Source organism: Pseudobutyrivibrio sp. (assembly GCF_017471675.1).
Taxonomy (GTDB): Bacteria; Bacillota; Clostridia; order Lachnospirales; family Lachnospiraceae; genus Pseudobutyrivibrio.
In genome coordinates this window covers 57,672-115,342 of record NZ_JAFUSK010000068.1, presented here as the reverse complement: position 1 = coordinate 115,342, position 57,671 = coordinate 57,672, and the positions used below count along the sequence as shown (strand labels likewise).

The following is a 57,671-nucleotide window of genomic DNA, read 5'->3' as shown; positions in this document are numbered from 1 at the left end:
ATTCTATTGGGCGACCACCATATTCTCTAAAGCTATGGTTAATCTGTTTTACCACGCTACCTTCAAAATCAAACTTAAGCCCTTTCTCATGGGCCTTCTCAATAGATTTATGAACAAGGGCATCGTATGTCTGTAGGCGGCTATGTTCTGGGATTGGACCACCTGCATCTAGATAAAGGCTCTCCTCATCCCAAATCAAAAAGCTGAGCGAAAGCACCTCATCATTCTCTGAAAGAGCTGCAAACACTTCACCAGCGCCATGAGAATATGCTGCATCATACACTCTATGCCATTGTTCTCTTGTGAAAGGAACAGGCAATCCCTGTCTTGCAAAAATCTTTTCATGCTCTGTATAGAATGTATCTGCATCTATTGTTCCAAAATGATGGACGTTCTTTTCGCCCTTTCTAATCATGTTTTTATATTTACTGCTGATTCCAGCATCTACACGTTCCATGTCTGATGTGTTCTCGATAACATAAGTGTATCTTGGAATGACATTATAAAAATGCCAGAAGAATGGAAGGAAGTTAGAATATTTATACTGGAACTGCTGCTCGTATAAATCCAGCCCCAAAGACTCGATGAACTCAATTGCAGCATCACATATCTCTTCTTCATAGCTTGCACGCTTGGCAAGAGACTGTGGATCCTTTGGATAACTAACAATAAGACCATTAGTCTGAGTAAGAGGTGGTTTTGTAATACGTCTAATTCCATTTTTTTCTTCAAGATAATATGGCATGGCAGCCCAAACTCTACCGCCCTTTTCATATATCCATACATCCCAGTTCTCTGGACCTACAATGGCATCCAGCCACCAAGGCTTAGAATATATACACACATAATTATCTTCGCAAAATTTATCAAATAGTTCTTTGTTTGTCATATCATTCCTCTAGGTATAAATTCTTCTTGCAATAGTTTCATAATCAAACTGAAGCTTTGCAAATGCAAACGATTTTGCTTTTGTCTGCTCTAACACAAGTGGATTGTCAAGAATTCTCTTAAACACCGCTTCCATATCTTCCTCTGTCTCTACAAAGAAATAGTTTTCTCCATTGCAATCAGAATATGTTTCATCCTTATATGTTTCATGTGGGTATGTCATGTTAGCACATCCACAGCACATAGCTGTTTCAAATGTAGAAGACTGTCCCCCTGGCTGACAATACAAATCAACACCAGCAAGGAACTGCTCAATCTCCTTATTAACCTTCCACCCCATAAAATGAATGCGGCTATCTGCATCAATAAGAGGACGTATAGTAGATTCCATATCATCTGGTATTGAGCCAAACACGAACAGAGCCATGCGTGGATCCTGTACCTTTGAAAATGCTCTAAGTAGCTCTGCTGTGCGCTTACCAGCAGAAAGCTTTCCAGAGTGAGCCATGATTATGGCATCCTGTGGAAGGGCATATCTGTTGATGATATCCTGTCTGGCTTCAGTCTGTTGCTCAGGTGTGTATATTATACCCCCGATTGCCATGAATTCCATCATGCTATCAGGAATTGCATAAATATCCTTGAGCCAATCTCGCATCTGCACACCTAAGTAAAGAATCTTGTCTACCTCTGGCAATGCCTTGTGAACAAAATATCCATGTATCGTTTTATAAAAAATCTTACTAGCAAAAGTCATTGCAGAATTAGTGTAATCCTCATGGCTATCCATATAAAAATGACACTCTGTGTGCTTCTTGCAATATTCTGCCACATCCATCATCTCATAGCCACACACTCCATGGTATAGAATTGTATCAGGCTGTATTTCATTAAGATATTTTTTCAGCTTACGGCATTTTTGAATCTTTTCTGTCCATAAATCGCTATGAAAAACTCTATCATATTTGAGTCGAATTAGACGGGCGCCATTATCCATGACACGGTCTTCTTCTGGTCCCTCTACAAGTTTGCTTCCCTCATAATGATATACATCTGTAATAATTGTCACATCATGACCATCTGCTCTATTCATCGCAATAAGCATATTCTCCTGATAAAGCATTCCCTCAGTAAAATGGGATGGCAATCCTATGTGTAGTATTTTCATACTTAACTCCTTGAATTATAAATATCTAAATAGCTTTTATACATTACGCTATTATCATAATGCTCCACAGCAAACTTACGAATCTCTTTGCTTGTAAGCCCTTTATCCAACTGAATATCTATTGCAGCTTTTAGTGTTTCAAGTACATATGCATCGTTTGACACAAATGTGCCATAAGGCTGTGGTGCAGTTTCTTTTGTACCACATTCATCAAGTCCAACTACAGGGGTACCGCAACACAATGCTTCCACACAGGTGGTAGGGAAATTTTCTGCCTTGCTGCAAATAATAAATACATTTGCCTCGGAGTACCACTTAGCAAGTTCGTCCTGATTTTTAGTTCTGCTGATTAGCTGAACATTTTTTTCTATTCTTTTGGTTTCATCTGCACCTACTAGGACAAACTGTGTATCTGGCATTGTCTTAGCCAAATCTAAAACCATCTGTCCTCCTTTTCTAACATCCATGATGTTAGGGGCAACAGCAAGAACTAATCTGTCATCTTCGCCTATACCAAATGCCCTGCGTAAATCCGCATCCTTTGGCCTAGGATAAAAGATTCCAGATGTATCTATTCCATTATTGATAACGCATATACGATAATGACCTAAATAGGTTTCTTTTGTTTTATCCGCCAACCATTTAGATGGTGTGACGATTGATTTTATATTAAGCCCTGCCATAGCTGCCTTTTTGTCAGAAAGCATCTGGGCAGTTTTATCTATTCCAAATGAACTTACATATTCACGCAGATATGGGCAGTTGCCACATCCTGTTTTGTAACCCTGGCATTCATATGCAAATCCACATTTTCCTGTGTACATGTATTCGCAGTGAAAAGTCCACACTATCGGAATCTGCTTTTGTCTAAGATAGTCTAGCAATTCCAAATGATTTACAAAATATGCATGTAATTCATGTATATGTATAAGGTCAGGCTTAAATTCTTCTATATACTGAATCAAACGCTTGGTAGATTTTGGAGAATAATAGCCATTCTTTCCAGTAATTCTAGTAAGCAATGCATGCTTTTTTGTTTCTGAATCTATGCCAAATTTGTAAATACCTTGCTCGTCTATAACATCTCCACGGCCGTAAGCAATTCTGGCTTCATGCCCATCAGCGTTAAGCCTATTATACAAATCATATACTATCTTGCCTGTGGAGCTGTATTTACAATTAACATCTATAAGTAATATTTTCATTCTGTGTATATTCCCGCCTCTGTAAGCTCCTGCTCTGTTGGAGCTGTAATCAGCACTGCCTTTAATCTGCCATAGTACACAAACATACTGCCGCCTGCTGCTGCATGGGCATGTCCATTGACAAGTGCATCCTTAAGGTCCGATATAGAACCTGCACCACCGCAAGCTGTGACAGGGATATCTACCGCATTAACGACCTGATTTATAAGGTCTGTATCATAACCTGTCATCATTCCATCTCTGTCGATACTGTTAAGGAAAATTTCACCAACACCAAGCTCTGCAGCGTGTTTGGCCAGCTCTACAGGTGTCATATCTATAACTTTTGTACCATCGCAGATGACACATTTGTATTGACCTTTTACAAGCTTTGCATCAATAGATGCCACAACAGACTGTGAACCTGCAAGTGCTACTGCATCCCTAACAAGATGTTCATCCTCTACAAGACTGGTGTTAAGTACAACCTTCTCATAGCCTATGGCAAGAAGCTTTCGAACCTGCTCAAGAGTCTTGATACCGCCGCCATATGAAAGTGGCATAAATGCTTCAGATGCCATATCTGTAAGCAGCTCAAAATCTGGCTCGATTCCCTTTTTGCTGGCAGATATATCTAATACAGCCATTTCATCAATACCCTTACGATTGAAAATCTTAAGAGCGTTGACTGGGTCTCCTAGATATGTTGGCTTTTTAAAATTAATTGTTTTTATTAAATCTCTGTCATCAATAAGAAGAACAGGGATAATTCTTGGTCTATTAAACATAGCTACCTCTTAGCATTTTTTGCAGAAATTTTCGAATAGTCTCATTCCAAAATCATGACTCTTTTCTGGATGGAACTGCACACCGTAAACATTACCCTTATTAACAGCGCATGCAAATTCATAACCATAATCACAGGTCATCATTACATCCTCTGAATTGTTACAAACAGCATGATATGTATGAACGAAGTAATATCTTTGACGTCCTTCAATTCCATCTATTAGTGGAACATCCTTTTTGAACTCTACAATATCCCATCCCATGTGTGGCACTTTAAGATTCATTTCTGCAGGAATATCAAATCTCTTACAGCTGAAATCTATAAGCCCAAGTCCTGGAAGTTCACCTTCCTCTGATGCATTTCCTAGAAGCTGCATGCCAAGGCAGATTCCAAGGATTGGCTTACCAGCATTAGCCTGTTCCTTAATGACATCCACAACGCCTGATTCGTTAAGTTTGCTCATGCCTGCATCGAATGCACCTACACCGGGCAGGATGATTCTATCTGCTGCTTTGATTTTTTCTGGGTCTGCAGTGATTACGCTCTTTTCGCCAATAACTTTAAGCATGTTGGCGATTGAACCTAAGTTACCTAGACCATAATTTATAATTGCTACCATAGTCTCTCTCAATCCTACGCCTGTTACGCTAACAAGCATAAATATTTCTTTCGTCGACTAGAATGTCTCCTTCAGAAACATTTATGCTTGTTAGCTACAGGCTTACTTTGTCTAATTACAGGGCCTGTTATGTTACAAGCTAACTTTTACCTTAAAATCGCATGTTACGTTTTTCAATGCCTAGCATCTGGCTTATTTTGACGCCTAGACGGATCATCCACATGGAGTTTTTGTAGTCCTCTGGAGTGTGGGCTGGAGAGTTGATGATTTCATCAAATTCCTCTGTGGTTACACCAAGCTTCTTAGCGATATACTCCTTATCCTGCTCCATCTGGTCTGTATCGTATGGATTAGTCTTAAGCTTTTCTAAAGCTTCTTCTCTAGTCATAGTACCTGCAAGGATTTGAGTAGAGAATACATTCTTTCTAGTATCAAATCCAAACTTGTATGGAAGATAATAGCCCTCGAAGAATCTGGTAAATACGTTCTCGTAATGTTTGTTTTCGTATTTAGTCCAGCCGTACTTTTCATGTAAGAACTCTTCAGCTTTGGCCTTATCATATACTACATAATCCAAAGGATAGAAACGCTTCATTCCATAAACATATTTGTACAGTAATCTATACTTAAGGATTCCACATGTAGGGTATGTCTTCATAGGACGCTTGCCAAATTTCTTATGAATGTCCTTGTACATTCTCAGGTCGTTCATATATATCCATTCTACAGGTGGTCGTACAAATTCTGTACTGTTGTTGGAACCTGTAAGAACCCACTTAATCTTATGCTTTACAGCATAATTGTAAAGAGATGCGAAAATAGCATGATCCTGTGGAGCATCACAGCTACTGATTCCTGATTTAAACATAGATAATTGGAAGTCGCTCATCTCCTTCCAATTAATAACATCAGTATACATATCAAGGTCCATGCCCTTGACAATCTTTTCTATATTTTCAACTGCAACATTAAGATTCCAGCCTGTATCTACTACGTAGATAAGTGGACGAAGATGCATGATTTCCTTTGCTATGTAGGCAAGATAAGAGCTATCTGCTCCGCCTGACATACCAAGGATACAATCATAATCCTTGCCCTCGCCATCCTTGCGGATTTGGGCAGCTATACGTTCTAGCTCTTCACGATTTTCCTTTGTTGGATCCCAGTATGGTTTAATATTTTTTTCGAAATTGCGGCAGTGGTCGCAGACACCTTGTTCGTCGAATTCAATCATAGAATCTGTGGTGTCCATGACGCATTGGGTGCAACGCTTATATTCTCTTGTTATTTTTGGTGTGTATATTGGCATGTTAACCCTCATCCGCCCCTGCGGGGCACCTTCCCCCAGAGGGGGAAGGCTTTTATTTGTTTTGATTTAATGTTTCTAAGATTTCGTCGGCGGTTACTACTTTGTCGAATCCTTCGGTGCTTTCCTTCTTGAACACAATTCTGATAGTCATCAGGATGAGCTTAATGTCAAGTAGAAAGCTATAGTTTTCAATGTACATAAGATCAAGCTTGATCTTATCATATGCTGATGTATTGTATTTTCAGTATATCTGAGCATAACCTGTAAGACCGCCCTTTACATTGCTACGGAATTAAAACTAATGAATGGCTTCTGTGTATTTCTGAACATGTTCAATACGCTCGGGACGTGGACCAACGATGGACATATCTCCCTTAATAATATTGAACAGCTGTGGAAGCTCATCCACACGGGTGGCTCTGATTACATGACCAACCTTTGTGATTCTGTCATCATCATCTGTGGCTGGACGCTGCTCCGCATCCTCAACCATACTTCTGAATTTGAGAATATCAAATACTTTGCCATCTCTAGTAACTCTGGCTTGCTTGTAAAATACAGGGCCATGATCCTCAAGCTTGATTGCAATTGCAATAATAAGCATAAGTGGCGAAAGAACAACTGACGCTATAGAGCAAAGAACTACATCGAAGAATCTCTTGATACTTCTCTGTTCTGGTGTAAGACCTGTAGTGTTAATCATAACAAGTGGCGTATCAAATTGATGAATACCCTCGCCGCCCGCAATAATAACATCGGAAATCTTTGGTGTAATATATGTTTCAATTTCGTGCATGTAGCAGTATTTTAACAAATCGTTACGCTGCTCGGCACTAACATCGGAAATAACTATTCCATCATAATCAGCAAGCATCTCAATAATAGAATCCATTCCTTCATCAATGCTCACAATACGTCTGATATTATAACTGTCTGAACGTGTGTCCATTTTAAGCTTCAAGCTTACTGATTCCTTATTGCCGTATACCATCAATAGCTTACTTGCCTTGGAATGACTTTGGTAAATTGCAAAGAAAATATATACACTAATTCCTGAGATTACAAAATCTCCTAACGTCAACCTAAGCATCGGTGCTACAGGAATCATTACATTTGCCATAAGGCAAAGTTGAAAATATGTTACCGCATTTACAATAAATATTGCTATCCATTGAGAAAACAGTACATCTGCAATCTTTAGAATTCCGTACTTGAATCCTTCACATAGATGTATGATAACAAGCATCAGTACAAAATAAATTCCCATCAGTACGTATTTTCCACGACCTAAAAATGGGTAAAAATATTCACTGTCGAAAATCTGGTATTTCCACACAAGATAATATGCAATTGCCATGATAGCAAGCTCGATTGCGCTTTCTATCTTTCTAACTGTGTTTTTATTTTTCACGCGATTATCTCCAATACTTTGTTTGCAATATAATCCATATCATTAATGTCATATATCTGTGTCACTGGAAGTGGCACTAAAAACCTTGATAACTTCTTTTCGAAATCGTTAGTGTCAGGTGATTCTACAATCCATCTCCACCAACGAGGTACAAATATGTTGTTTTCAACTAATGTCTCCCTGACCCCTTCCTTTTCAACTAAAAGAGGGTAAACCATAGGCGCACCATTTTCTATACTAATATTTAGCCTATTATAAGCTTCTAGTTTACTGTGTAATCTTTCGAAATTTGATAATCTCTGTTTTTCAACAGATTCAGTATTAACAGCTGACATAAGTGCATTTGTAAGAGGTGACATGTAAGCCATGCCCTCTTCATTAATATGCTCTTCATTGTCCTTGGACATGGCATAAGCTGCATTAGGTCCAGCCTCAATAGCCTTAAGTAAAAATGTGGCATTATCTGCACTGCTTCCCTGTGGTATGTTAAGTCTCTTTAATGAATCACTTACCAGATATGCACCATCAGGAACGCCGAAAAACTTACGGCAGCTGTATGCACTGTAAGTTCCACGCATAGGTTTGGTGTAAAATCCTTGCGTATTATCAAATAAAACATGTGAATGCTCTGCAATGATATCCATTTGCATCACATGAGTCATTATTCCAAAGTAATTCGTATATACGAATAAAGCCTTATCGTTGAACCCTTCCTTTGGAGTAACCGGCATAAAGCTTTCGTCGATGTTGTAATAAAGTGGTGTTACCCCTACTTCCTTCAAACCAGCCTCAACTGTTTTGCAAGTATAATAAGGTATATAACAGTGAGTAAAGCCGCCTTCTAAACAGGCATAGGCGATGGCGTTGCGTCCAGAATTAAGAGCAACGCTATCAAAGCCTTTGAATAAATCAATGTTTAGTTTGTTAAGTTCTAGTGGGAGGCATCCCCCGTATTCTTTTTCCATTATTTATCGAATCGTCCAACAAAATCCCTAGTGCTGCATTCTTTCATTGGAAGGTCTACTGGCTCACCAGTTGCAGCTGATTTATAAATTGCAAGAACCATTTCAAGTGCGCGGCGGCCTGCCTCGCCATTTACGTATGGCTCTCTGTCGTTTTCAATTGCATCGATAACATCCCTGTAAAGCTTTGTGTGACCAAAGCCATATACATTAGGAGGAAGTTCTGAGCATTCCTTCTTAACCTCTTCTGGCTCATCGATATAATCTGAGAAGTTCCACTCCTCAAGAAGGTTAACTGCATCGCCACCGGCTTTTACAGTTCCCTTGTCACCAAATATGTAAAGTGTTTCCTCAAGATTCTTAGGGAACACATCTGTTGTTCCTTCAATGATACCATAGCTACCATTAGCAAACTGCACCAAAGCGATACCTAAATCCTCAGCCTGAATGTATGGATGCTTTAATCTATCAGTCATACCAATAACACGAACAACATCGTCACCCATCATCCAACGAAGCAAATCGATATCGTGGATACACTGATTCATAAGTGCACCACCATCCTGCTCCCATGTACCTCTCCAGCTGGCTCTATCATAATATTCATGATCCCTAGCCCAACGAATATGAGCTGTACCATAAAGAAGCTTTCCGAATCTTCCCTTCTCTAAAGCTTCACGAATCATCTGGATAGATTTATTAAATCTGTTCTGATGACATGCGCATACCTTAACGCCCTTGCGATGTCCAGCTTCAATAATCTTGTCTGCATCCTCAAGTGAAAGAGCGATTGGCTTTTCGATGATTACATTACAGCCTGCCTCGATACAATCAAGAGCGATAGCTGCGTGCTTACCAGATTCTGTAGCGATGGCTACTAATTCTGGCTTCTGCTCTTTTAGCATCTGCTTATAATCTGTATATTGCTTAACATAATTCTCGTCCAAGTCGAATTTTCTTATCTTGTCGAGAGTGTTTTTTAGGTCCAAATCACAAAGTGCAACTAAATCAAGTCCTGTCTTCTGTGATGCTACTACATGGTTTGGAGAAATACGTCCACATCCAATAATTGCATACTTCATCGTTTAATCCTCCTGATTTTTGCCTGCTGTTTTGATTAGAACAAAGGCAATAAAATATACTAAGTATGATGTTATATATTTGTAATACATATCAAGCCCTATATCCATAAAGAATACTGAAACTAAAAGGGATAGAACCAGTATGCATACTTGTCTGTTTTTAGACACAAAGGTCTTGATTAGCAGATAAACTGGGAACCAATAATAAAGTACAAATCCTACAATACCATATGAGAATAAAATCTCCATGAAATTGTTATGTATCTGTAAATGCTTATACATAGTCACACCGTTTTCACGGTATTCTTCTAAATTGGAATATGGCATAGCTTTAAAAGCATAAAAACCATGTCCAAATAGTGGTGCTTCCCAGAAATGTTCCTTAAAAGCTGCTGCAACAGCCATTCTCTGTCCTGTGCTTGTGTGCAAATCAAATTCTGTATCATTTACACCAGTAAATAATTCCACAAATCTACTTCCAACTATTCTGTACAGAAGCGGAACAGTCATAACAAGGATCACGCCAATTACCATGGCGGCCGCCAATATAATAAGATTCCGCTTTAAAATCTGTTTATCCTTAGATGAGCCAACAATCATTATAACAAAAACAAATACAAGTGGAATCATAGATGATTTGGAACCAGATGCAAATATCTGGAAAATTCCAAGCACTACTGCCCACCCAAACTGTTTTAGCTTCTTGTTAGCATATATATTATAAAGAATAGGAACTAGACATACCAATATAATATTGGCTGTATCTACACAAGTACCAGCTGGCGTTGTACCAACACGGGATTCTGAAATTGTTCCATCCACCCATTCAGACCAAACAGGATCAAATAATAAGCTAGTAATAAGTGATGTTACAATCAAAAATGCCCCTGACAGCGATAATATATCCAGCAAATCCTTATGATTATAATACAAAATAACCATAATACATAGTGATGGAACTATAGTAAGTAGTGCGTACTGTCTGCTGTAAAAATCAAGCGGTGTTCCTATGTTGTAATGTCCATAGATGAATACTAACAACGAAAATGCAACAATCCAAAGGGTAGCAAGGTTTAATGTAGATGCTTTTGCAATTGTTTTGTCCTTAAGCATAAGTGCACCAATGAAAAGGATTGCTACGCCTGTAAATGCTACATTTGTAAGCATAAAACCTTTGTTATAAGTAAGCCCCAGGTTACATCTTGCAAAAAATATTGCTGCTATTATTATTGCTGATATTAGCTTTTTATTCTTTGTAATTATTTCCATATCTTTCTCAATTCTTTTGACTAGTTATAGTCCAAACACATTTGGTGCAGATTTATACCAGATGATTCTACTTCCCAACTGCTGCAGATAAGCTGCAAGAGCACCTGCAGTGTAATTAGGGCTGGTCATAATCTTATCAGGTGTATCAAATATAGCAGCCTCTGGTGCCACTGTTTCGTAAAAGCCTGTATCCTCTGGCATACTATTGTTGCCATGGTGACCACACTGAAGAATATCCGATTTAAGCTTGTCACCATAGGTTTTTACCAAATAATCTGCCATATACCTGCTGTGACAGTCACCGCAGATAAGCACACTTCGCATTGGCGTTTCCATTTTAAATACCAGTGAATCATTGTTTGGAATGTCTTCACCGCAATCTATCACCACATCATCATAAGCATTGAAGAATGTGATTGTTAAATCATCAAATGTAAGTACATCATCTCTTGAAACGTAGTTGATGTTATCTGCTTCCTTTGTTATTTCCATAAATGTGTCAAAGGAATCTACATCATCCCATTCCTGGGCTACAGAATAAAACTTATCTGCATCAAGCGGTGTGGTATATACTTCTTTAATATCTATTCCCTGAGGGTCAGCATATATAGCGTTGAATGAATCCACATGGTCCTGATGATAGTGGGTAACTATCCAGGCATCTACTGTACCACCTCTTTTATTGATAGCAGCTCTGACAGTTTGCTCATTAGCTGCATCACCGCCATCGATAACAATAAGTGTACCGTCAGATGTATTTTCCATAGTATAGCACATTCCCTGGTCACCGGATGACATTGGGTATTCAGTAAGGATCCAGGTGGGCTCGAAAGGAATAAGCACCGCATAGTGGGCAGTGCGTCCATACAGCTTAAATCCATAATTTAGATATGTGTTTAACACTCCATCTATGGCTGAGACAACCACATAGCTTACATTATTTTCCTTAGCATAGCTTACCACTTCTGATGGGTCTGGTTTCTCGTTAGTAAGCTCGTAGGCCTCATCAGGAAGTGAGCGGGAATATGGCATGGAAAATCTGCTATCCATCTGCCTTAAGTAAACTGCGATATCCTGAGGTGCCATAATTCTGATAACCTCAGAATCATCCTCTGCAAATAAATCGCAAATCGTTACCACATCCTGCGGCACCTTATTACGATTCTCTGCCTTTGTAAACCAATCCTCAGTGTAAATGCAATTTCCAAGTACTGCAATTAGAGCACATGCACCTATTAAGCCTGCAAGCTTCTTAATACCATTTAGCCTTTTTAAAAGCAGTGTGAACATATATGCAATAACAGCCATCACTGGAATTAAGCTGTAAAACCTGAGGTAGTATTGATCAAAAGTAGTTGGCTCTAAAAATTTCCTACATAAAAATAACGTAAGGGGATTATATATGAAAACTAACACCAATAATGAATACCATAGAAAGGTGTATCGTTTTATTTTTTCTTTCTCTAAAAATAGTATGGCAATCAACGAAATGGTGAACAGAAAGGCGAAGCCTATGCTTCCCCAATACGCCTTTGTCATACTAAAGAAATACTTTAGTGAAACCATTGAAGCCACCATTCATTTCTTTTTCTATTCTTAAAATACTTAAAATCATAACTTTGCATATCCTGCTTTAGCATCCAAATTAGTACATAGAAAATACTTACATATATGGGACCAACTAAACTAGCCAACAAATATTTAACGCCATATACCTTTCTATGATATACACACATCATAGCCCAAATTAACACTGTAAATATTGGCACAAACAGTACCGCTAACGAAGTAAGAGAACTTATCCCCAATGATACTGCAGCAATAGGCAACATATATATAGTTTTTACTTCTTTCTTATATGCCCTAATCAAGTAAAGCATAAAGAAAGGCACCGCAATCACAGAAAGTACCGCTTTTCCTTGCCACAATGCACCAAGCAATCTAAAGGTTGTGGAATAATGTGAATATAACCCAAATATATAGCTTACTGATAACACTATCAAAAATACAAATCTATCTTCTAATTTTTGAAACAAAAAGGTAGCGATATAATAAAAATTAATATAAGCAAGTAACAATAAAAAAACAGGTAGAATTGTATGATAAACAGTTGTTACCTCAAATCCTGTTGTAGATGAAAGCATTGCCACATATGTTCCCCATGATGCAACAGCTCTTTTTTCCTGCACATTAGGAATTGTACCATCGATATAATTAACCCATGATAATGTATCAGACTCTATTGTGTCTTTACTAGTAACAACATAATCATAATCATCATATGACCATTCATTAATCTCATATCCATAAGCCATATATAATTGTAATGCAAGAATTAGCAAAAAAATCATTGCATAGACTACATTAAATCTATTCTCCCGTATTTGTTCCCTAACTCCTGCAACCTTAAATCTCATCTTCATGTAAGTTCTTAAGATTTGCTTTCTATCTAACCATAGCCAAGCTATAAAAAGAACAATCATCACTATGCCATATACTCTGAGCAACATAGTATAAGCTCCATGCAATGGATCATTTAATGTGCACCAGTTTTGTATCCACTCAATCACGGTATACAAAACATAAAAGATTGCCAGATTACCGAAGAAACCTACCAGATAATCGGCAATCCAATTAGTTCTTGCCCTATATGTAATTAGTCTGCCTACAGCTACTGGCACCAATGTAAAGTGCAATAGAAAGGCCAATGCTCTAATTAATATCATTAGTTATTTCCTAATTTCTTTTTCATCATAAATTCTGCTATTTCAAAATCGATTGGATAATCAATGTCAATTGAATCAGCTCTGCTCATAATATAAGCATAAGTGTTATCGCAGTAGTAGGTGCGCTGTTCCTTAAGAAGCTTGTAATCCAAGATATAGATTGCTCCATTTGGGATGTAATATGTAGCGTTAGTCTGACGGTTAGCTACGTTAGAACCCTTGGCGCCAAAGCCGGCATTCTTAATACGTCCCTCTTCATCCATGGTATGATACCATCCCACTGGGCACTCTGCCTCTGTAAATGAAATAAGAGTAGTGGCACCATCCTTTTCAAACTGCTCTATAGCCTCGTTAATATTCTTTTCGTCACGAAGAGGTGCTGTTGGAAGAAGCACCATAAACTTCTCTACAGGCTCGCCTGTTTCATTTGCCACAAATTCTGCTGCATGAAGATACACATCTACAGCAGAGGCTGTATCGCTGGCAAGCTCAGCTGGACGCATAAATGGAACCTCTGCGCCTGCTTCCCTGGCAACACGGGCAATATCTTCGTCATCTGTAGTAACGATTACTCTATCTATTTTGTCTGCTTTAAGGGCAGCCTCAATTGTGTGAGCAATCAGAGGCTTGCCGCAAATTTCTTTTATATTTTTGCCTGGGACTCCTTTGGAGCCGCCCCTAGCTGGTATAAATGCTATCATTTTCCTCTATCCTTTAGTCCGGCTGTTACGATAACAAGCATTATATTTCTCCGCTCATAGATTATTCGCTTGAGAAACATAATAGCTTGTTATCTACAGCCTCATCTGAAAGCTTGTTACACTATCAAGCCTAAGATATTGCCACGCTACGCATAGAAAGCTACGCTTAGGCAACACTTAGAGCTTGATAGCTACAAGCACATTATAAACTATTATGTACTATGAAAGATCGCCCCACTGGAAGATGTCGTCGTACTTAACGTCATGCTTGAGTGTACGACCGAGAACCATTTCGTAGTACTTTGGTGAGATGCCTGTGCCTGGGCGCTTGTAGTCAAGGTCGTCCATTGTAAGTACATGGCCTGCTGGCATGTCGTGCTTAGCAACGATAGAACGCTTGAATTCCTCGCGGCGCTTCTCGTCTTCAACTACTACCTTGCGGTAGCTTCCGAGCATGTTGTAACCGCTTCTTGCAGCATCACAAATAGCCTTAAGCTCAGCTGGATCTGCACTAACTTTGTGATCCCAGCCTTCCATGTTCTTATCCATTGTGAAATGCTTTTCAATAATGCAAGCATTCTTTGCGATACTCATGATTGGTGCAACTGTACCAATTGTGTGATCAGAATATCCAACTGGATAATCGAATACCATGTTATACATATCCATGTTGTTAAGGTTTACGATTTCGTCAGTTGGTGGGTACATAGATACGCAGTGAAGAATTGCGATTTCGTGGCATCCACCTTCCTCAAGAGCCTGGATTGCTGCGCATACATCATCCATACCTGTAAGACCTGTAGAAATAACAACAGGTACTCCCTTGCTACCTACGTGCTTAAGGAATGGGATATTCTCTACGTCAAGTGATGCAATCTTAAGGAATGGAACATGCAGCTCGTCAACAAGCATATCTGCTCCTGCCATTGAAAATGGTGTAGAACAGAAATCGATGTCTAACTCATCACAGTATTTCTTAAGCTCAATATGCTGTTCCTTAGATACAGCATACTTTTCCATAATAGACTTAAGTGTGTAATCTGTACGATTGCGATAGTCATCGCCAAGGAAGTAGTTATCCTCGTACTTCTTCTTAGAGAAAAGATCATCTACTGTCCAAGACTGAAGCTTAACAGCATCTGCACCGCACTCCTTTGCTGTCTTTATAAGTGTTCTAGCTAAATCCATATCACCATTGTGGTTAGCACCAAGCTCCGCAATGACGTATGGTCTCTGATTTCCTGCTACTAAATCGGCATAGTTAAATCTCATAATTAATCCTCCATACTAATATCACTCCACCAGTATCCCTGATGGTTATTTGAAAGCGTAAGTGTCGATTTATCAATCTTACTTAGCTTAGCTGACAATTGTTTGAAATAATCGTAGCGCTTTGCCAGATTATTGTAATGAGTAGTCTTTACATCGTACTCTTTATTTAAATCTCTAGTAGTGCCTGCAGTGTTGTCATCATAAATACGATAGATTGTAGCTGCATTATCTACATAAGCACCTGTACCAATATCCATAATGATTCTGCTAAACAAATACCAGTCAAATACTGCTACTGCACCTTCATTCAGGCTATCTAAGAAGTCAGCGTTTAGACTTGTTAGCCTAATGCCGGTATTTGATAATCCAAGGAAATTAGCTTGCGCTATTGGCTTGATATCTTCTACTGCTTCAGGCAAAGTTTTAAACACATCCTCACCTGTTTCAGTAACGAACTTATTATAAAAGAATACGCAGTCTTTGTCTAATTCAAAAGACTTAATAAAGCTTTCCATTCTTGTAGGCGAAATTGTATCGTCGGCGTCTACAAGGACTAGGCTTTCATAGCCTAGGCGCTTGGCAGTTTTTAGCATTTCGATACGAGTGCCTGCAATGCTAAGCTTTCTTTCACTTAGGTCCTCGATGTGGACATTGATGCCATGAACGGTACTTTGTATTTGCGTTTCTACCTTTTCAAGCTCTTCCTTTGTGTAGTTGTCGTTAATTATCAACAAGTCGAAGTCCTTATCGGATTGGTTATCCACGGATGTTAGTAGGTCCTGTAGATAAGGGTGGGCTTGTTTGTAGATTACTGTGGATAATGCTGTTTTCATTTCATACCCTCATCAGTCACCTTCGGTGACAGCTTCTCCCTACTTATGGAGAAGCCAGAAAAGTGTCCATGTAGTCCATAAGTTTTTTCTTGGAAAAGTGCTCCTGGTTGTAGGCTAGGGCGTTTTCGCCCATTTGAAGGCGGATAGGTGTTGGGAGGTTGCGCATGGCTATGATGTTCATAGCTAAGGCTCTTGCATCTCCTATGTCTGAGCACATTCCACATTTTGCTTCGGCGATTACCCTGGCTGTCTCGCCCTTGGCTGAGGCAATGATTGGCATTGCGCAAGCCATGTAGGATTGCAGCTTAGCAGGAATAGTTTTGGCGAAAAGCTCGTCATCTGCAAATGAGATAAAAGCTGCGTCACCCTTGGCAAGTATTCCTGGAACCTCGGTAGGCTTTACTCTACCTGCAAATTCAAATAAGTCCCACACTCCTGCTGCAGTGATGCTTTCCTTAAAGCTTTCTCTAGCTCTGCCATCACCAACTATGGTAAACCTAATATCCTTTACCCCTTCACTTCTAATGATAGCTGCAGCCTTTGGAAGTATTTCAAGTCCCTGGGCCTGGCCAATATTTCCTGTAAATATTACATTAAAGCCTTTGTGTGCAATCTTTTCCTTTGGCTCGTAGAATTCTTCTGCATACTGTGGCCAAAAGCTTGCCTTATCCTGCTCTTCTTCATCTACGTATTTACGAATTGAATCTACGAAGCTTGGGCTGGTTCCCCATATATGGGTGCAACCCTTATATATCTTTCTCACCATTCGCTCAATTGGCTTTACTAAAAGTGGCGAATGGATGCCTGTTATCATCTCTACATTTTCTGGCCATAGGTCCTGTACATACAAATAGCAAGGTACCTTATGCTTCTTAGCATAAGCAACGCCAACCTTACATTGATTCATTGGCGATGTTTCAAACATGTATACTTCATCAGCCTTGATATGTGTAAACATGTTCCAAAAGAATCCGAAAAATGGGAAGCTAAAGTAATTAAGCACTAATCCAAGCTTTCCATTTCCCCTAGGTATCAGTGGAATTCTATAAACCTCTACACCATTTATTATTTCATGCCTTTTCTTGAAAAGGCCGTAGCCTTCAAATATTTTCCCCTCTGGGTAATTTGGGAGACCTGTCACTACAGTGACCTTGTAGCCTCTTTTTACCCACTCAAATGCCATATCATTTATCCTAAACTGCTCGGGATAAAAATACTGGCATATAATCAATATATGTCTGTCCATTTATTCTCTCAAATCTATCTATATTTTTAAACGCACAAATATCGCCCATTATTTTGGGCGATACTTATTTTAAAATTCAAACGGAGCTGGCATTCCATCTCTTAAGTGGAACAAGAAATGTAACAATCCACACATAGAGAAAATTAGCATAATGTTTTGAATATAAATCAATGCTAATGCCAACTTATTTTCCTTGGCATCCGTTCCAAGTCCTATGCACATACACATGTACACTGGAATCAAATATCTAAATGAAATCTGGATTCTCTGGCTTCCTTCTGCTGGTGTGAATCTAGTCATGCATCCAATGAAAATAGCCACTACACACATCACTAAGCCTAAACCTAGAACCACCATCTGCCATTTTTTGATTCGCTTACCCTTGATGAAAATCAGACCCACGAGTAAACATAGCAACATTACAATAATGCAAACCCATGGCACTTCAGCGTTAAGCTTAATATGACCAAGCTCGCGACCAATAATGTGGTTGATGTTGTACCAAAAATCTACCTTAATTCCTTCCCATGTGAACTTAAGCACCTCTAATTTATGATCAACAAAATATTCCCAACTGAGTGCTTCCCTTGTTGTATCTGTTTCAATTGTATTTCCAGACCATTTCCAGAATACATTTTGCATTATAAAGTAGTAATATTTAGTAACTACTTTCTTTGCTACAACTACAACGCCAAGACCAAGCACACCAAGAATTATATATTCATACCACTTCTTGGAAAGCACCACATCTGTCCACCATTTCTTAAGTGGAATGGCAAAAAACCATACTACAAAAAGAGCATAAACTATCTTGTTAGGAATCAATATAACTACACAGCCTGCCAGAATAATAATATCCCAAGCATGTAGCTTAACATGAGGTTGACTGTAATATAGCACTAATGTAAACAATGCAAGTGAGAACAAAATGCTCATATTATCATATGAATAAGAGCTGCATATATGAAGCACCCCTGGGAACAGTGCAAAAGTAAAGAACTGATGCTTTCCCACCGGAAGAAGCTTAAGTGCTATGTAGCCTGCAATTATAAGTGATAGGGAATTGAAAAATCTTCCCATAAATATTACCCCGGCAAAGCCAAATCCAAGTAATCTTGCCACGGTAATACCAGCACCTGATACCAAATATCTAGATGCCTTTGATGGTGCGATTTTACATTCTATATTTTCCTGCATCTCATCAGCATGCTTTATAAAATTGCCCTGGGCAAGTATTGCATACTGATAAGGGAATGTAACATCCAAATATGGCATCATATAATAATCTTCCGCACGCATGTAGAAGAATGATTCATCCTGAACCCAGCTTCCAAGCTTACTGGTATCCATGCTAAGATTATGATCCTTCATTCCAAGCATGATATTAGAACAATGATAAGCACTGTAATAATGCTGCACCTCGTCAGGTCCCGAAATAGGAGGCATTACAAGCTGCATACAAAATGTCCAGCCGATAGCCAGTATCACAAACAGCCTAGGGTAAGACCAATTCTTATTTAGCACTAGAATCCTTGCAAGATAAACTGTAAGTGCAATCATCACAATAAATATAAGTGCAAAATAAGCATTATATCTTTTGGTAGCTGTTAGATTCATGCAATTAGTAAAGAAAAATACTAAAGCCCCAATGATTCCCACTGCTGCCAGTACAACTGCACCAATCTGTAAGCCCTTCTCTTTATTCATATCTGAAAAATACTGTTTTACTTTTTCCACTATTAATCCTTTCAGGCAAGCCTATCTTCCTGCAAGTCTACGCTCCATCTTGCTTAGCTCGTCCAGCTGTCCCATATCCATCCATGTATTTTCGTTGATTGGATATACGCCAACTTTTTTACCATCGTCCTTAAGTCTATTGATGATATCCGGGAAGCCAATGAACTCCCCGTCCTTGATATAATCAATAACCTCTGGCTCAACTATATAAATGCCAGTGTTTGTAAAGAAGCTAAACTCCGGCTTTTCTTTCATATCTAAGATATTGCCATGCTCACCAAATTCTACCACGCCATAAGCAACCTGGAAGTTTCTAAGAGAGCACACCATAGTAATCAAATTACCCTCTTTTTTATGATGCTCATAAATCTTCGAGTAATCCTCTTCAATTAAGATATCGCAATTAGTAAGGATAAATGTCTCATCAATCTTTCCTCTCAAAAGCGCAAGGCCGCCCCCTGTACCAAGAGGTGTGTCCTCATCTACGAAATCAATACTATAAGGCCTCTCAGCCTCGCCAAAATAAGACTTAATCATATTCTTTTTATGATTAACAATCATTATCATTCTATCGATTCCATAGTCTGCAAAGCTATCCATAATAAGCTCCGCAATAGGCTTCTCCCCCACAGGAATAAGAGGTTTTGGAAGGATTCTTGTATATGGATAAAGACGTGTGCCCTTGCCACCTGCCATCATAACAACAGGGGTACTAAGGGTAGAATGCTTTTTATAATGATTCTCACTCCAGAAGACTGTATCAATTACATGGCCCTCATCATCAACAATAGGAAGACCTTCGATGTTATGACGATAGAGGAAGTTACGAGCATCCTCTTTCTCCTCTTCCTTCAGACTTCTTGGCTTATAATTAGCTATCAACTTAACAGGCTCATTTAAATCTCCACCTGACAAGATATATCTACGAACATCACCCTCTGAAAGAGCTGCAAGCAGCTTATTATTATCGTCCACAATGAACACTGTGCGGCGGCTGCTTGCATCAATTGTACGCATAGCATGTAAAATTGTGTCATCTTCTTTAATGAATACATTTTCCATAAATAATCTACTCCGCAATCTTACATTGCCATATATATAAACACAACTGACACGTTTGCACTCTGCTTTCGCTCGTTGCGTTACGTAAGATGCCACTACGTGCCATCTAAGTAACGACGGCTCAAGAAGGTCAGTCTTAGTTTATATATATGTCAATTCCAGATTGCTCATCTAAATTTTTTACTCCATAAAATTCTACGATAACAATAAAATATTTCTTTCAATCACTAGATGTTCATTCCAGAAATATTTTATTGTTATCTGAATTTTATTCACTGAAATTTTTAATTACATCTATTACACGACGTACGCCGGACTCGTCCAGGTTGGTTGAGCATGGGACGTTGACTACGCGGTGCCAGTACCATGGGGCGCAGGTTAGGTCGTAGGTGCGGGCGCCCTCGTATGGAAGCTGGTCGGAGATAAGACCCCAGATAGGACGAGACTGAATATGCTCTTCCTTAAGGGCTTCGATAAGCTTATCACGGCCAGTTTCATCGTTTTCAAATACAACTGAGTAGAACCAGTAGTTACTGCGGATACCTGGGCGGAAATCCTGCACGTGAAGACCTGGCATCTTATCAATTGCCTCTTTATACAAATGATAATTCTTTGTCTTAACCTTGATGAAATCCTCTAACTGTTCCATCTGAGCAAGGCCCAGTGCAGCCTGAAGATTTGTAAGTCTATAGTTATAGCCGATTTCATCATGGATGAAATTAGCCTGATCTGCCTTTGCCTGAGTAGTCAGATGCTTAGCATGAGCAAGCAGTGCCTCATCGTTAGAGACAATCATACCGCCACCACCTGTGGTGATAATCTTATTTCCATTAAATGAATAGCATCCTATTGTACCGATTGTACCTGCAAACTTACCAGCATACTTTCCTTCAGTATAATAAGTTCCAAGCGCCTCTGTGGCATCCTCAATAACCTTGATATTATACTTTTCAGCGATTGGCATGATGGCTTCCATGTCTGCCATGTTACCAAATACATGCACCACTACCATAGCCTTAATCTGACGACCTGTTTGCTTATCAATTAATCTACCATCTGTGAAATCACACTCTTCTTCACAGAATCTCTTAAGCTTTACAGGATCCATGCAAAGGCTATCATCACAGTCCATGAATACAGGCTCAGCACCTGCGTACTTTGTAGGATTTACTGCTGCAATAAATGTCAGTGTAGGAACGATTACAGCATCACCTGGCTTTACGCCACAAAGCATAAGGCTAATGTGAAGTGCTGATGTACCATTCTGTGTGCTGACAGCAGCTGGAGTATGAACGTACTCTGCCACCTTTTTCTCAAAATCTGACACATAAGGGCCTGCTGTGGATACCCACTCAGTCTCTACTGCATCGGTAACGTACTTCAATTCATTTCCCTTTAAATTAGGAACTGAAAGTGCAATGAATTCATCTGCCATTTTGAAACACCTCTAATCCGCTGCCGCATAAGTCATATACACATACAACGACACGCTCGCGCTCTGCTTTCGCTCGTTGCGTTACATAAGATGCTCCCTTTGGGACCATCTAAGTAACGACGGCTCAAGAAGGTCTTATGTATGTGTATATGCCTTCTGCTACAGCTCATCTAAATTTGTTAATATATTAAATGTTATAAATATCTACCTTGTACTTATCTAAGTTCTCACGGAGGAAGGCGATGGTTTCGGCGAGGCCTTGTTCGAAGGTGTACTGAGGCTTCCAGTCTGTGAGCTGAAGGATTTTTTGGTTAGAGCCAAGGAGACGATTTACCTCAGACTTTTCTGGACGGAGGCGATCTTCGTCGCAGATAATCTTTGCATTTGGATTAATCTGGCGGATAAGCTCTTCGGCAAGCTGTCCGATTGAGATTTCCTTCTGTGTTGCAATATTGATTTCCTGACCGATAGTCTTATCGCTTTCGTACATGGCGATGAAGCCATGGGCTGTATCCTTAACATAGTTGAAATCACGTGTTGGTGTTAATGAACCAAGCTTAATCTCTTCCTTACCTACAAGAAGCTGTGTGATGATTGTAGGAATTACCGCACGAGCTGACTGACGTGGACCAAATGTATTAAATGGACGCACGATTGTAACAGGCAAATCAAATGAGCGATAGAATGACTCTGCCAATCTATCTGCACCAATCTTAGTAGCTGAATATGGTGACTGACCCTGGTAAGGGTGCTTCTCATCGATTGGTACGTACTGAGCTGTACCATAAACCTCTGATGTAGATGTAACAAGTACACGTGTGCCAAGGTCTCTAGCAGCCTGAAGCACGTTAAGTGTTCCCTTGATATTAGTATCTACATAAGCATCTGGGCTATGATAACTAAAGGGGATTGCAATAAGGGCTGCAAGATGGAATACTGCATCTACACCCTTCATAGACTCTCTAACACCGTTAGGGTCGCGGACATCGCCTGCGAATACCTCTACGTGATCCATAATATCCTTTGGAAGAGTGTCGAGCCATCCCCAATTATTGAAGGAATTGTAATATACAAAAGCTCTTACCTCATATCCCTTTTTAACTAATTCTTCAACTAAGTGAGAACCAATAAATCCATCTGAACCTGTAACTAATACTTTACTCATTTGACCTCCTACGGCTTTCCAGAATAATATAAAACTCCAGCAGACACGCTTTCGCTCTGCTCTCACTCGTTGCGTTACATAAGATGCTCCTATCGGACCATCTAAGTAACGACGGTTCGAGAAGGTCTTGCTTGAGTCTTATATTATTCTTCCAATCCTTATATTTCTAAATACTAAAAACAGACTTATATGATACATACCACCTACGATTTCATCTCTACGAAATACGAATACATCGACTCGGCTACGTTTGCGAGGTTTTCGTCGGAAAGACGATCTTCGCTTAGGACGTAGGTGTTACCGAGCCTTGCGTGGCTCATGTAGACTGCCATGTATTGGATAACCTCATCTCTGGTTGGGCGCTTATATTCACTCATCATCTTTTCGTAGTTACCAAATACTTCCTCTAGGTACATAACACCTGGGGCGCCTTTATAAATAATGTCTCCACTCATAAATACCGGATGGCGAAGCATCATGGCTTCCTGACCTGCAGTACCTGTAAGAGTGGCTACACATTCACTCTTTTCAATAAGCTTGATTGAATCCTCCCATGGGTCAATAAGAACCACATTAGGATAAATCTGCAGCTGCTCGTAAAAGCTGTTATCACGAATTCCTAAGAATGAATAATGCTCCTTAACATAAAGCATAGTATCTGCTGGCAAGGATTTTACCAGACTATCGATAAAATACAGCTGTTTCTCATACTTCTGAGCACACACAATTGTTGTTGCTTCAGGCTGCATGTGAAGTGGGAAGTACACGAACTTCTTGCTGTAATCAGCCTTCTTAAAATATTTCTTACCCTTAGAATATCTAAGATAGAATACCAGCTGATCCATTGTGTGCTCATAACACTTGTAATATATATATGAGCCTTTATCCCTGGTAAGAGGATTGAAGAATCTCTGTCTCAGGTAGAAAAATGGTAACGCAAAAAAGATTGGCTTCCATTTAGGCTTTGTTCCTGAGAACTTCATAAATGCAGGCTTAGAGTGCTGCTCCTCAAACTTGGTCAAGTATGCCTCTGCAGCAGCACGCTGTTCTTCAGTGACAGGGATATTTGCGTAATCCTCTGGCATATCATACATCTTCTCAAATGGGTCATTTAAGATATAATGATGAGTCAAATCCATACCACAGGCTCTCATAAACATCAGTGAATAATAGCCTGTATTTGTCTTCTTACCAACTAAATAAGCTGCGTATGTAAGAAGTGTGGCGATAACCTCATCATAGAAGAAATCCACATGATATGTGTTAAACACATATTCCCAAAACGCAAAAAGACCTGCAGCTGTATGCACGCAGTAATCATAATCTCTATAAATCAAATATCTGTCTGTGTAGATGTACTTCCAAATAGGTCTTGCATCATACTTAGCTTCCATTTCAGCAAGCTTTTCTATTGTGAATTCGTCCCAATGCTTGTTCATGAATTCAGAAATCTCACAAACCTGGATATCCTTTTTTTCTTCTTCGTTAAACTTAGCCCAGACGTAAGCTGATTCCTGCTTGTCGCAGGTGATAAACACGCCCTTAACATCGTCATGAGCTTCTTTTAATTTCTTGTATACGGCTGGCGAAAAATCCTCGAAAGGACGCCTTGCCATAAAACATATAGTGTACATTTTCTCTCCTAAAAACTATCCACGCGACTTCTTACCAGATAAAAAGCCTCGCTATATTTATAATGAGCTGTTGCCCCGCGATAAGCTGCCAAGCCTCTGATTGCATCCTCGTTACGAGGGAATGGACTGGCATCGATTTCGCTCTTATAGGTTTTCATTATTTCTATTTTCTTATCCAGGTAGTCAGTCACATCCACGAAAACATTTGGGATAAATCCGTGGGAACCTTCTGCCTGGTCAGTTTCAGATATTATTTCCATACAAAGCACAGTCTTAAGATATGGTGCCCTGAATGATTTAGTACAAGAATAAACTGCATCAAAAATCACCCTGTGGTCAGAGTGAACATCATACTGATATGGCATGAAAAGCACATCTGGCTTAACCTCTTCAAATATGCTCTTAAACTCTGGTATCAGCTCACCTAAATCGTAACCATCTACACCTGCAGGCTGTAATTCCATATTGTAGAAACCATCCACCTTATATGCAGCTGCAACAGCCTCGATTTCGGCATTGCGCTCTGCCACACGCTCTTTAGTATAGCCATAATCTGTCTTCATGTTAGTAACATTAAGCCAATAGATTTTATGACCTTCTTCTTTTAGCTTAAGTAAAGTTCCGCCAGCGCCTAAGGTCTCATCATCTGGATGTGGCGAAATAACAAGTACTTTCATTAAAGATACTCTCCTTCATTTAAATCAACCGGGTCCGAATCTAATATGTGAACCAGCCCGTCATAAGCTTTTATAATATAATCTGTATTAGAATTAACCTTTATAATTTTACCAGGCTCGATATTGGCATGATCTTCTGTAGCAATAGCCTGACATTTCCATACCTTTATCTCAGCATCCCCAGCCATAAAATGTGCCCCCACATAAGGATGGGTAAGACCTCTAACCAGGTTATAAATAGCCTTTGCTGACATGCGCCAATCTATCTGGCCATCCATGCGACCACGCTTTCTCCAGGCATTTCCAGCTGTAGAATCCTGCTTCTTAGGCTCCACTCTATCCTCAGCAAAAGCCTTGGTAAACTCAAGCACCTGCTCCTTTGCCACCTCAAGCACATGAGCGTACAAATCTGCCGCATCATCTGTATCTGATATAGCTACAGGCTTCTGGCTTATAATATCTCCTGTATCAGCCCCTTCATCCATGATGAAAAATGTGGATGCAGTCTCCTTAAGGCCTAACACAAGGGCCCAAATAAGAGGATGGCGCCCTTTATTACATGGCAAAGCCGCTGGATGAAATCCAACCACGCCATACTTTGGTATAGATAAAATTTCCTTACCGATTAATCTGGACCAGCCAAAGCAATATATAACCTCTGGTGATATTTTTCTGATAAATCCTACTGTTTCTTCGTCATTAACATTCTTAGTGCAAATGCATGGGATATTATATTCATCTGCAAGAGGTACTAATGATTTAAAATCTGCATTGATTGCAGATTGTTCCATAGTAACAATTCCTGCCACCACAAAGCCTGCCTTAAGCATAGCTTCCAGTAATACGTATGAACTTTCCACACATCCTATAAACAAAGTTTTCTTCAAAATAAAACCTCTTATCCCTATTAATGCATTCTATTAATTTTAAATAGAAGTGCTTATATTGTCAAATTGAACCAACGCTGGTTTCTCTAAAAAATCAATCTGTAAATCAAAAGCCCTGGAATCATTATCCCAACCGCTGGCCCCCAGCTATTTACTATCAGCTTCCAAAATGAGAACTTAAATCTCCTAGACAGCTTAATAACAAGAAGCAGTGAGTACAGTGCGTAGGACAATCCTGTTCCGATTGCTACCATATTGATACTGCGCTCAACAAAAAGCACCAGGGCACTAGAAAAGATGGCATTGAAAATGCAAAGCGCCACTGAGTTTGCAATCAATGATTTGTTAAGCTTTAACACCGAAAAAATATTTCCGTAAAGCATGGTTGTTGCATAGATTGCAACACCCACTACCAGTATCTGGGTAGCCGCTGTACCTTCTGTATACATAGGCATAAAGAAGTGAACAAATATAGGCATTACAAAATATACAAACAGGCAGGCGCCTCCTGATATAAAGGATGTAACCCTGCTGAAATATGCAGCCTTTTCAAGAAGCTCTGTCTCATTGTGATTAGCTCCATACAGATGGCTAATCTTGATATAAAACACCTGGGATATGGTCTGTGGTACAAGCACCATGGTGGTAAATCCCATCAGTGGCACCGAATACACACCTAAATCCTCAGTTGACAAAAATCCAAGGATTACGAATTTATCTACAGATTGAACGATGGTCCAAATAAGGCTGTTAATAAGAAGTGGCAATCCTCCTATTATCATCACCTTCATAAACTGCCAATCAAATGTCAGCTTTGCACCCTTGAACGCCTCGCTTCTAAACATAATTATGCCAAGAGCTGCAGATGAAAGTGTCATGGCATACAGACCATAATATCCTGCCACATTGATAGCAATAACACCTATTATAAGAGCAAGTACTGTTCTTACAAAACCAATGACAGCCGATTTATTATAATGGCCGTTCATTCTGACAGTGGCATTTGACATATCATCAAAGCTCTTAAGAAGAATCATAATAGGACAAAGCATGTAGCCAAATGCATAATATGTGCTATCCACATCTTTTCCAATCCTGCCACCGTAATAGATAGCCACCCACAGTTCAAAAACTACAAACACTATGGCATACACCATAAGCATAAATGTCATTGCTGTGTTCTTAAGCCTATTTGCCTCGGCATAATCCTTCCTGCCAAGAGCCTGAGGATAATCCCTGTTATAAGCATTTAACACACCAAACTGCGCGTAATTCATATATGTCTGGGCAAGCAGACATGTGCTATATATTCCAAGTGGGTATGTTGCAACAATTCTTTTATTATAGACACTAAATACAAATGACATAGCAGAGCATGCCACTGTTGAAAGTGTCACCAATATGAAATCTGCACTCTTAATTTTGTCTAGCAGTTTTGTAAGTATCTTCATAAATCTTTAAAACTTCTTCCATGTATGTGTCAAAGTTATTCAAATCCTTTGCACGCTTTCTGGCTCCTTCAGACTTCATACGATATATCTCGCTGTTATCAAGAAGCTCTATGATATTTTTGACGAAGGCATCTCTATCCACAGGCTTCTTGTCTGTGCCACAGATTTTTCCACAATCGTCGTCCACGGTTAACACAAATCCACCAACCTTGCTGGCAAGTACTGGCTTACCAAAGGCCATAGCCTCTGCTGCTGCCATTCCAAAGCCCTCAAACTTGGATGGAGCAACCAGAATCTTAGTCTGATTCATATAGACATAAGGATTATGCTGCAGACCTACCATCTTAATGTTATCATTAAGATTCATCTTGCCGATTAGCTCCAGACATTCGCTACCCAAATCGCCGCCACCTACCATGACAGCCTTAACATCCGGATGGGTGTTTCTTACTTCATTTACAATCCTGACGAATTCGTATGGATTCTTATTATCTGTAAGATAGCCTACAAACAGAAGGTCTGATTTAAAGCTATCCAGCTTTTCCTTACTCATCTCGGTGCCTGCTACATAACCCTTTTCAAATGTCTTGACGGCATTGAATGGAGTGCCCAGCACCACTGTCTTACCTGCCATTTTATCCTTGAACCAGGCCTTATCTTCAACCCTCTTATTAGGAATAATGATTTTGGCAAAATTCTTGCAGGCACTTCCGTATATAACTGACTTTGGACCAATCTTCTGCACCCATTTAGGCACAGAATACAGATGGCTTATAATTGGAATAGTGTCTGTAACCTTGGTACACATTAGGCTGCAATCGTATTCATAGGCATGGATGATATCAGGCTTCACCTCATCAATGGTGCGCTTAATAATATCCTCATCCACCTTCTCAACCCCAATGTATTCTATGTCCTGTTCTAACAGCTTTGTCTCCACAGAGCCTGTAGCAGTTAAATACACGCTGTGGATTTCCTCAGGCATAGACTTAATAATGTTTATAGCAACATTCTCCATGCCGCTATATGTATTAGACTTCGAAATATGCAATACCTTCATAAAAACTCCCTAATCCGTTGACTGTTACGCTAACAATAAATAGATTTCTTCCAGTGACTGATGTCACTTACAGAAAACTATTATATTGTTATCTACAGTCAACTCATCTATTAACTATTATGCTAACCACAATTTACTCACCTAGAAATTTTATATGTTACTATATAACTCTTTCATTACTTCGTTGACGCGTTCTTTATCGAAAGACTTCATGGTTTCTACGTTGATTTGACCCATTTCGGCTCGTCTGGTTTCGTTATCAACCAAGGCTTTGTTTAGGGCAGCTACTAATGATTTGGCATCCTTTGAATCAAAAAGATATCCGCCTTCGCCATCTACGATAAGATCTGTGTTACCCCTAATTTTGCTACATACCACAGGCATTCCCACGCTCATAGCCTCCATCAAAGCTACTGGAAGACCTTCCTGGTGAGAAGGAAATACATAGATATCACTAGCTGCAAAAACATCTGCAATGTCTGTCCTAAATCCTAACATCTCTACATTATCAGTAAGACCCAGGGTCTTTATCTGCTCTTTTAATTCTATCTCTATCTTGCCTCTGCCAGCTATGAGGTATTTAATCTTGTACTTAGGCTGAACACGCTCATCGCAGTCCTCATGTGCAAGAACCCCTCGGTCCTTCATAATTTTAAGAGCTCTTAGCACCTCGGCATGATTCTTTCTAGGAATCAGCTCTCCAACAGATAGAAGAACAATTTCATCATCCTTGATACCAAGCTCGCTGCGAATCTTATTGCGGGCGCCTTCGCTTGCCACAAATTTATGAGTGTCTACCCCAGCCCCTGGCACGTAAACAACTTCCTTCGCCTTGAACTTCTTGGCATTTTCATAATCTTCCTTGTTGATAGTTATCAACAAATCGGTAAATCGTGCACACCACTTTTCCACGTTGTGATAAATGAGCCAGTTGATAGCTGATGCTCCCTTGAAGAAATGGAAACCATGGGCTGCATATATCACCTTGGTGCCGTACTGCTTTCTTGCCTTTCTACAAGCAAGACGACAGATAACGCCTCCTATAGGCGACTGAGTATGAACTATCTCGTACTGATTAGCCTCTACCTCAGCCTTTATCTGCTTATAAGCCTTTGATAATTCGCCGATATTAAATATCTTTCTTAGGCTGGCTGTTTCAATTACTCTACAGCCTAAATCATCCAGCTTCTTTCTACGCTGTACCATAGCCTCTGGACTGAGTGCGCTGTCATCATCCTTCCAACAGCAAGCCACGTCCACGGTATAACCCAAGTCCTGCAAAATCTTAATGTTGTCTATATTAAATTGTGTCACCATATACGCCGTATGGGCGTGCATAAGCGCTTTTTTCATAGTCGTAGTCATTCTCCCGGATGTTACGATAACAAAAATTTATTATCTTCCAGTCACTAGATGTTCCTTACAGACAATAAATTTTTGTTATCTACATCCTACTTATAGTTTACGAGTATCCCAAGTCTGTAGGTAACGAAAAATTATTTTCGGAGCATCACATCAGTGAGCGGAGAACATAATTTTTCGTTACCGTAACAGACTCCAGGCCACCGTCATTACTTATGTACGTTTGCGTTAGTCTCCCCTTCGGCTACGCCTTCAGTGGCGTCCTTAGTAAAGATTACACGAAGAGTCATAAGGATAAGTTGGATATCCAGTAACACTGAACATTTCTCACAATAAATCATATCAAGCTTAAGCTTGTCGTAGCTGGTAGTGTTGTACTTGCCGTAAACCTGTGCATAGCCTGTAAGACCAGCCTTAACGTGTGTACGAAATGCAAACTCTGGCACTTCCTTCACGTATTCTGCTATGATTTCAGGACGCTCTGGACGAGGCCCTACAAAGGACATTTCCCCCTTAAGGATATTGAAAAACTGTGGCAACTCATCAATACGAGTAGCACGGATAAAGTGTCCTATTGGAGTGATTCTGTCGTCATTAACACTGGCAAGGCGAGCCTTACCGTCCTTTTCAGCATCAGTAATCATAGAACGGAATTTCATAATCTTGTATTCTTTTCCACCAATGGTGCATCTGGTTTGTTTATAAAATACAGGACCGCCATCGTATGTGTGGATAAGTATAGCTGTTATTATCATAATTGGAGATGTAAGTATAATTCCAAACCCGGAAATAACAATATCACCAATTCTTTTAACTGCTGCAGAAATAGCATCCATTCCAACATTCTTACATAGATAAAGAGGGGTATCAAAAAGATTTACCTCTTCTGAGCCCTTAATAAGAATATCTGAAATCTTTGGTGTGAAATAAACTCGCTTATCTGTTGCAAAGCATGCCTTTACAATATCATTACGAATCTCTGATGGTACATCATTAATAAGCACTGCATCATAATTCTTTAGCTCATTTGTAATCTTCTCAAGGGGCTCGCGGCAACTCATTTCACCAGTAATACGATACTTGTCAGCTCTACGATTCATCTTGAAAACCAAGTCATTTTCGTACTCACCATAAATGTTTAAGATAGAAAATGGTGGGAAGATTCCCCTGTAAATCTTAGTACTAAGATAGGTCACAAGAAATACTGCAAAAGCATCAATCACTGTAAGAGCAAGCATATATGCAAGCATAATCCATACCAACGCTTTTATACGTGTCATCAAAAGAAGGATTACAAACTCCAACATATTCACAAGCCCCATCGCTATGGCCTGCGACATGCAAAGAATTGATATTCTGCCACTTCCTATGCTAAATCCCTTAAAGGTGTTGATAACAAGAATGCTAAGAACTGTGTATAGTCCTATCATCAAATAGTTACCAATAGTTAAGAAGAACAGTGGCATCATCATTCTAAATTGCTCGTACCACATAACGCCAAAGAGCGTGGCTAGTACAGTGACTAATACCACGCTGCTTGCAAATCTAAATATCTTTTTTTGAGTTTCAATATTTGTATTTGTATTATTCATAAGCATATTTGACCTTTGATTAAAAGCTCTTATTCATATCCACATGACCCTTGATTCCAGGAACAGAACCCTTGCTAGAATACTGCCACATATTCTTTCTACCTGAATATGTGCATGATGTATTATATTGGGCAATCCAAATACTACATGAACCAGGAATTGCGCTAGCATTCATTCTAGCTGTCATCCAGTTCTTGCTGCAGTACAAGCCTGCCTTGTAGCCTGATGACTGAACTGTTGAACAGAATGCATTTACAATAGCCATTCTCTGTTCTACTGAAAGCTTGCTCTGTCCTCTTACAGTATCCTCCATATCCAAATAGATTGGATATGAGCATCCACCTGCGCGGCCTGCCATGGCAACTGCCATAGAAGCTTCCTGTACAGCCTCGGCCTCATTAAGAGCTGTTGAGTAGATGTAAACACCTACGTTGATTCCAGCTGCCTTGGCACCAGACATATTCTTATAGAAATATGGGTCCTCATGTAGCTGTCCATCATACATACCACGATAACCACATCTGATGATTGCAAAGTTTACTGCTGATTTTGCCGCCTTCCAATCGATGTTACCCTGATATTTTGAAACGTCGATTCCGTTGCCCTTTACGATGAGCACTCCATCAGCACCGAAATCATACTGAACTCCCTGAATTACCTGAGAGCCTGTTACCTTGTTACCATTCTTATCGAAGTAGAATGTATTTCCATCAATTGACTGCCATCCATAATATGTATATGTTGCAGCCTTGTAGTAATAAGCCTTACCTGCCTGATAATCTGCTGCAGTGGCTGGCTTTGTAAGACCTTCATCTAAGAACAATAAGTTTCCTTCCTTGTCCTTAAGCTGATCTGTTGTAGCAGTACCAAAACCAGAGACACTAAATGTTGCCTTTAATAATTCACTATCTGTAGCTCCTACATTGTCGCTCCATTTTGGAGTTGCTACGAATGCATAATCTCCATCCTTTGTTGCAGCAAATGTAGCTGTCTTGGAATCCTTAATTGCAACATCTGCTCCATTTACAGTAAGCTTTGCAAGAGCACCTGCTGTAGCATTTACTGTAAATACACCTTCTTTGTAAGAGATGTCGATAGATGCAGTCTCTTCCTTAGCACCTGTAGTAGCGTTTGTAGCAATGATTCTTCTAATCTTTGCCGCAAGAAGCTTGTCCTTGATGTTGAACTTAACTGCTACTGCACCGCGGGCGCGATAGCTTGTTTTGTCTCCAGTTTCTCCACCATTATCGGAACCACCTTCGCCTTGGTCACCCTGGCCCTCGCCACTATTATCTGAATCGCCTTGTCCCTTGCTATCATCTTTACTGTCTTTATTCTCTTCTGAAGGCGCAGGATTTTCAGGCTTTTCCTCTTCCTTCTTTGGCTCTTCTGGATTTGGTGTATCAGCAGGCTTAGTCTCTTCCTTCTTTTCAGCCCTATACACAAATGTATAAGTAGCATCCTTTGTAACCTTTTCGAATGCTGGCGATGGGCCTGAAACCTTCTTATAAGTTACTTCTCCATCTTTGTATGTATCAGGTGCTGTATGGGAAATAGTAGCATCCTTTGCATATTCCTTGGCATTTTCGATGGCTACAGTCTTTACGACCTTGTCATCTGTGCCTCGTAATTCATAGTTGATAGTAATCTTAAACTTATCAGGTGTAGCAGCCTTTAATATATGCTTTCTTGTTAGCAAGCCTTTATCTGTCTTTAGTGTGGCCTTGCTGGCCTTTGCAGTTGTCTTAGGTGCTACTACATCAGTTGTAGACTTTGCAGAATGACCATTTTCTACCTTCCTAGATTCAACAAACTCAACTGTATCCTTAAGTGTCTCCTCTACAGGTACCTTTTCCTTCTTCTGTCCATCCTCGGCAGCATTATCCTTTTTAATCTGCTTAGTGATTTCCTTTTGAACCTTAAACTCTACCTTATCCTTTACCTCTGCCTCTGTAGAATAGTTGGTAGGCTCGTAACAAACCTGGGAATCAACATCATTGAGTAAGCAAAGAACATACTCACCTGGTTCCATGTCAGTCTCAGAGATAACACCATCTTCGTCATCATCTGTGTAAACTGTTCCCTCTGCCTCCTTAAGAGCCACTGCATAAGACTGAACCGCTGTCTCCTTATCAAGGCAAAGTGTATATAAAGGATCAGAACTGATATCGCCATGCTGTGTCTCGATTACATTTCCATCCTTATCTGTTACAGTGACATCAACATTTCTGTCCTGGAGAATCTTAGTAATCTTTGCTGAATCACTTGGAAGCTCTGATGCATCAATAGCTTCTTGCTCGCCTTTGGCCTCTGTCTCTTCGCTTTCAGAAGATTCCTCTGTAGAAGCTTCCGACTTTTCAGCAGCCTTAGCATTTTCCTCAGCCTCATGTGCTGCACGCTTTTTATCCTGCTGCTCCTTAAGCTTATCAAAATCAATGCCATCTCCATCAACAGGAAGCGCATTGCTATCGCTGCTATCTGCACCTGCTGATGAATCATCCGCAGCAGAAGATTCCTCAGCCGAAATATCCATATCAGCATAATCCTTGGTATACTCTGCTATCTGACCATCCAAATCTTTGATTGCATCCACATAAGACTGCAATCCCTCAGCAGCCTCCTTTGTAAGAAGCTTCACCTGGAATGGCACGCCTGCAACAGGATTGTCATTAACATCAGAAATATACACAGTCAAATCCTTTTCCAAAGACTCGCTTGTGATTACTACATTTTTAAATTCTGGGATATATACGTCCTCAGCCTGATAATCATCCTCCACGGTGACTACCGCTGCTGCGTCATCTGCAGTCACAAGATTATAGATTCCATATCCGCCTGCACCCACTGCAGACACGCCAACCACACTTGCTACCGCAATACTGGCCACCTTATGACTTGCAATGAAGAACTTAATTGTCTCCCATATTCCATTCATTTTTTAATACATCTCCCTTTATTCAAGCTAAAACTAAACTGTCATATTGTGCTCTTTACAATAATCTTTGAAAGAAGCATTTACCTTATCCTTATCAGAAAGGATTAAATCTGCCTCTGTCATTCCCTCTGGAATAGGCCACTGTACATTGATATCAGGGTCATTAAACATGAGACCGCCCTCATCATTTGGATGATAAAAATCAGTAACCTTATAGCAGAACTCTGCATAATCGCTAACAACTAAGAATCCATGTGCAAATCCTTTTGGAATCATGAACTGCTTTTTATTCTCAGCTGAAAGAAGAATTCCATAGTGCTGGCCAAAAGTCTTTGAACCCTCACGCAAATCCACTGCCACATCGTAAACCTCGCCAGAGATAACTCTAACAAGCTTATCCTGTGGGAAGTTCTTCTGAAAATGAAGACCACGAAGTACACCCTTCTTTGAAGCTGACTGATTATCCTGCACAAACTCATAATCTAAGCCTTCAGCCTTCATATCATTCTCATTATATGTTTCCATAAAGTAGCCTCGGTCATCACCAAACACCTTAGGAGTGATAACACATAAGCCCTCTATTCCATTTACATTTTTCTCTACTGTAATTGCCATTTCTAACCTCTACTCTATGTTCAAAATTCTTCATACAGCTAATTATATTGATTAACTGACACGCTTTCGCTCTTGCGGCCCTCATTGCCCTACGTAAGATGCTGCTAACGCACCATCTAAGTAGGGATGGGTCCTAAAGGTCTGTTAATTCAATATAATTATCTGCACTCGAATTTTGCTCTTTAGTTTTACAAAATATTAATCTTATCTCCACCACGACAGTCATCTGCGGTGACCGTTTAGGCGGTGGGACGTTTTATAGTCCGTTGGCTACGTCTACCAGGTATTTGCCGTAGTCGGTTTTCATGAGGGGCTCAGCGAGCTTAAGAAGCTGGTCCTTATTGATGAAGCCACGCTTGTAAGCGATTTCTTCGATACATGATACGTACATACCCTGGCGCTTTTGGAATGTGCTGACGAATTCGGCAGCAGCAAGAAGCATATCATGGTTTCCTGTATCAAGCCATGCAAAACCACGGCCAAGTGTCTCTACATGGAGGTTGCCACGGTTAAGATATTCGTTATTAACAGCAGTGATTTCAAGCTCACCACGTGCTGATGGCTTGATAGTCTTTGCAATCTCTACAACTGAATTATCGTAGAAATAAAGACCTGGAACAGCGTAATTACTCTTAGGCTGTGCTGGCTTTTCTTCGATAAAAATTGCAACACCATTTTCATCGAACTCTACTACACCATACTCTCTTGGGTCACGTACATAGTAACCAAAGATTGTAGCCCCTGGCTCGTTCTCAGTACGGTTTGCAGCTGAAAGAAGAACCTTTGAGAATGACTGACCATAAAAAATATTATCGCCAAGTACAAGTGCTACTGCATCCTTTCCGATGAAATCAGCACCAATAATAAATGCCTCAGCAAGGCCGTTTGGAGCCTCCTGAATTGCATACTGAATGTCCATGCCAAGCTGGCTACCGTCACCAAGCAATTCCTTAAATACTGGAAGATCTCTTGGTGTAGAAATTATAAGTACCTCGCGGATACCGGCAAGCATCAAAGTAGACAATGGATAATAAATCATTGGTTTATCGTAGATTGGCATAATCTGCTTGCTGATAGCCTTTGTAAGTGGATAAAGTCTTGTACCTGAACCACCTGCTAAAATAATACCCTTCATATTTTCCTCCTAAATACGGCAGCAATTTAGTCTATGCACAAATCTTCATTCACTGATTTTATTCTCTTTTTCGGCACGCTTTCGCTCTGCTTTTTCTACTTACGTTACATAAGATGCTCTCTACGAGACCATCTAAGTAACGAGTGAAAAAGAAGGCCTCTAAAAAGAATAAAATCACTTCATGAATCTTTGCTCTATAGTTTTTGTGCTGCCTATTTAAATAATAAATTTATTTATGCAAATTCTTCTGCTACCACGGCTAGGGCGGCGGCTACGACTTTGTCCATGTCGTAGTATTTGTATTGGCCTAGGCGGCCGCCGAAGATTACGTTCTTTTCATCGGATGCCTTAGCAGCGTATTTAGCGTAAACGGCATTGTTTTTGTCGTTATTTACTGGGTAGTAAGGCTCTACGCCTGGCTGCCATTCAGATGAATATTCCTTGGAAATGATTGTGGTAGGCTGTGTACCAAATTCAAAGTGCTTATGCTCGATAATACGAGTGTATGGCACATCTGCTGCAGTGTAGTTAACTACGGCATTGCCCTGATAATTATCGCAATCAAGCTTTTCAGTTTCAAAGCGAACTGAACGATACTCAAGTGGGCCATAGCAGCTATCGTAATACTCATCGATCTGACCTGTAAATACCAGCTTATCCCAAGCAACTTCACTACCATCAGAAAGCTTTCCTGACTTAGCAAGTTCAAAATAATCCTGGCTAAGTACCACGTCGGCACCCTTTAGCATCTTCTCTACAATCTGAGTGTATCCACCCATTGGGATGCCCTGGAATCTATCATTAAAGTAGTTGTTATCGTATGTAAATCTAAGTGGCAATCTCTTGATGATGAATGCTGGAAGCTCATCACATGGACGACCCCACTGCTTTTGTGTGTAGCCCTTGATAAGCTTTTCGTAAACATCAGTACCAACTAATGAAAGAGCCTGTTCTTCCAAATTCTTTGGCTCAGTGATATTCAGCTCTTTAATCTGCTCAGCAATCTTAGCCTTTGCCTCTGCTGGAGTCTTAATCCCCCACATCTTTGAAAATGTATTCATGTTAAATGGAAGATTGTAAAGCTCATCACCATATACTGCAACTGGGGAGTTAATGTAATTATTGAATTCAGCGAACTGATTCATGTACTCCCAGATTTTCTTATCGCTTGTGTGGAAGATATGGGCACCGTAAACATGTACATTAATGCCATCCTCTTCCTTTGTATATATATTTCCTGCAATGTGGTCGCGGCGGTCGATTACTAAAACGGATTTGCCTCGTTTCATGGCTTCGTACGAGAATACTGCGCCAAATAGGCCTGCGCCCACCACTAAGTAGTCGTATTTTTTCATGTAGTTGTTCTCCCGGCTGTTACGCCGACAAACATTATAATTCTACGGTCGACTAACATGTCTTCCTTTAGAATCATAATTTTTGTCAGCTACAGCCTACTTAAGCATTTTCTATTACTGTTACGCTATTTTCCTTCGTACATGTCGTTATAGTATTTCTGGTAGTCGCCGGATGTTACGTTATTCATCCAATCCTCATGCTCGAAGAACCACTCGATTGTCTTCTTGATACCTTCCTCGAAGCATGTCTCTGGCTCCCAGCCTACCTCGGCCTTAATCTTATCTGGAGCGATAGCGTAACGACGGTCATGTCCCTTTCTATCTGCTACATACTTGATAAGGTCCTCAGATACAAGCTTCTGACGCTCATCATCCTCTGGAAGCATATCCTGAAGTGTATCAAGGATGATGTGGATGATTTCAATATTCTGCTTTTCGTTATGTCCACCGATATTGTATGTCTCAAAAAGCTTACCCTTTTCCTGAACCATATCGATTCCCTTAGCATGGTCCTCTACGAATAACCAGTCACGAACGTTCTTACCATCGCCGTATACAGGAAGATCCTTGCCGTGAAGTGCATTATTGATGATTAGTGGAATAAGCTTCTCAGGGAACTGGTAAGGGCCATAGTTATTAGAGCAGTTTGTAATATTTGCAGGGAACTTATATGTATCCATATAAGCCTTTACAAGCATATCTGAACTAGCCTTTGAAGCTGAGTATGGTGAATGTGGATCGTATGGAGTTGTCTCATAGAAAAAGGCATTCTCATCATCTGGAAGAGAACCGTAAACTTCATCTGTAGATACGTGAAGGAACTTCTTGCCTTCCTTAAATGTACCATCAGGAAGCTCCCATGCTTCCTTTGCACAGTTAAGCATTACAGCTGTTCCAAGTACGTTTGTCTGAACGAAAACCTCAGGGTCCTTAATAGAACGATCAACGTGAGACTCTGCTGCAAAATGAACAACTCTATCAATATCGTTCTCAGCAAAAATCTTGCGGATGGCTTCCTTATCGCAGATGTCGGCCTTAACAAATGTATAGTTATCGCGGTTTTCGATATCCTTAAGGTTCTCAAGGTTACCTGCATAAGTAAGCTTATCAACATTGATAATGCGGATTTCGTTATCGTACTTCTTAAACATGTAATGAATGTAGTTTGAGCCAATGAATCCAGCTCCACCTGTAACTAAATATGTTCTCATATTTTTTTCTCCTTAACCTACGCTTTTTCTAATTTACTTTTTCTAAGCTCCCGCAGGGCACCCTCCATACCTTCGCATGGGGCCTCCCCGCCGGCGTGGGTCCCCACCATGCTCGGCATGGCACTCCCCTGCTCGCGCCTATCAAGTTAACGAAAGAAAAAGCTATATTTACTATAACCTATATTTCTAATAATAATTCTTAAGAATTATTAAGGTTGACGATTAATTTATTTAAAACGATATTTCCGCTGGTACGAAGTATAGCGATTACGTCCTACGCTAGGTATTCGCGGAGGGCGTCGTGCCAGTCGGCCATGCGGTAGTCTGTGGTGAGACGAAGCATGTAGTTGTCTAGGATGCTATAGTGAGGTCTATCTGCACTAGCTGGATTCATGCGTTTATATTCCTCGCTAGTTACGTGATTAACCTTTACATTAATACCCTTAAGCTTAAAGATTTCTTCTGTGAAATCAGCCCAGTTGGTATCGCCTTCGCAGGTACCGTGGAACACTCCATAGTTTTCAGTTGGCTCTAAATGATGAATCATTCTAGCAAGCTCGGCTGCTGATGTTGGAGAACCAAGTTGGTCGCATACTACAGAAAGCTCATCATGAGTCTCTGCAAGGCTAAGCATAGTCTTTACAAAGTTTTTGCCATCGCCGTATAGCCATGCTGTACGAACGATGAACCACTTATCTGCAAACTGCTGTACAAACTTCTCACCCTCATACTTGGTCTTACCATAAGCACTGATTGGTGCTGGCTGGTCAAATTCTGTGATAGGCTTTGTTGCGTTGCCAGGGAAAACGTAATCTGTGCTGACATGAACTAGCTTTGCGCCTACCTTTGTAGCTGCAATAGCCAAGTTTCTAGGACCAAGTGCGTTAAGCTTATAAGCAAAATCCCAGTCCTTCTCGCAGCCATCTACATTTGTAGCAGCTGCGCAGTTGATGATTACATCTGGCTGCTTGTCTTCAACGAAGCTTAGCACTTCATCCAAATCCATGATGTTGAGGGGTAAAATGTTTTCCCCTGTGGCAACATCAGTCAAAATAAACTCTACTTCATTGCCATATTCCTTCTGAATGGCACGACCAAGCTGACCATTGCAGCCAGTCACTAAAATTTTTCTCATTTTAATACTTCCTTTTATACATAATCCTTTGCCTTTGCAATCAGGCGATTGTATGCACTGAACATACCTCTAATTGAAGCACGGGTGATGTTAGAGCTTACGCCAACACCGAATGTTGTATTGCCATGACGTTCGTCACGCATTTCGATATATGCTGCCGCCTTTGCACCTGAGCCCTGTGACTGAGCAAGTGTATGCTCGGTGTAATCGATAAGTGTGAAATCAAGCTCTGGTACGCACTGCTTAATAGCAAGCTTAACAGCATCGATAGGTCCGTTTCCTTCAGCCTCTGAATGGAACTTCTCACCATGATAGCTGAAATCAAGAACAGCAACTGTATCGTCAGTATCCTTATCATCCTTGATAACAACATACTCAAGTGTAAGTGGCTGCTTGTTTTCAAGATAAGCTGTCTTGAAGGCTTCCATAATGCGCTGAGGTGTAACCTCGCCACCATCTTTTTCAGATATACGCTGAATAACATCAGCAAACTCACGCTGCATCTTCTTTGGAAGCTTGTAGCCATATACAGAATCCATAACAAATGCAACACCACCCTTACCAGACTGGCTGTTAATACGAACAACTGGCTCGTACTTTCTACCAATATCTGCAGGGTCAATTGGAAGATATGGTACTTCCCAATATGGGTTCTGGCGTTCTCTCATAGCCGCCACACCCTTATTAATAGCATCCTGGTGTGAACCTGAGAATGCTGTAAACACAAGCTCTCCTGCATAAGGATGTCTTGCGTCTGTTGGCATCTTTGTAACTCGCTCACAAACCTCAACTATTTCCTTAATATCCTCGATATTAAGCTCAGGGTTGATTCCCTGTGAGAACATGTTGTAAGCGATTGTAAGAATATCTACATTACCTGTACGCTCGCCATTACCAAGAAGAGTACCCTCTACACGGTCTGCTCCAGCAAGTAAGCCAAGCTCTGTAATAGCAACGCCTGTACCTCTATCATTATGTGGATGTATTGAAAGGATGATATTATCTCTGTCCTTAAAATGTGTGCTCATCCATTCTATCTGGTCTGCGTAAACATTAGGTGTATTCATTTCAACAGTTGCAGGTAAATTAAATATAATAGGTGCATCTGTTGCATTATCCCATGTGTCCTGCACTGCTGTACAAATCTCAAGTGCAAAATCCACCTCAGTTCCTGTGAAGGATTCTGGTGAATATTCAAGCTGAAGATTGCCATCGTATCTATCCAATCTATCCTTTACCATCTGGGTTCCAGCCTTGGCAATCTCGATGATTTCTTCCTTATCGGCCTTGAATACAACATCTCTTTGTAATGTAGATGTAGAATTGTAAATATGGAAAACAACATTTGGAATGCCCTGGATTGCCTCAAATGTACGGTCGATTAATTCCTCACGGCACTGTGAAAGTACCTGCACCTTTACATCTGAAGGGATTTTGTTTTCCTTAACAAGTTGTCTTAAAAAATCAAATTCTATCTGGCTTGCAGCAGGGAAGCCAATCTCAATTTCTTTGAAGCCTAGCTTTAGTAGGAGGTCGAAAAGTTCCATTTTTTCATCAACGTTCATAGGTTCAACCAGTGCTTGATTGCCATCTCGTAGATCTACTGAACACCAAATTGGAGCTTTTTCAATCTGCTTGTTTGGCCATGTACGCTCTGGAAAATCCAAAACAGGGTTAGCTTTGTATCTCTTGTAGTTCAACATCATTCTTCCTCCTAGTCTTTTCTCTCGCTTGATTTACCTAGTGCATCTCTCGGTTGTTACGCTCACAAGCATTATGAATTCTACGCTCCGCATAAAAAGCTCCGCTTTAGAATTATAATAGCTTGTTAGCTACAACCTATTTATCAACTTATAAAATCAAGCTACTTTTTTGTCTATGAATTAACCTTAATACAAGGTTACTTCCTCATTACGATTACTCGCCTAATCCGCTTTCAATGGACGATACCATATCAGCAAGGGCTTCGTTTTCATCTTCACCTTCACAGTGGATAACGATTTCGTCTCCTGATTTAACACAGGCACCAAGCACGCCGAGAACTGATTTAGCATTTGCCTCGTAGTTATTATCTGTTGTGAAGGTTATTTTACATTTATATTTCATGGCGGTTTCACATAAGACCCCTGCTGGTCTCAGATGCAATCCCGTCGCATTAACTATTTTTACTTTCTTTGAAACCATATCTAATCCTAGTCTGAGACAAATCCTACGTTCACAATCTATTTTGTTCTTTCAGTCACTAGATGTTCCTTACAGAACAAAAAAGATTGTTAACTGGATTTGAATATACTTTATAAAATTGTCTTAGTAATCAAGTCGGCGAGCGCGTGGGCGTCTGCCTCGATTTCTTCCTGATTCTTGCCTTCAATCATAACACGAACCAATGGCTCTGTACCTGACGGACGAATAAGCACGCGTCCTTCTCCGGCAAACTTCTCGCCCAAAGCTTCGATTGCCTTTGCAATTTCAGGGTACTCCATGTAGCTCTCTTTCTTATGATTAGGAACCTTTGCATTAACAAGAGCCTGTGGCAATACTTCCATGATAGATGCAAGCTCTGAAAGTGACTTGCCGGTTTCTACCATAACACGCAATAAATGAAGTGCTGATAAAAGTCCATCACCTGTAGTATTGTCATCTAAAAAGATAACATGACCACTCTGCTCGCCACCGATATTGTAGCCATTTGCAAGCATGTTCTCTAATACATATCTATCGCCAACCTTTGTAGACTCTACATTAATGCCCTGCTCCTTAGCCATAAGTGTAAAGCCAAGGTTAGTCATTACAGTAACAACGCAGGTATTCTTCTTAAGAGTTCCCTTATCCTTCATGTGCTTAGCACAGATAGCCATTACCTGGTCACCATCTACAAGGCGTCCCTTTTCATCTACTGCAAGCATTCTATCTGCATCACCATCAAAAGCGAGACCAACCTGTGCATTCTCAGCAACTACTCTAGCTCTAAGCTCATCCATGTGAGTGCTTCCGCAGTTAGAATTGATGTTAGTTCCATCAGGATTGTTATGGATTGTAATAAGCTCTGCACCCATCTCTGAAAGGCAAGCAACGCTTGTTCTGTAAGAAGCGCCCTCTGCACAGTCAATAACAATCTTAAGCCCTGAAAGGTCGATAGGCACTGTGTTCTTAAGGAAATCTACATACTCTCTTCCAAGATCGAATCTGTAATCAATCTTTCCTATTTCTGCTCCCGTAGGAAGATTAACCTCCTTCATATCATTTTCGATAAGAGCCTGAATCTCGTCCTCTAATGCATCTGAAAGCTTAAAGCCCTCTCCATTGAAGAACTTAATTCCATTAAATTCCATTGGGTTGTGGCTAGCAGAAATAACTACACCAGCATCAACCTTGTGCTTTCTAGTAAGATAAGCAATTGCAGGCGTTGGAAGAACACCTACATATACAGCATTTGCACCAACTGAGCAGATACCACTCATAAGCGCAGATGCAAGCATTGTTCCTGAAATTCTAGTGTCACATCCTACGATAATAGTAGGCTGATGGCTTGCTTCCTTTGTAAGTACATAAGCACCTGCCTGGCCTAACTGCTTAGCAAGCTCGATTGTAAGTTCTGAGCCAGCTACACCTCTGACTCCGTCTGTTCCAAATAATCTTCCCATATTACTCCTTAATTATCCTCTGTAGCGTGGGATGTTTTAGAATCATCCTCGGTTACATTTACTGTCACCGATGTATTTTGAATGGTGACTCCTTCAATATTTTCAAACTGTAAAACAGCATTTTGCGATTCGCCAACAGCAATTCCAGAACAGTCCACATAGCCTTTTACACCTTTTGTCTTAAGAGCATCCAGCTCTGCTTCACTGCCAAATACATTTACCTTAACATCACTGCTATTAAGAGCTACCGACATTCCCTCAGGAACGTTTCTAAACTCTATATTTTCTGCAGTTACATCTAAGGTAGAGGAGGTTTCCCCTGCCATCAGTACTGTTATGGTAACCTTTGCACTAGAACTATCCGCCAGGGTAACTCCCGTAGGCAGATAAGAACTAATATCTACTGTGGTGATAAACGAACCTGTCACATCGGATAGGTTGATTACCGACTCTGGAATGGTGACGCTGGTGACATCATTAAGAGCACTAGTTTCACCTATAATCATTACTGATGATGGATCAGTCTTTATAGAATCAAGTGTTAAACCTTCCGGAAGTGTTCCGCTTGTTTTAACAACTACATCTACCGCTTTAGTATTCAGGAAAGAGACACTCACTGATATCGTTGACACCGAAAGAGTAAGCTCTTTGGCATCTACCTCATCTCCTCGTTCTGTATAAAACTTAGGTATTACACTCTCTGTAAAGTTGCTTGTTACCCCGCTAATATTAGCTGTAGCAACCACCGAACTGATGGTAGAAACCACATCTTCTGGACCTGTAACTGTAAGCACAGTTGGACTGCTGGTAACAGTATCAACCGCAAGTCCTTCTTCTACAGTACCTGTAGTTTGTGCGCTAACAACAAACCTCTGAGTCTTCTCATCCTCAAGTACAACATACAAATAATTCTGCTTGCTGGAAATAGTGATGTAATTAGCGTAAGACTTTGCCGCTATTGTTACAGGAATTCTCTCCTCATTTTCCAGATTGTTCATATCAGCAACAGCTGAAAAATCTGAAGGGGAAAGCTTTTCAATAATGGAACGCTTAGCAGTAACTCTGAAGCTGACTGTATTGATTCCATCCTTTATTTCATATAGCTTACCAGCAGATTTAAGCACATCCCCATTGGTAACTGTAACAACCGATGTGAATGTCCTGGTCTGGGTTGGGTCATCAATATTGACAACCACCAGCCATAGCAAAAATGCAAATATAAATGCAAGTATCTTTAATCCGACGTCCTTTGTGAGGGCTGTAATAATCTTCTGCTTCATACTATCCCTCCTTTTCCGCCGCACCTACGCCAGCTGATTCTTCTGTGTCAGGATTTTGGATTCGTTTAAGCTCTGCAATCAATTCGTCTTCTTTTACATCTCTAACAATGCGTCCCTCTCTTGCATAAGAAACTGTACCAGTCTCCTCGGAAACAACGATTGTAAGAGAATCAGAAACCTCACTAATACCAACTGCAGCCCTGTGTCTGGTTCCCAAATCCTTAGATAGCGCCATGTTATCAGATAAAGGTAAATAGCAGGTAGCCGAAACCACTCTATCTCCTCTAACTATTACAGCACCATCATGCAAAGGTGTGTTTTTCTCAAAAATATTTATTAGAAGCTGTCTTGTTACAAGAGCATCCAGGCTGATACCTGTTCTCTCGAATTCAGTCAGCTGCATATCATTTTCAACAACAATAAGAGCGCCTGTCTTTACTGCTCCCATTTCATAGCAGGCTGTAACCATACCTGTGATGGTAGAATCATCAAACTTCTTAGCCCCCGTTTTCAGCAGATTCCAAGAAAACATTGATGTAATCTTTCTTCGTCCAATCTGCTCCAGTGCCCTACGAAGCTCTGGCTGGAACACCACAATAAGCACTGTAACCGCTACTGAAATCAGTCTTTCGCCCAACCAAAGGATAGTGTTCATTTGGAAGATAGCTGCAATCACAAAAAACAGCATGATAATAAGAACACCTCTAATAAGCATCCAAACTCTGCTGTTTTTCACCCACACTAACAGGTGATACATAAAATATGTAATTATGATAATCTCAATAATATCTGTGATGGAAACATCTGGAATATTTACATTGAAATAGTCATCGATGAAGGCATCTACAGCATTCACGAAATCAACCACAGATTCACTTCCTAACTACCCTAAAGGGGTTTATATTTTCTTAACTTCTTTTTCTTCCTCTACGATTCTGATTTTAGGAACCGCAGTTACATAGTAGTAATAATCATCATCTTCAAACTGAACCTTTTCTATTCTTGAGTAGTCCAAATCCAAGATAAAGTAATTAAGTATTATTCCAACAATGATTACGATAATGTTACCAAGAACAAGACCTGGTATCTCGCCCTTTTGACTGGTAAGTAAATAGCCAACAAGCATAATAAGAAATTCCACTATCACACCTGCCAGATTAGCAACTATCCATGACATGTTAATATTGGACTGACGAAGCATGTAAACAATCAAAAACATAGCTATCATAGATACAAGGAAAAAGTAAAACATCCTGCCCTTAAGCATCTGTTCATTAAGCAGCGCCACAACTGACACATCTGATGTTTCATCTATAATAGCTGCCGCATTATCCTTAATAATATGTAAGTAGTATGCTGTGATAGAACCGCAGATAACACTGCAAAGCTCATTAATATTAGAAAGAAGCCCAGCGCCAAGAGAAATAACAAAAGGCGAATGGAATGAATAGCAAATAGGCACTACTACTGTGTTATATGTATTCTTGCTTCTAAAATAAGCGCACACCAAATAAGATGCCACTACAAGAGCAAGGGCAACTATAGCCGCCTCAGTGCTAAGAGATAGCAAATCCACTAGCAATATAACTGTAAGCACTATGGATACTCCCTGAATTGGGAAAAACGCACATAAGATTGCAATTATAATAAGTAGCCATGTTTGACTGATGGTTTTGTTGTAGCCAAAATTAGCCTTTATACAAATAAGGCCTACAAAAGCCACTAAAGCACTCCATATTTTTAAAAATAGCATCTCTCTAGAGAGTATAAACTTACGTATATCGTCTCTTAATCTAATAAATGCGTTCATCAATTAATCCTCAAGTAAATCTTTGTTGTTTCTAGCAAGTAATGGTTTGGTCTGCTGCACCTCATCCTCATACATAAGGTTAAGCCTTGAATACTTAGAAGCCAGCTCCTTAATAAGCCTTTTGCCCCTACGGTATTGCTTGGCAGCCCTGCGACGGGTGTTGTGTACATGCACAATAATATATAGAGCATACGCCAAAAGCCCGGCTAATACCATTAGCAAAATGTACATAGTTGTAATGTTTTCAAGTACATTACCTGCAATATATAACACTATGGCAACATAAATAATGCCAAAGAATATTGTACCTGCAAGAAAGCCTCCCCATCCATGGAGTGCCACATACTCCTTTTTGGAGTATCTGAGCATCGGCTGATAATCCGGACCATATTCCTTTTCAAATATAGCCATAGAAGTCATGTGTTTAACACGTTCTTCATTAATCATGTGTTGACCTCTTTTGTAGGTATTTGACTAGGCTTTGCATTTATACTAAGGCGTATCTGGCAATGCCAGATCTACTTATAATTGATGTTTAAGTAAAACCTACCTAATCATACAGAATGAGTATAGCATAAATCACCCACAAAAAGAAATACCTACTAGCTTTTGCTAGCAGGTATTTTAATTTATACATTTATTATTTTTCTAAGAAACGCATCTTATTCTTGTTCTCAGGCTTCTTCTTTGGTGGTTCTGGTTCCTTTGGTTTTTCTATAGCTGAGCTCAAATTACTAGCCATAGTATTCTTACAGTTCTCGCAGAAACGGCCTGTTTTTATAGTTGCACCACAATTTTCGCACTCGATTCCAATGTCAGAATCATCTGTAAACTGTAGCCTTTCCTCTCTAATCCACTGAAGAATCTGATTTGTTGTTACTTCATTATCATCGGAAATCTGCTGTATAGAAGCTTTAGGATTATCTCTGATGTATTCCTTTACAACCTGAAACTTCTTCTCAAGTTCATCACGACAGGCTGGACACATATTAGGTGGTCCACCAATATAGTTGAATAATCTACCACAAGTTCTGCAATTACGTACATCCATAGATAATACCTCCTGACTAGCTACTATAGCTGACCAATGCAGATGCACAGGCCATAGACTTCTTTTACTCCCCCATCCTTTAAAACTCTGGACACCTCATTCAAAGTTGAACCAGTTGTATAAATATCATCAACTATAAGTACTTTTCTAAATTGTACATCATTTTTTACCATTGTGAAAGCTTTTAACAGATTTTTCGTTCTTTTTAGCCTATTTAACTGTTTCATCGCCACAGTATCTGCTTTTCGTCCAACAATTCCATCTGCAACTGGTATGTTTGTAACCTCACTTAATGCATCTGCAAATACCTTGGCCTGATTATAGCCTCGCTTTTTCTCTTTTTTATCATACATAGGAACAGGCACAATTGCATCGAATCCCTTTTCTTTAATCCAGCTTCCATAATTTTTTATGGCATGATAAGCAAACACCTTTCCATAGCATCTTCTGTTAGCATATTTGAAGCGATACATGGCATTCTTCATTTCCCCGGTATATCTGAATATAGCCTTGTTCTGAACAAAGAAATTACTGGTGCTATTGCAGCTTTTACAATGCTCTTCATTATTATCTACTGGCACGCCACATTTCAAACAATAATGTGGACCTACCAGTTTAATTTTCTTAGCGCAGGCTTTGCAAAACCCTACTTCTTTTTCTATTTTCAATAAAACTTTATCGCAAGATATACATTTGTTTGGGTATAATAACTCTATAAGAGAGTCTATAATACCTTTTATAAAATGATTCATTATTAATACTCCTATTTGACTAATTTGGGATAACAAACTATTATTTAGTAACTGAATCGTTGAAAGGAATACCTATGAAAAAAAGATTTTTAAGTATAATATTAGCGGCAAGCTTGTGTCTATCCTTAAGCGCTTGTGCTGGAAAGACTGAGACTGAGCCTGAAAACGACACTAGCGAGGAATCTACTGAAGATTCATATTCATATAATATATCAGCACTTTTATCAAAAGACAATAAGATGGACGAAATTCTTTTACAAGGATTTTCAGATGCCCTTACAGATTATATTGGGGATGACCACTTCACTATTAACACAGCCTATGCTACAGAGGAGACTCCTAGCGATGTTATAGCAGCTGATGCAGTCAAAAGTGGTGCCGATATGATTTTCACCACTGGTAAATCTGCTCTTTCTGCTGCTGCAGATGCTACCGAGACCATTCCAATTGTTGCAACTAACATTGTTGATTTTAAGGGAACTCTTCGTATCGCCAGTCTCAATGGTAAATCCTGGGACAAGACCACAGGCCGTAACATCACTGGCGTAAGCAGTAAGCCAAGCATCGTTGACCAGGTTTCACTTATGATAGAAGCCACTAAGGATTTGCAGACTGTCGGCATCCTTTTTTCACCAGAAGATACTGATGCCATCTATCAAAACGAAATTTTTGAAGCTTATCTTGATCAGGCTGGTATTCCATGGAAGGAATATTTAATTCCAGCCACCAACACTGCCGTAAGTAGTGATAAGGAAGAGAGCTCTACTGCTCTCAGCCCTAGCAAATACGTTGCTTTTTCTGCAAAAGAGGGTATGGACAACGAGGTTATCGGTCTTGGTGAAGATCCACTGTTTGGTTTGAATTCACCATCATCTACTAGAGTTGCTCTTATTTCAGATTTTTGGACTGGCCCTAAGACAGTGGCTGCCTCATCTGATGATGCAGAAGAAGATTCTTCTGAAGATGAAGACGACTCTCAAAAGGATTCCACTGATATTGAATCAGAAATCACTTTGGAAGATAGAATTAAAGAAGCCTGCAGCGAATGCTCAGCCATCTATGTTCCATACGAAAGCATGCTTACAGACCAAATGTCTATTATAGGTTCTATTGCAACTGAGCAGGATGTGGTAGTTGTAGCTGGTGACACTAACATCGGGCAGAATTCACTTGTTACTCTTTTCATGGATCCTTATTCCCTTGGCTATTCAGCTGGAAAGAAGGCTGTGAGAGTATTTAATGGCGACGATATCGCTACTATTAAAATAGGCTATGGCGATACTGATGAATGTATTAAGCTGTACAACGGCGAAATTGCTAAGAAGTTTGACTTAGAATTTCCTAAGTCCTTTAATGAATTTGAAGAATTTTTATCTACCTATAAATACGGTAGCAATACAACACGATTCTCATTTAATTAATAGTAACCCCCTAGATTTTGGTAAAGTTATCTGACAACGTTACTAAATCTAGGGGGTTTTCAAAATACTTGACTTATGGTATTATGATAGTAACTATAAGTATCGGTTTCTAGGCCCTGGCATAGACAAAGGATTGTCGAAGGCACTAATTTCAAGGAAGAAAGGAGGGGCGTCTTATGGCACGCATTGATACTGCGTATAATTATTTCATGACTACCTATGGCGACAACATAGGCAATCGTTACGAATCTCATAAAAAGAGCGAATTACGCGACACGTACAATAAAATAGTCAAAGCCAACAAAGATTCTCCTCTGTATAAGATTAAGGACACCGAGGATATGGGTCAGTTTGCCATTGATATTAAAGAGCATGCTAATTCTATGGCTCTTTCAGTATCTAATCTTTCTTCCGCCGGGGAGGATATTTCATCTGTATTGGACAAGAGGATTGCTTCATCTTCGCAGCCAGATTCAGTAGAGGCTCTTTATGTAGGTGATGATGATTCAGTTGCAGATCCATTTACTATCGAGGTAGAGGAGCTAGCCAAACCACAGGTTAACACCGGTAATTTCTTACCTAGTGAAGGGCATGATTTTGCTGAAGGTCAATATTCATTTGATTTGGACATCAGAAATCATTCCTACGAGTTCCAGTTTAATGTTAACAAGGGTGAAGCCAATCTTAACGTCCAGAACAAGATTGTCAGATTGCTCAACACCTCTGATGTTGGACTTAGCGCTATGCTTATTTCTGACGATAGAACAGGTTCTAAGGCAATCCAGATTACTTCTAAGGCAACTGGAAAGGTTGATGATGAGAATTCGCTGTTTAATATTTCTTCTTCTATATCATGGCGTGAGCTTAACACCTTGGGTATAGATAATATTACACAGCAGCCATCTAATTCCAGCTTTAAACTAAATGGCAATGCCCACGAATCACTTTCTAATACATTTACTGTTAACAAGACTTATGAGTTGGTTCTTAAGGCTCCATCAACAGGTGCGGTTCAGGTTGGATTGATGAACGACACTGAAGCCCTTTCCAAAGGAATCAACCAGCTATTAGACAGCTACAATGGAATGATTGATATCGGACTTAAATACAATGGTGCCCACCAGAATCGAACCTTATTTAACGAGATTTCTTCTATTGCACGAAATCAGGCTGATGGACTTGCACAGGTAGGCATTACATCAGACAGCTTAGGTCACCTTACTCTTGATAAAGATACCTTGGCTGATACAATAAATGGAATCGATAGCAGAGGCGCTTTCGACACCCTTAATGAGCTAAAGGCTTCTATTTCAAGAGCAGCCTCTAAGGCGTCAATTAATCCAATGGCTTATGTAGACAAGGCCGTTGTAGAATACAAGAATCCTGGAAAGTCTCTGGCTGCACCTTATGCAACTAGTGCTTATTCAGGTATGATGGTGAATTATGGCTTGTAAATAAAATGGCTCAATCGAATGATTGAGTCATTTTGTTTGCCACGACGCACCCCATTTGCCGCAGGCAATCACAATGGGTGCGTCTTCCCGATTAAGCCTTTTTTATTATTTCCTCCAATCTACGTTCATAGGTACACTGTGTAGCTACATATTCTCTTCCTGCTGCGACGATGGCGAGCCGCTCACTGTCATGGGATAGGTAGTAGGCAGCCTTTTCGTAGAGGTCTTCGTTACTGTAATACCACACCAAATGCTTCTCATTTTCAAACTGCATTGGCAGCTCCGCCTGGAAATTAGTAAGGCAAAAGCCACCGCTTCCTAAGATATCGTAAACACGAAGTGGCACCCCGCTTTTAATATTTGGAATAGTGATGTTCAGATTTATCTTAGAGTTTTTGAAAACCAAAGGCATCTCGCTCCAATAATCCACGCTTCCCTTATCATTAACTCGTATTAAGTCAGTGGTTCTGGAATTGGAATAAATACTTACATTATGATGCTTAGATAGGTCTATTAATATCCTTCTTCGCTGCTTTTCTGCAATCTTAAATCCCAGAGTTGTTACTGAAAATATTAAATTTAAATCAGACAGAGAATCCTCTGATTTTTCTAATTCAAAATAATTTTCTAGCTCCATCAGTATCTCTGGAGTAAGCATTCTATCTATGATGTTAACCCCCTGAAGGTCTCGTTGAGCCTCCATGGTAGCTTCAAAATAACCTCGCAAATAATCTGGCAGGGTATATTCCATCTTATCGTAGGAATTCTTCTCGTAAAGTGAACCCACAAAGCTAATATCATTACGATAAATCTCTTCATCCTTGCTATTTGCAAACAGATAATCCAGTCTCTCTTGGTTCACCGCCAGCGGAAGATGGTACACATGCTCTACCCCCATCCCCTTAAACTCTTCCACATTGGTAAGGTCAAACAGAAAAATGCGATTCACATCATTAAACACCGACTTATGATACATAGAAATCAGCGGATTATCGCAGCTCCAACACACATAAAGCAAGCCACACTCCTGGCATACATTAGAAATCAGCGGAAAATAATTTACCGTAAATACGAAGTCAAACACCTCCGCCTTAATAATCCCCCTAAGCCTAGCCGCAAACTCCTCATCCACATCATAATTAAGAAGCTCCTGGTAGACCTCCTTAACCTCGTACCCCATCTTCTCAAAGGTAAACTTTATATCCTTGTAGTTGTACGCCTTCCAGCGATACATTAAGATCTTTCTCATATTTTTACCCCGCTGGTATAACAGCCTCGTAGGTTTCCGTGCTCCCGGAAGCCATCTCCCATACTTTCACTCCGGTCCAGTAGGTCCTCGCTCGGTATGGGGCCCTCTTCCTCGCACTCGCCAAGGATGTGATGCTGTTATACCAGCTCATCTAAAACTAAGACGGCTACTTAACCTAGGCAGGCGCGAGCAGGGGGGCGCCATGCCTGACCATGGGTGGGTGCCCACGCCGGCGGGCTCCCATGGTTAGGCATGGAGGGTGCCCTGCGGGAGCAGGTCACACTTGGATGCCGTCGTATTATTTATTATATGTGCAAAGTATCTACCCCAAAGCTAGCCTGTAGCACGTCCACCAGTTGGCGGTAGGTGGAGATGGCTTCTTCGGTGTGGCCTGTGGCATCTAAGTCGGCGATTTGGTGAAGTAGAGCCTCCTCCAGGTTGTACATTTCCGCGAACTTTTCGGGGTTTTGCTGGCGAGCGCTAATTACTTTGGCGCGTTCGCTGTAAAGTCTTGATAGTTTGCTGATGGCCCCTGTCATGGCTGGCCTGATTCCAAATAGATTCTTTAGGATAGTGAGGCTTTCTTTTACGTCATCATCGGCATGCTCTAGGAATTGTAGTATGCCCTGTCCTAGCATGGTGGTTCTGTCCACCGGAAGCTTAACATCATTCTTTTTGTTAAAGAAGGAATCATGTAGCGCTTGCCATTCAAGTGTGGTGTTGGCATAGTTTTTAAGCTCTGCTACAAGCTGGCTGTAGCTGTCCCACTCTTCTATCTGTGCAAATTGCTTTTCAAGAATTCTGATGCCTATAAAAAGTTTTATCTCTTTTTCACCAGAAGTACCTTTAAAGGCATTTAGAATATTGCTAAGCTCTTCTTCATTTAGGTGTTCATTCACATTTTCAATGTGATATTCAATCATGTCTCTGAAACCTGCGGTTGTAAAGAACTTGTTTAATACAGTGCTTATTTCCTTTTTGTAGCCCACTTCAGAAGCTTTCTTAAGAAGTGTCACCACAAAGCCGCGATTCAATCTTACTATTTCAGAATTCCAGTTTATCCTTCTGTAATAATGGGTCAGTGGACCATAGTCGTTTTCTTCCAGCCCGATAGCCATAAGGAAGCAATATATCATATTCGATTTAGTTTCATCAAAGGAATCATTAGAAAACAGACCACCCTGTATAAACATAGCCCCCTGGTCACCTTTGTATTTTTCATATATCTTTAGATAATAATTGCAGCTATCCTTGCACTTTTGTGCCTGTTCAGTTTTGAAAAATACAGTGGCTGCATAAAAGGCTATGCAGGCCAGTGGAATTTCCATAATATCAGGCTTTTTGGCTTCTCTTTCATAAAGCTCAATAAGCTCATCGTTCCTATCCATCTGATGATAAGCGATAGCTATGCCACACACGAAGCTACCTCTGTATCGCAGGCTTTCGTTATCATCCATGGACTTCAATTTCTCATAAGCATCGGTGCATACCTTAAGCATTTCCTCAAATCGTTTTATGGATTTCCATTCCTGAGCCAGTTGATAAGGCCAGCGCATATTGTCTGGTTCTTCTGCCATCATCTCCTCAATAAGCGGGATGTTTCGCATGGAATGCTTTATATTTTCTTCGTCAGATACATGTACATATCCAAAGTGCCCTGCCCTGGCATCCATAAACATTGCATTGCCATAGGCCGGCTCAATATATTCATGAATCTTGCCTTTGAATGTGGTCTCAGGAGTCACCGAACACATTCTGCAAACCTCAATATCCTGGTATTCTCTGCCATCAAAATCCAGATAATTCCTTTGGAAATAGCCACCAATATTGTAGCTGGTACAATCTGGCTCCTTGAAAAATTCGATAATATATTTGCAATCCAAAAACCATTCATCATCATCAATGTACAAAAACATCTTGCCGTTGGCCTGATCCAGCTGAAAGTTTCTTGCCTTGCCAAAATCGTTGCACCAGGTGAATTCAAAGACCTCGTCTGCATATTTTTCAATGATTGCCCTTGTTTCTTTAGAACATCCAGTATCCACCACTTGAATCTCTGAGTCGATTGCTTCCCTTATTGGCATAAGCGATTTCAGGCAGCGCTCTGTAGTATCAGGTCTACCGCAACACAGAAGTGAAATTGTAAGTAGCTTTGTTTTTGGCTTGTTATTCATGCTCTTCCCCCATATCCCCATAATCTGAAGAAGGCTCGTCATCTGACGAGCCTTGCATTTTTAATATTAATATGTTCCAACAACTAGTGGTCTGTACATCTCTTCTCCTTCTGTGAGCCCTTCCACCTTTCCTAAGCAGCTATCAATCAATCGATTGATTTCTCCTGCTACGATGGCCTTCTCACCAGGTGCATCAACGAGTCCTCTAAAGTCGTAAACATCAATACTTTTTATTTCTATTATTCTATTTTCAATCTCACTTAAGATATCACTTAAGGTCATTTCGATTGAAACCTTATGGTCCATTACTAATTCTGTGTCTTTTAAGTTTTCACTTATATCGTAAATCATGTTGCAATATTTTTCAAATTTTTCTACGATATCTGAATAATCCATTCCCATGGATTCTAAGTATTCTCCTAATACTAAGGCTTTCTGCTGACATCCGATTAGGACTTGAAGATCAGCTGCATCATCACCCGTTCCTCCCTGAGCGAATCTGTGGTTGGCTGTGTAGAGCTCTAAAACCATTGTTAACATCTTGTTTCTTGTAAAATATGCCATAAGCCTTACCTCTCTATCTTATATGAATCTTACCACCTCATCCACCACTTCGTGGTCCCCCTTCTCCTCAAGGAGAAGGCTAGGTATGTAAGCATTGTTTTCATTGTTAAATATTTAATTTTTAGTTCTCTTTAGTAATTTCCCCACCTCTTTGATGAGGTGGGGAGATTAATTTATGGTATCAATCTTAGGTTACTGGAGTAAGTTCATAACACCCTGTGTAGCCTGGTTTGCCTGAGCAAGCATTGACTGACCTGCCTGCTGGAGGATGTTATTCTTAGAGTACTCAACCATTGTGTCAGCCATATCTGTATCACGGATACGAGACTCAGCTGCTTCTGTGTTCTCAACTACGTTGTCAAGGTTTCTAATAGAATGCTCTAATCTGTTCTGGATAGCACCAAGCTCTGCACGCTGTGCTGAAACTCTCTGGATTGCATCTGCGATAGCATCGATTGCATATGTAGCTGCCTTACCAGTTGCATCGGATACGTTGATACCGTTGATACCGATTGACTTAGAGTTCATCGCTTCGATTGCTACGTTAATCTTGTTTGACATTGCTGCATCAGCACCAACATGAAGGTTAAGTGTAAGTGCATTCTGTACGTTTACATGGCCTTTGTCGATTGAGAAGCTGATTGTAGTTGTCTTCTGTGTTTCACCACCAACTGTCTGCTCAATCTCTGTTGTCTTCCAAGCGTAATTCCCAGCCTTAACTCCTGGCTTAGAAGCATCTGTCTCTTTAAATTTATCAACATCTGCTGCGCCGTCTGTTGCACCTACAGAAGATGCTGCCTTAAGCTCGATTGCTACCATGTTGTATGCTGCTGTAGCTGTAATAAGTGTTGCATTAGACTTGTCAATACCAGTTGTGTGATCAAGCTTAGCAAATCTTGTTACTTCATTACCATTATATTTAAGAGTTGAACCTTCAACGATAAGATTATGAAGGTAGCCATTTGTAACCTTGGCGTTTGCAACATCACTTGCTGATCCATCGATAATTGTATATGTCTTTCCATCGATAGAAATTGTATCACCAGCTGTAAGATTCCAACCATCTTCTACTGTGTTGGCCTTTGTCTTATCATACATTCCCTCAGAGAACTTAAGGGCTCTTGCTACTTCTTCATTTGTCTGAGCACCGATAGTATACTGAGTTCCACCGATTCTATATCTCTCACCAGCTTCTAGAGACTCCATTGTAAATGTTGCTCTTGTAGAGTTCTGTACCAATGTTCCCTCAAGACCTGCATCGTGAGCTGCGATATACATCTTCTTTAATCCGATGTCGCCTTTAAGTAAGAATGTCTCGTTGAACTTTGTTGTTGAAGCGATTCTATCGATTTCCTGTGAAAGCTGATCAATTTCGTTTTGGATATCGTCACGATCTGATTCTGAGTTTGTACCGTTAGCTGCCTGTACTGCTAACTCGTTCATTCTCTGAAGCATGTCGTGAACTTCTGTGAGGGCACCTTCAGCTGTCTGTACTGAAGATACACCGTCTGATGCGTTTGTAGAAGCCTGGGTCAAACCACGAATCTGTCTTCTCATCTTCTCAGAAATTGAAAGTCCAGCTGCGTCATCTGCTGCTCTGTTGATTTTATATCCAGATGAAAGCTTCTCTGTAGACTTAGACTGAGAATCAGTTGTAATGTTCAATGTTCTTGAAGCATTAGCTGCCTGCATGTTATGTTGTACTACCATAGTTAATTCCTCCATGAGATTCTGCTAAATCCTTTTAGCATTTAAATCCGTTTTGTTTGATAGCCCAACATCCGTGTCTGGCCTGGTTATTAAATTTAAATAAGATTCGAATTCGATTTGTAAGGTGCTGCTGATTAGTTCATTTGTTCCTTACACCTTATTTATCGAGACACATTCTGAAAACTTTAGCCTTTTTTAGAAAATTTTTTATTTTTATTCCATTTTGGCCACTTTTGGGGTATAAGAAAAAAGCCGCTAAAGCCTTGATTTTACTGGCTTTTCGCGACTTTAATTTTTGTTAAAATTTATAACAATTTTTTTGTTAAAAATGCTATTATTTCCACCAATCAGCTATATTTAAAGCACATTTTTCTCCCACAGCCGTGCCCACCAAAAACAAAGGGCAAGCAATGAACTCTCTAACATTAATCCTGCTTCGCAGGACACTATTTCTTTTTATCAAGGAAAGCTGGGTCCGCTGTAGTCTGTGGGCTCATCATGTGCTTATAATAAGATGAAACCACATCAGAGGATTTTTTGATTTCACGTATCTCTTTTTTTACATTAGCAAACCTGGTTTTGGCGTATTCCTTATTACGATATTCTGAAGCTTCCACATCCGCTGTAAGGGCTGTCACCTTTTTGATTAGCTCC

48 protein-coding genes and 1 pseudogene (2 of these 49 cut by a window edge) are annotated in these 57,671 nt (G+C 40.1%); 2 read left to right on the top strand and 47 right to left on the bottom strand.

What is annotated here, in order from left to right; all coding sequences use genetic code 11:
• From IJ535_RS11325 to IJ535_RS11120, 42 genes and pseudogenes are all read right to left on the bottom strand, one after another.
• Window positions 1-889, bottom strand: the 5' portion of a protein-coding gene (locus IJ535_RS11325) for a GNAT family N-acetyltransferase (RefSeq protein ID WP_294302815.1). The gene continues 95 nt to the left of window position 1, outside the view; 889 of the gene's 984 nt are visible here — the first part of the coding sequence; it begins with the start codon at window positions 887-889; its stop codon lies beyond the left edge, outside the window.
• A gap of 9 nt (window positions 890-898) precedes the next feature.
• Entirely contained in the window at window positions 899-2,056 is a 1,158-nt protein-coding gene (locus tag IJ535_RS11320) for a glycosyltransferase family 4 protein (protein WP_294302812.1), read from the bottom strand.
• A gap of 2 nt (window positions 2,057-2,058) precedes the next feature.
• Window positions 2,059-3,261, bottom strand: a complete 1,203-nt coding sequence (locus IJ535_RS11315; RefSeq protein ID WP_294302809.1) for a glycosyltransferase — start codon at window positions 3,259-3,261, stop codon at window positions 2,059-2,061.
• The gene (locus tag IJ535_RS11310; RefSeq protein ID WP_294302805.1) at window positions 3,258-4,028 is read right to left on the bottom strand and encodes an AglZ/HisF2 family acetamidino modification protein; all 771 of its coding nucleotides are present in this window, start codon (window positions 4,026-4,028) and stop codon (window positions 3,258-3,260) included. Before IJ535_RS11310 ends, IJ535_RS11315 begins: the two co-directional genes overlap by 4 nt.
• Window positions 4,029-4,037: 9 nt before the next feature.
• The gene (gene hisH / locus IJ535_RS11305; RefSeq protein WP_294302804.1) at window positions 4,038-4,649 is read right to left on the bottom strand and encodes an imidazole glycerol phosphate synthase subunit HisH; all 612 of its coding nucleotides are present in this window, start codon (window positions 4,647-4,649) and stop codon (window positions 4,038-4,040) included.
• Between the two features lie 151 nt (window positions 4,650-4,800).
• Entirely contained in the window at window positions 4,801-5,958 is a 1,158-nt protein-coding gene (locus IJ535_RS11300) for an N-acetyl sugar amidotransferase (RefSeq protein WP_294302801.1), read from the bottom strand.
• 52 nt (window positions 5,959-6,010) lie between these two features.
• Window positions 6,011-6,949: pseudogene (locus IJ535_RS11295) on the bottom strand (sugar transferase).
• Window positions 6,950-7,365: 416 nt separating this feature from the next.
• Window positions 7,366-8,334 carry a hypothetical protein gene (locus IJ535_RS11290; protein ID WP_294302798.1) on the bottom strand — a complete coding sequence of 323 codons (969 nt, stop codon included), beginning with the start codon at window positions 8,332-8,334 and terminating at the stop codon, window positions 7,366-7,368.
• The gene (locus IJ535_RS11285; RefSeq protein WP_294302795.1) at window positions 8,334-9,413 is read right to left on the bottom strand and encodes a Gfo/Idh/MocA family protein; all 1,080 of its coding nucleotides are present in this window, start codon (window positions 9,411-9,413) and stop codon (window positions 8,334-8,336) included. The genes IJ535_RS11290 and IJ535_RS11285 overlap by 1 nt, the downstream gene beginning before the upstream one ends.
• 3 nt (window positions 9,414-9,416) lie before the next feature.
• A complete protein-coding gene (locus IJ535_RS11280; RefSeq protein ID WP_294302792.1) occupies window positions 9,417-10,682 on the bottom strand; it encodes an O-antigen ligase family protein in 1,266 nt (421 codons plus the stop codon).
• A 24-nt stretch (window positions 10,683-10,706) separates the two neighbouring features.
• Entirely contained in the window at window positions 10,707-11,990 is a 1,284-nt protein-coding gene (locus IJ535_RS11275) for a ComEC/Rec2 family competence protein (protein WP_294302789.1), read from the bottom strand.
• 245 nt (window positions 11,991-12,235) lie between these two features.
• Window positions 12,236-13,408, bottom strand: a complete 1,173-nt coding sequence (locus tag IJ535_RS11270; protein ID WP_294302786.1) for a DUF6077 domain-containing protein — start codon at window positions 13,406-13,408, stop codon at window positions 12,236-12,238.
• A complete protein-coding gene (locus tag IJ535_RS11265; protein WP_294302783.1) occupies window positions 13,408-14,109 on the bottom strand; it encodes an acylneuraminate cytidylyltransferase family protein in 702 nt (233 codons plus the stop codon). The genes IJ535_RS11270 and IJ535_RS11265 overlap by 1 nt, the downstream gene beginning before the upstream one ends.
• Window positions 14,110-14,328: 219 nt before the next feature.
• Window positions 14,329-15,381, bottom strand: a complete 1,053-nt coding sequence (locus IJ535_RS11260; protein ID WP_294292090.1) for an N-acetylneuraminate synthase family protein — start codon at window positions 15,379-15,381, stop codon at window positions 14,329-14,331.
• Between the two features lie 2 nt (window positions 15,382-15,383).
• A complete protein-coding gene (locus IJ535_RS11255) occupies window positions 15,384-16,214 on the bottom strand; it encodes a glycosyltransferase family A protein (protein WP_294302780.1) in 831 nt (276 codons plus the stop codon).
• Window positions 16,215-16,257: 43 nt separating this feature from the next.
• Window positions 16,258-17,460, bottom strand: coding sequence for a glycosyltransferase family 4 protein (locus IJ535_RS11250; protein ID WP_294302776.1), 1,203 nt, complete (start codon window positions 17,458-17,460; stop codon window positions 16,258-16,260).
• A 69-nt stretch (window positions 17,461-17,529) separates the two neighbouring features.
• Window positions 17,530-19,197: a DUF2142 domain-containing protein gene (locus IJ535_RS11245; protein WP_294302773.1), complete on the bottom strand. Its 1,668-nt coding sequence runs from the start codon at window positions 19,195-19,197 to the stop codon at window positions 17,530-17,532.
• Between the two features lie 21 nt (window positions 19,198-19,218).
• Complete coding sequence (locus IJ535_RS11240) at window positions 19,219-20,259, bottom strand: sugar phosphate nucleotidyltransferase (RefSeq protein ID WP_294302770.1); 1,041 nt, start codon at window positions 20,257-20,259, stop codon at window positions 19,219-19,221.
• 268 nt (window positions 20,260-20,527) lie between these two features.
• A complete protein-coding gene (locus tag IJ535_RS11235; RefSeq protein ID WP_294302766.1) occupies window positions 20,528-21,694 on the bottom strand; it encodes a LegC family aminotransferase in 1,167 nt (388 codons plus the stop codon).
• Window positions 21,695-21,881: 187 nt separating this feature from the next.
• A complete protein-coding gene (locus tag IJ535_RS11230; protein ID WP_294302763.1) occupies window positions 21,882-22,859 on the bottom strand; it encodes an NAD-dependent 4,6-dehydratase LegB in 978 nt (325 codons plus the stop codon).
• Between the two features lie 203 nt (window positions 22,860-23,062).
• The gene (locus IJ535_RS11225) at window positions 23,063-24,493 is read right to left on the bottom strand and encodes a capsular polysaccharide export protein, LipB/KpsS family (RefSeq protein ID WP_294302760.1); all 1,431 of its coding nucleotides are present in this window, start codon (window positions 24,491-24,493) and stop codon (window positions 23,063-23,065) included.
• Window positions 24,494-24,501: 8 nt separating this feature from the next.
• Window positions 24,502-25,170: a PIG-L deacetylase family protein gene (locus IJ535_RS11220; protein WP_294302757.1), complete on the bottom strand. Its 669-nt coding sequence runs from the start codon at window positions 25,168-25,170 to the stop codon at window positions 24,502-24,504.
• Window positions 25,170-26,057, bottom strand: a complete 888-nt coding sequence (locus IJ535_RS11215) for a formyltransferase family protein (protein WP_294302754.1) — start codon at window positions 26,055-26,057, stop codon at window positions 25,170-25,172. Before IJ535_RS11215 ends, IJ535_RS11220 begins: the two co-directional genes overlap by 1 nt.
• Window positions 26,058-26,143: 86 nt before the next feature.
• On the bottom strand, window positions 26,144-27,508 hold the full coding sequence (locus tag IJ535_RS11210; protein ID WP_294302751.1) for an oligosaccharide flippase family protein: 1,365 nt from the start codon (window positions 27,506-27,508) through the stop codon (window positions 26,144-26,146).
• Window positions 27,474-28,568: a glycosyltransferase gene (locus tag IJ535_RS11205; protein ID WP_294302748.1), complete on the bottom strand. Its 1,095-nt coding sequence runs from the start codon at window positions 28,566-28,568 to the stop codon at window positions 27,474-27,476. Before IJ535_RS11205 ends, IJ535_RS11210 begins: the two co-directional genes overlap by 35 nt.
• A gap of 150 nt (window positions 28,569-28,718) precedes the next feature.
• Window positions 28,719-29,921: a glycosyltransferase family 4 protein gene (locus IJ535_RS11200; protein WP_294302745.1), complete on the bottom strand. Its 1,203-nt coding sequence runs from the start codon at window positions 29,919-29,921 to the stop codon at window positions 28,719-28,721.
• 218 nt (window positions 29,922-30,139) lie between these two features.
• Window positions 30,140-31,522 carry an exopolysaccharide biosynthesis polyprenyl glycosylphosphotransferase gene (locus IJ535_RS11195; RefSeq protein ID WP_294302742.1) on the bottom strand — a complete coding sequence of 461 codons (1,383 nt, stop codon included), beginning with the start codon at window positions 31,520-31,522 and terminating at the stop codon, window positions 30,140-30,142.
• Window positions 31,523-31,541: 19 nt separating this feature from the next.
• Window positions 31,542-34,457 carry a GH25 family lysozyme gene (locus IJ535_RS11190; RefSeq protein WP_294302738.1) on the bottom strand — a complete coding sequence of 972 codons (2,916 nt, stop codon included), beginning with the start codon at window positions 34,455-34,457 and terminating at the stop codon, window positions 31,542-31,544.
• 33 nt (window positions 34,458-34,490) lie between these two features.
• Entirely contained in the window at window positions 34,491-35,072 is a 582-nt protein-coding gene (gene rfbC / locus IJ535_RS11185) for a dTDP-4-dehydrorhamnose 3,5-epimerase (RefSeq protein ID WP_028242343.1), read from the bottom strand.
• Between the two features lie 256 nt (window positions 35,073-35,328).
• Window positions 35,329-36,207, bottom strand: coding sequence for a glucose-1-phosphate thymidylyltransferase RfbA (gene rfbA / locus IJ535_RS11180; protein ID WP_294302733.1), 879 nt, complete (start codon window positions 36,205-36,207; stop codon window positions 35,329-35,331).
• A 233-nt stretch (window positions 36,208-36,440) separates the two neighbouring features.
• Window positions 36,441-37,562 carry a UDP-galactopyranose mutase gene (glf, locus tag IJ535_RS11175; RefSeq protein WP_294302728.1) on the bottom strand — a complete coding sequence of 374 codons (1,122 nt, stop codon included), beginning with the start codon at window positions 37,560-37,562 and terminating at the stop codon, window positions 36,441-36,443.
• A gap of 125 nt (window positions 37,563-37,687) precedes the next feature.
• Complete coding sequence (rfbB, locus tag IJ535_RS11170; protein WP_294302726.1) at window positions 37,688-38,773, bottom strand: dTDP-glucose 4,6-dehydratase; 1,086 nt, start codon at window positions 38,771-38,773, stop codon at window positions 37,688-37,690.
• 274 nt (window positions 38,774-39,047) lie between these two features.
• A complete protein-coding gene (gene rfbD / locus IJ535_RS11165) occupies window positions 39,048-39,908 on the bottom strand; it encodes a dTDP-4-dehydrorhamnose reductase (protein ID WP_294302723.1) in 861 nt (286 codons plus the stop codon).
• A 14-nt stretch (window positions 39,909-39,922) separates the two neighbouring features.
• Window positions 39,923-41,611, bottom strand: a complete 1,689-nt coding sequence (leuA, locus tag IJ535_RS11160; protein WP_294302820.1) for a 2-isopropylmalate synthase — start codon at window positions 41,609-41,611, stop codon at window positions 39,923-39,925.
• 214 nt (window positions 41,612-41,825) lie between these two features.
• A complete protein-coding gene (locus IJ535_RS11155; RefSeq protein ID WP_294302721.1) occupies window positions 41,826-42,092 on the bottom strand; it encodes an HPr family phosphocarrier protein in 267 nt (88 codons plus the stop codon).
• Window positions 42,093-42,202: 110 nt separating this feature from the next.
• Window positions 42,203-43,552, bottom strand: a complete 1,350-nt coding sequence (gene glmM, locus IJ535_RS11150) for a phosphoglucosamine mutase (RefSeq protein ID WP_294302718.1) — start codon at window positions 43,550-43,552, stop codon at window positions 42,203-42,205.
• Window positions 43,553-43,560: 8 nt separating this feature from the next.
• Window positions 43,561-44,832, bottom strand: coding sequence for a CdaR family protein (locus tag IJ535_RS11145; RefSeq protein ID WP_294302715.1), 1,272 nt, complete (start codon window positions 44,830-44,832; stop codon window positions 43,561-43,563).
• A 1-nt stretch (window position 44,833) separates the two neighbouring features.
• Entirely contained in the window at window positions 44,834-45,700 is an 867-nt protein-coding gene (gene cdaA / locus IJ535_RS11140) for a diadenylate cyclase CdaA (protein WP_294302710.1), read from the bottom strand.
• Between the two features lie 30 nt (window positions 45,701-45,730).
• Window positions 45,731-46,642 (bottom strand): hypothetical protein, encoded by a 912-nt coding sequence (locus IJ535_RS11135; protein ID WP_294302707.1) that lies wholly within the window; start codon window positions 46,640-46,642, stop codon window positions 45,731-45,733.
• 3 nt (window positions 46,643-46,645) lie between these two features.
• Window positions 46,646-47,089 (bottom strand): hypothetical protein, encoded by a 444-nt coding sequence (locus tag IJ535_RS11130; RefSeq protein ID WP_294302704.1) that lies wholly within the window; start codon window positions 47,087-47,089, stop codon window positions 46,646-46,648.
• A gap of 193 nt (window positions 47,090-47,282) precedes the next feature.
• Window positions 47,283-47,693 (bottom strand): flagellar protein, encoded by a 411-nt coding sequence (locus IJ535_RS11125; RefSeq protein ID WP_294302701.1) that lies wholly within the window; start codon window positions 47,691-47,693, stop codon window positions 47,283-47,285.
• Between the two features lie 23 nt (window positions 47,694-47,716).
• Entirely contained in the window at window positions 47,717-48,445 is a 729-nt protein-coding gene (locus tag IJ535_RS11120; protein WP_294302698.1) for a ComF family protein, read from the bottom strand.
• Between the two features lie 74 nt (window positions 48,446-48,519).
• Between IJ535_RS11120 and IJ535_RS11115 the strand changes: the two genes are divergently transcribed.
• Window positions 48,520-49,866: an ABC transporter substrate-binding protein gene (locus IJ535_RS11115; RefSeq protein WP_294302696.1), complete on the top strand. Its 1,347-nt coding sequence runs from the start codon at window positions 48,520-48,522 to the stop codon at window positions 49,864-49,866.
• Between the two features lie 176 nt (window positions 49,867-50,042).
• Window positions 50,043-51,320: a flagellar capping protein gene (locus tag IJ535_RS11110; RefSeq protein ID WP_294302693.1), complete on the top strand. Its 1,278-nt coding sequence runs from the start codon at window positions 50,043-50,045 to the stop codon at window positions 51,318-51,320.
• Window positions 51,321-51,411: 91 nt separating this feature from the next.
• On the opposite strand, the gene IJ535_RS11105 is transcribed toward IJ535_RS11110, so the two are convergent.
• From IJ535_RS11105 to IJ535_RS11085, 5 genes are all read right to left on the bottom strand, one after another.
• Entirely contained in the window at window positions 51,412-52,569 is a 1,158-nt protein-coding gene (locus IJ535_RS11105) for a CgeB family protein (RefSeq protein ID WP_294302690.1), read from the bottom strand.
• A 305-nt stretch (window positions 52,570-52,874) separates the two neighbouring features.
• Window positions 52,875-54,743, bottom strand: coding sequence for a glycosyltransferase (locus IJ535_RS11100; RefSeq protein WP_294302687.1), 1,869 nt, complete (start codon window positions 54,741-54,743; stop codon window positions 52,875-52,877).
• A gap of 66 nt (window positions 54,744-54,809) precedes the next feature.
• On the bottom strand, window positions 54,810-55,307 hold the full coding sequence (locus IJ535_RS11095) for a hypothetical protein (protein ID WP_294302684.1): 498 nt from the start codon (window positions 55,305-55,307) through the stop codon (window positions 54,810-54,812).
• 192 nt (window positions 55,308-55,499) lie between these two features.
• The gene (locus tag IJ535_RS11090; RefSeq protein WP_294302681.1) at window positions 55,500-57,017 is read right to left on the bottom strand and encodes a flagellin N-terminal helical domain-containing protein; all 1,518 of its coding nucleotides are present in this window, start codon (window positions 57,015-57,017) and stop codon (window positions 55,500-55,502) included.
• A gap of 446 nt (window positions 57,018-57,463) precedes the next feature.
• Window positions 57,464-57,671: the 3' portion of a flagellar protein FliT gene (locus IJ535_RS11085; RefSeq protein ID WP_294302679.1), read on the bottom strand. It continues 275 nt past the right edge of the window; 208 of the gene's 483 nt are visible here — the last part of the coding sequence; its start codon lies off the right edge, out of view — the gene reads right to left on this strand; its stop codon occupies window positions 57,464-57,466.

What these genes read in the sequence shown, in the direction of transcription:
- IJ535_RS11205 (WP_294302748.1), bottom strand. Translation starts at nt 28,568, where the DNA reads ATGAAGGTATTGCATATTTCGAAGTCTAATACATATAGCGGCATGGAG.
- IJ535_RS11275 (WP_294302789.1), bottom strand. Translation starts at nt 11,990, where the DNA reads ATGGCTGTTATTGCATATATGTTCACACTGCTTTTAAAAAGGCTAAAT.
- hisH (WP_294302804.1), bottom strand. Translation starts at nt 4,649, where the DNA reads ATGGTAGCAATTATAAATTATGGTCTAGGTAACTTAGGTTCAATCGCC.
- IJ535_RS11090 (WP_294302681.1), bottom strand. Translation starts at nt 57,017, where the DNA reads ATGGTAGTACAACATAACATGCAGGCAGCTAATGCTTCAAGAACATTG.
- IJ535_RS11220 (WP_294302757.1), bottom strand. Translation starts at nt 25,170, where the DNA reads ATGAAAGTACTTGTTATTTCGCCACATCCAGATGATGAGACCTTAGGC.
- rfbC (WP_028242343.1), bottom strand. Translation starts at nt 35,072, where the DNA reads ATGGCAATTACAGTAGAGAAAAATGTAAATGGAATAGAGGGCTTATGT.
- IJ535_RS11155 (WP_294302721.1), bottom strand. Translation starts at nt 42,092, where the DNA reads ATGGTTTCAAAGAAAGTAAAAATAGTTAATGCGACGGGATTGCATCTG.
- IJ535_RS11100 (WP_294302687.1), bottom strand. Translation starts at nt 54,743, where the DNA reads ATGAATAACAAGCCAAAAACAAAGCTACTTACAATTTCACTTCTGTGT.
- IJ535_RS11265 (WP_294302783.1), bottom strand. Translation starts at nt 14,109, where the DNA reads ATGATAGCATTTATACCAGCTAGGGGCGGCTCCAAAGGAGTCCCAGGC.
- IJ535_RS11200 (WP_294302745.1), bottom strand. Translation starts at nt 29,921, where the DNA reads ATGAAAAAAGCGCTTATGCACGCCCATACGGCGTATATGGTGACACAA.
- leuA (WP_294302820.1), bottom strand. Translation starts at nt 41,611, where the DNA reads ATGTTGAACTACAAGAGATACAAAGCTAACCCTGTTTTGGATTTTCCA.
- IJ535_RS11315 (WP_294302809.1), bottom strand. Translation starts at nt 3,261, where the DNA reads ATGAAAATATTACTTATAGATGTTAATTGTAAATACAGCTCCACAGGC.
- IJ535_RS11280 (WP_294302792.1), bottom strand. Translation starts at nt 10,682, where the DNA reads ATGGAAATAATTACAAAGAATAAAAAGCTAATATCAGCAATAATAATA.
- IJ535_RS11260 (WP_294292090.1), bottom strand. Translation starts at nt 15,381, where the DNA reads ATGAGATTTAACTATGCCGATTTAGTAGCAGGAAATCAGAGACCATAC.
- IJ535_RS11110 (WP_294302693.1), top strand. Translation starts at nt 50,043, where the DNA reads ATGGCACGCATTGATACTGCGTATAATTATTTCATGACTACCTATGGC.
- IJ535_RS11105 (WP_294302690.1), bottom strand. Translation starts at nt 52,569, where the DNA reads ATGAGAAAGATCTTAATGTATCGCTGGAAGGCGTACAACTACAAGGAT.
- IJ535_RS11230 (WP_294302763.1), bottom strand. Translation starts at nt 22,859, where the DNA reads ATGAGTAAAGTATTAGTTACAGGTTCAGATGGATTTATTGGTTCTCAC.
- IJ535_RS11195 (WP_294302742.1), bottom strand. Translation starts at nt 31,522, where the DNA reads ATGAATAATACAAATACAAATATTGAAACTCAAAAAAAGATATTTAGA.
- rfbB (WP_294302726.1), bottom strand. Translation starts at nt 38,773, where the DNA reads ATGAGAACATATTTAGTTACAGGTGGAGCTGGATTCATTGGCTCAAAC.
- IJ535_RS11250 (WP_294302776.1), bottom strand. Translation starts at nt 17,460, where the DNA reads ATGGACAGACATATATTGATTATATGCCAGTATTTTTATCCCGAGCAG.
- IJ535_RS11145 (WP_294302715.1), bottom strand. Translation starts at nt 44,832, where the DNA reads ATGAAGCAGAAGATTATTACAGCCCTCACAAAGGACGTCGGATTAAAG.
- IJ535_RS11190 (WP_294302738.1), bottom strand. Translation starts at nt 34,457, where the DNA reads ATGAATGGAATATGGGAGACAATTAAGTTCTTCATTGCAAGTCATAAG.
- IJ535_RS11115 (WP_294302696.1), top strand. Translation starts at nt 48,520, where the DNA reads ATGAAAAAAAGATTTTTAAGTATAATATTAGCGGCAAGCTTGTGTCTA.
- IJ535_RS11310 (WP_294302805.1), bottom strand. Translation starts at nt 4,028, where the DNA reads ATGTTTAATAGACCAAGAATTATCCCTGTTCTTCTTATTGATGACAGA.
- glmM (WP_294302718.1), bottom strand. Translation starts at nt 43,552, where the DNA reads ATGGGAAGATTATTTGGAACAGACGGAGTCAGAGGTGTAGCTGGCTCA.
- IJ535_RS11240 (WP_294302770.1), bottom strand. Translation starts at nt 20,259, where the DNA reads ATGGAAAATGTATTCATTAAAGAAGATGACACAATTTTACATGCTATG.
- IJ535_RS11135 (WP_294302707.1), bottom strand. Translation starts at nt 46,642, where the DNA reads ATGAACGCATTTATTAGATTAAGAGACGATATACGTAAGTTTATACTC.
- IJ535_RS11290 (WP_294302798.1), bottom strand. Translation starts at nt 8,334, where the DNA reads ATGGAAAAAGAATACGGGGGATGCCTCCCACTAGAACTTAACAAACTA.
- glf (WP_294302728.1), bottom strand. Translation starts at nt 37,562, where the DNA reads ATGAAAAAATACGACTACTTAGTGGTGGGCGCAGGCCTATTTGGCGCA.
- IJ535_RS11255 (WP_294302780.1), bottom strand. Translation starts at nt 16,214, where the DNA reads ATGAAAACAGCATTATCCACAGTAATCTACAAACAAGCCCACCCTTAT.
- IJ535_RS11095 (WP_294302684.1), bottom strand. Translation starts at nt 55,307, where the DNA reads ATGGCATATTTTACAAGAAACAAGATGTTAACAATGGTTTTAGAGCTC.
- IJ535_RS11300 (WP_294302801.1), bottom strand. Translation starts at nt 5,958, where the DNA reads ATGCCAATATACACACCAAAAATAACAAGAGAATATAAGCGTTGCACC.
- IJ535_RS11120 (WP_294302698.1), bottom strand. Translation starts at nt 48,445, where the DNA reads ATGAATCATTTTATAAAAGGTATTATAGACTCTCTTATAGAGTTATTA.
- rfbD (WP_294302723.1), bottom strand. Translation starts at nt 39,908, where the DNA reads ATGAGAAAAATTTTAGTGACTGGCTGCAATGGTCAGCTTGGTCGTGCC.
- rfbA (WP_294302733.1), bottom strand. Translation starts at nt 36,207, where the DNA reads ATGAAGGGTATTATTTTAGCAGGTGGTTCAGGTACAAGACTTTATCCA.
- IJ535_RS11285 (WP_294302795.1), bottom strand. Translation starts at nt 9,413, where the DNA reads ATGAAGTATGCAATTATTGGATGTGGACGTATTTCTCCAAACCATGTA.
- IJ535_RS11235 (WP_294302766.1), bottom strand. Translation starts at nt 21,694, where the DNA reads ATGGCAGATGAATTCATTGCACTTTCAGTTCCTAATTTAAAGGGAAAT.
- IJ535_RS11130 (WP_294302704.1), bottom strand. Translation starts at nt 47,089, where the DNA reads ATGATTAATGAAGAACGTGTTAAACACATGACTTCTATGGCTATATTT.
- IJ535_RS11320 (WP_294302812.1), bottom strand. Translation starts at nt 2,056, where the DNA reads ATGAAAATACTACACATAGGATTGCCATCCCATTTTACTGAGGGAATG.
- IJ535_RS11270 (WP_294302786.1), bottom strand. Translation starts at nt 13,408, where the DNA reads ATGATATTAATTAGAGCATTGGCCTTTCTATTGCACTTTACATTGGTG.
- IJ535_RS11125 (WP_294302701.1), bottom strand. Translation starts at nt 47,693, where the DNA reads ATGGATGTACGTAATTGCAGAACTTGTGGTAGATTATTCAACTATATT.
- IJ535_RS11225 (WP_294302760.1), bottom strand. Translation starts at nt 24,493, where the DNA reads ATGTACACTATATGTTTTATGGCAAGGCGTCCTTTCGAGGATTTTTCG.
- IJ535_RS11210 (WP_294302751.1), bottom strand. Translation starts at nt 27,508, where the DNA reads ATGAAGATACTTACAAAACTGCTAGACAAAATTAAGAGTGCAGATTTC.